Source organism: Shewanella inventionis (assembly GCF_014641855.1).
GTDB classification, from domain to species: domain Bacteria; phylum Pseudomonadota; class Gammaproteobacteria; order Enterobacterales; family Shewanellaceae; genus Shewanella; species Shewanella inventionis.
On the sequence record NZ_BMII01000018.1, the window covers coordinates 1 to 57,671 of the forward strand.

The following is a 57,671-nucleotide window of genomic DNA, read 5'->3' on the forward strand; positions in this document are numbered from 1 at the left end:
AGAGTATCATGCCATGAATATCACTTACCTTGTAGAGTTGACCCAAGAAGAACTGCACACCTTAAAGACTTTATTAAGCAAGGGCCTACACAATGCCCGCTTGTTAAAACGAGCCAACATTCTGTTGCTTGCAAACCACAATCAACACAGTGATAAAGATATCAGTCAGTTACTCAATACCAGTACCTCAACTATTTACCGAACCAAAAAACGCTTCGTAGAAGAAGGACTGAAGGTCGCACTCGCCGAAGGAAAACGAACAGGGCAACCCAAATTACTCTCAGCTAATGATGATGCAACATTAGTTAGCATTGCTTGTAGCGAGCCACCAGATGGTCGCGCTCGCTGGACATTATCACTCATCGCAGACAGATTAATTACGCTGACAGAGCTTGAAAGCGTATCGCTGGAAACCGTCCGTCAACGGCTGAAAAACAATGAATTAAAACCATGGCAAAAGAAGATGTGGTGTATTGGCGAGTTAGATAGCGACTTCATTGCGCAGATGGAAGAGGTACTTGATATTTATGCAATGCCTGCGGATGAAAAACATCCTGTGGTTAATTTTGATGAAGCAATGAAACAACTGGTGTCACATGTAAAACCGCCCAAATTAGCTTCGCCAGGACACTTAGCTAAAGAAGATTACGAATACCGGCGTGAAGATGTGGCCAATATCTATCTGATGTACGATAGGCATAGAGGCTGGCGACATGCTAAAGCAACAGCAACCAAGAAACGAGAAGACTTTGCAGCGTGTATGCGGGATTTGGTTGATGTTCATTATCCTGATGCCGATAAAATCCACTTGGTTTTAGACAACTACACAACGCACTCCCCAGGCTCTTTATACAAAGCTTATCCAGCAGCAGAAGCTCGGCGTATCTTGAAGAAAATTGAATTTCACTACACCCCAAAACATGCCAGTTGGTTAAATATGGTAGAAATTGAGATAGGCGTGATGAACAGACAATGTTTGGATAGACGAATTGGCACGTGGAATGATCTGCGGCTTTCTCTTAAGGCTTGGGAAACAACCAGGAATAACGAGAAGGCTAGTATTAATTGGATGTTTGATGTAGATAACGCCCGGTCGAAACTCAACCGAGCTTATAAGTTTTTAAACAGTCAGAATTAAATGGAATTAGTACTAGCTGAGTGAGTAACGACACGGCTTTATCGTAAGTAGGTTGTAATTGAACGGGAAAATCGTCGTCATGGGCAAATTGTTCAAAGCGGTTTATGCGACTGTTGGTTTGATTTCGCTGACTTGGCAGTGCATCGCTAAATGATTGCCCTTTAGAACCAATGAAACCTGCGCTCATGCCGCGCTCTTTTTGCAGTTCGTGGACGAGTGCACTATTAATAATGGCGACATTAGATAAGTCGATGACTAACGCGAGTTGTTGCTGTGTACGATACTCATTATGAACATACATGCCACCAAACAAGATACTGGTCAATAAAGGGGGTAAAACCAACAACGCAAGTTTACGCGATATTTTAAGATTGCTTATCCATTGCCAGTTCATATTGGAGCCTTATGTCAAATTATTTGATACTCAGTTATATCTGCAATAACCATAAACGAATTAAAAAAATTTACATTAATTGACAATCCAAACTCAGACATTGCTCACAGCTAAATTAGCCCTTGTTGATCTAATTTTCGTTATATACCCACAAAGAGATAATCGGTTCATTCAATGACTTAAGTTGACATGAATTTAGTCTGCTATGACTGCAAAGCAAGACAAAACTCACTGATAAGTTCAGGCCATTCATCGACATGGTCCATTTTGCTAGCGACATGCAAAGTCGAATGGGGCAATGCTTTATGTAATGTTTTTGCTGATGCTACTGGGTGTGCATCATCGCCCTCCCACGCTAAAATAAGTGTAGGTACATTAATTGTGGCGAGTTGTTGTTTACTGGGTAAATCGTTGTGGGCTGCTGCGGTAAACAGCTGATGTAATGTTTGGCGCTTCATTGACTTTAAGCCATCTAACATACCCAGCACACTGTGTTTATGAGCATTAACCAACCAACTTGGCAGCATTTTAGTTAAATGCTTGGCATTCATTTGCGCTAAGCCTTTACCACCCAGAATGCGCGCCGCTTTGGCGATTTTATGGTAGTAATCCACCTGTGCAGCTCTTGCTTGCCAACCAATGGGTGGTGTCATCAAAACTAAACCTTTTACTAGTTCAGGTTGAGCTAATGCAGCATATAAACTAGTTGCGCTCCCCATGGATTGGCCGCCAAGGATCAACGGTGTCGGTGCACGATAATGAGCAGCAACACGCAACATGTCTTTGGCTAGATTGGGCCAGAGGTAATCATCGACACTGTCGCCTTGGGCAGATAACCCATGGCCAATTGCATCATAACGGATCAGCTGTAATTTTTTAGGAAATCGATGCCATGCATATAAGCCTATGGCATCTTCACTCTGCATACAGCCACATAATCCGTGGGCCCACACCAGAGTGCTGCCTTTACCACTAATGGAACAATTAAACTGATTAATATTAAATTGCTCTGTCATGGTGAGGTGTTCTCCTTTTATCCTTTTACGATTTCGATTAAGCGGTTAATAAACAATTTAATGGCTTCAACATTGTCAAATCTAAATGCCAATCCATAATGGGTTTCATTTAAGCCCTTGTATTGTCGTGTCGGAAAACGCGTCATTTGGGCGTTGTGATAATAATCGTATTTGGCATGCACTCCGTCAATAGTGGCTAACTCAGTTGAAAAAACTTCAAATGCAGGACGAATTATCAGTAAAGGTGTTTTACCTTCAACGTGCAGATAGACGGGTTCTTTAAGCTCTGGGAGCATGTATTCGGTGACATTCTTAATATTAAAATTAGTACGACATTTAAGTTCATTCAAGGTTGATGAAGCTTGATCAAGGGTGATGCTCATAGTAGCTGCCTATAGTTATTTTATGTGAGTATATGGCTAAATCAATAATATAAAAACAAAAAGCCCCGAACATATGTTCAGGGCTTTAAGAGGCGATGGTTAATTTACTGAGGTTAAATTAACCTTCAATACCTTTGCTAGCAAGAAACTCATCGTACGTGCCTTTGAAGTCGTTAATGCCTTCTGGGGTAATTTCTAAAATACGCGTGGCCAATGACGATACAAATGCACGGTCGTGAGAGACGAACATTAGTGTGCCTTCGTATTTTTCTAGCGCGTTGTTTAACGACTCGATTGATTCCATGTCCATGTGGTTGGTTGGCTCGTCGAGTAATAATATATTTGGCTTTTGCATGATAAGTTTGCCAAAGTACATACGGCCTTTTTCACCACCAGATAGCACTTTAACTGACTTTTTAATGTCGTCTGCGCTGAATAACATACGACCTAAAATGCCACGAACCGACTGGTCATCATCGTTTTCTTTGCGCCATTGACTCATCCATTCGAACAGTGACATATCATTGGCGAAATCAGCTTCGTGATCTTGAGCATAATAACCAATGTTGCTGTTTTCTGACCAGTGAATGGTACCTTCATCTTGTGGAATATCATGCACTAAGGTACGTAGCAATGTGGTTTTACCCACACCGTTTTGACCCAAAATAGCAATACGTTCGCCCACTTCAACCATAAGATCAAACTTGCTAAATAAAGGCGTGTCGTAACCTTTTGCTAGGTTTTCAACCACGAGTGCATTACGGAACAATTTCTTTTCTTGTTCGAAACGAATAAACGGGTTAACGCGGCTAGACGCTTTAATGTCTTCTAGCTTAATTTTTTCAATTTGCTTGGCGCGCGATGTCGCTTGCTTAGCTTTAGATGCGTTAGCCGAGAAACGGGCTACGAAGGTTTGCAGCTCAGCAATTTGGGCTTTCTTCTTGGCGTTGTCGCTCATTAAGCGCTCGCGCGACTGTTGTGCCGCCATCATGTATTCATCGTAGTTACCTGGGTAAACACGTAACTCGCCGTAGTCTAAGTCAGCCATGTGAGTACACACTGAGTTTAAGAAGTAACGGTCATGCGAGATGATGATCATGGTGCTGTTACGTTGGTTCAACATGTCTTGTAACCAACGAATGGTGTCGATGTCTAAGTTGTTGGTTGGTTCGTCAAGTAACAGTAAATCTGGATCAGAAAACAGCGCCTGGGCTAACAATACTCGCAGTTTAAAACCTGGTGCGATTTCGCTCATTAAGCCAAAGTGTTGCTCGGTAGCAATACCTACGCCGAGTAGTAAGTCACCTGCGCGAGATTCGGCAGTGTAACCGTCCATTTCAGCAAATTCCATCTCAAGTTCAGCAACTTTAATGCCGTCTTCTTCGCTCATTTCTGGCAACGAATAAATGCGGTCGCGCTCTTGTTTTACTTTCCACAACTCGCGGTGGCCCATGATCACAGTGTCTACGACTGAAAAGGCTTCGTATGCAAACTGGTCCTGGTTTAGTTTACCCATGCGCTCATTAACGTCTAGTGACACGTTACCGCTTGAAGGCTCTAAATCACCGGCAAGGATTTTCATAAAGGTTGATTTACCACAACCATTCGCGCCAATTAAACCGTAGCGATTTCCGCCACCAAATTTGACAGAGATATTTTCAAACAGCGGCTTAGCGCCAAACTGCATTGTGATGTTAGCTGTTGTAATCAAAATGAAATTCCAAATCGTGTTGTGTGTTTAAACGAGTATTAACGTTTAGCGTAATGGTTCGAGTTGACATCTGTATGACGCAGGTCATTACCCAAACAAATGTAGCGCACTTGCTAAACAAATAATAATGAGATTTAAACTGATATACGGCATCGCCGATGGGGTATATATAAAGCGCGACATTGTAAGGATTTCTGGCTTATTTATCAACCTATCAACATGCTTTGCTGGTGCAATAAAAACCGCACCAGCAAAGTAACGGCTTTTAAGCCTTTAAATAATTAAGAATATAATCAAGTCCGCCAGTTATTGCGGCGACTTGTGCGTCGTTACATTGCTGCTCGGTAACGTGTGGGCTGTCTGGGTAGACCTCTGTGGTGGTATTAAAGTGATTGTTGGTAATGCCTGCACATAAACTGAGTTTTTTTACCGGATAATTTATCACCCCAAACTGCTCTATTGGCACTTCAATCAATTGGCCGTTATCGTCTGGTGCTATGTGGGTCACTTTTGCGACCGCATCAATGATCGCTTTTTGAAACTCTGGGGTGGGATTATCGCTGTCGCCCACTAAATAAAAACCATCTGGAATAATGCCTTTTTCGTATTCAACGCCATCACGGGCTGACAGTAGAGGTCTAAATTCTAACTCGTCAGTATCGGTGGTTTCGTGCAAATCAATATGAGCATAAACCTCGCCTAATGTGGCTACAAATGCCATAAGATTGGCCGACTCCTCGGCTGGACTATTGGCATAAAATGAGCGATTAGGATCTATCGCCTTTGGGTTCCAGCGGTTAATGGTTTCATATCCCCATGGGCTGACACACGGTGCCACGGCTATATTAAAATACTGACTGTAATGCTCAGCCTTGGTGGCTAAAAATTGTATTGCACCATGAACGCCACTGGTTTCGTACCCGTGTACGCCGCCGGTGACTAAAATGGTCTTTTTGTTGCGGTCCCAGTTAGGCGATTTAAACCCAAATAACGGATATTTGTCAGCATCGTAAGATAATGCGCCGTATTGCACTTGTTCAAACTGGTTTGCGAGCGGCGTTAATTTGCTAACCACTTCGTCTTGATATGAGCGCTTAATAGTCACTTGGGCTAGCCATTGGGCTTTGTCTGCATCGGTCCATTTTTGTCCTGGTGTGCCGATTGGGTATACGGTCGATTGTGTCATAAAACCTCTTTTTTAATTGTAGATTTAGGTTTGGTCAATATGACCAAAGAAATGCCAAATAAAATAATGCTGGCGCACATTATTAGATGAACGCTCAGTTGCTCGCCAACAAAGATGACGCCACCCAGTGCCGCAATAATCGGTACGCTCAGTTGCAATACCGCAGCCTGAGTGGAGTGTAGACCGCGTAATGCTTGATACCATAATGCGTACCCTATTGAGGAGGCTAGGCCACCAGAAAGTATGGCTAACAGCACCCCTTTGCCACTGAGTTGCACAGATATGTTATTTTCAACAGGGGTAAACACTTGTATAAGCCAGACGGTCAATATCATTAGCAGCACCAAGGGCAAGGTTAAAATAAAATTAACGCCTGTAGTAAACAGTGGCCGAGTAGCGCCTTTGCCTAACAGCGTATAACCGCCCCATGCACAACCACTAATGACCATAAGCACCATGCCAGTGATTGATAATTCGCCATTAGTTACCCCCACGCTCGGCCAGACTAAATAGCCAAAACCGCCAAACGCAACTAACGCGCCAAGGATTTCTAGCTGGTTTAAGCGGTGTCCTTGTATGTAACTTATCAACATCATGCTTATCTGGACTGCTGCAAACAAAATAAGCGCGCCTGTTGCAGTGTCGAGCAACACATAAGCGTACGAAAAAGTAATGGCATAAATAAACAACAGCAACGAAGCAAGATTGCTAGCATGAGCAACTGCTGGCTTTGATGATGTTGATGGCATTAGCAACATTATCGCTCCTAACACTATAGCCCCAGAGGCCAAACGAATAACGGTAAAACTGCTGGGATCAATTAACGTTGCGGTGTTATCGCTTGATAATGCCATTCGCGCTAATACGGAGTTAGCCGCAAAAGCGATTAATGCCATCATGGTATAACAAACCACTGCAACACGGGAAAGAGGCGTAAATGACGGCATGAATATGGATCCATTAGGCTAATTGTATAAAACCTATTATTTAACCTCAGCTCTGGATAACAAACGCCTTTCAAGCAGTCCTTTGCCTTCCTCACTGCGTTGAATTAACTTGCAATAGGCTAGCTATTGACGCGTTAATTCGCCTTGTTAGCAAAACAAATCACAAGCTTGACAGTGGATTTTAGTCAATCTATTGATTTATATCGTTATCAATACATCTCTTATCCAGAGTTGAGGTTATTTAGTCTTTTTTTTGAAGCTAAATTTATTGACGAACCAATAAATAACAGCGATTTGCTGTGCCTGCGTTAAACCAAAATAAATACAAATCCACGGTGATATCAGTAAAAACCAAGGTAACGTGGCGGTGGAGCGTCCAGAAAAAAACAGGTACAAAAAACCTGAGTAAATAATCAATACCCCTAAGATCCCCACGATAAGCATGATCTTTTTTAATATTTGTTCTAATTTTGCCACGTGATAAACCTCAACTCAGGATAAGAGATGTATAAAAATCCACGTTCATTCGTTGATTCATCTCTAAAATGAAAAAGTCACGCCGAGCATAAGCTCGGCGTGACTGCATCATAACAAATGGTATAAGCCAAATACCACCGTTCTATAAACGGATACCGCCATCAATTTCAAATACGCGGCCGTTAACATAATCATTTTCAATGATAAAACGAACCGTTGAGGCAATCTCTTCTGGCTGACCTAAACGCCCTACTGGTACCATTTTTTCTAAGCGCTCTAGCGCTTCAGGTTTCATGGCTGCGGTCATTTCTGTGGCAATCACACCGGGGGCGACTGCGGCGCTGCGAATATTATAACGCGCTAGCTCTTTTGCCCAACCCACCGACATGGCCGCCACGCCAGCTTTAGAGGCTGAGTAATTTGATTGACCCATATTGCCAGATTTAGCCAGACTAGAAATGTTAATGATAACGCCGGCTTGCTTGGTTTCAATCATCGCTGCTGCGGCTTCACGGCCACATAAAAAACTGCCCGTTAAGTTAACATTAATGACTGACTGAAATTGTTGGTATGACATGCGGTCGGTAACGACGCCATCTTTGGCTTTAACCATTAAGCCGTCACGTAAAATGCCGGCGTTATTGATAAGCACATTGACTTGCCCAAAGTCTTCAACAATATATTTAAACCCGGCAACCACATCTTCTTCGTCGGTAATATCTAAGGCATAGCCTTGTACTTCAGTCGTTGCGCCTAAATCAGCACAAGCTTGCTCAAGCTTGGTTTGGTCAACATCGATAAGCGCCAATTTAGCCCCTTGGGCAGCTAAATCATGGGCCATAGCCAGACCTAAACCACCCGCTCCGCCAGTAATGACGACAACCTTATCTTTTAATTCCATCAACTGAATCCTTTATTTTTTCTTTGAAAACTGTTCAAAAATGCTCGAAAAATCTCGACTACCATTGCCTTGGCGAGCATGGTTTACATATAAACTGCGGGCAAGAGAGCCCATTGGGGTACTTGAGTTCGATGCAAGTGCAGCCTGTTGCGATAGGCCTAAATCTTTTACCATAAGGTCGACCATAAAGCCGCCTTGATAGTCTTTAGATGACGGCACATTTTCCATCACGCCTGGACATGGGTTGTATTTTTCAAGTGTCCAGTTACCGCCGCTACTGACTTTCATGATATCAGACAATACTTTAGGATCTAAGCCATTATCTAAACCTAATTGGATTGACTCGCTAGTGCCCACCATTAATACCGATAACAGCATGTTATTACAAATTTTGGCAACTTGCCCAGCGCCAACGCTACCTGCATGAAAAATATTGCCGCCCATCACCCTCAGCACAGTTTGCGCTTTGGCATAAGCGTTATCAGAACCGCCACAAATAAAGGTTAGTGTACCTGCCGCCGCCCCTGCTGTACCACCCGAGACTGGCGCATCCATAAACTCTATGCCCTTCTCAGCAGCTTTAGCACCCACTAAACGCGCGCTGTCGGCATCAATGGTTGAACAATCAATTAATAAGGCTTGCTTGGGCACCACATCAAGTAAACCTTTGTTGTCATCATCGCCTATGTACAAACCTCGCACATGTTTACCTGCTGGCAACATGGTAATGACAAAATCAGCTGACGCCGCCGCGCCACAGGCGGTTTTGGCGCTTAATGCACCTTGAGAAGTGAGCGCGTCTACTGCTGCTGGGTTTAAGTCAAATACTGTGACTGTCATGCCCGCTTTAATTAAGTTGGCTGCCATTGGGCCGCCCATATTACCTAAACCAATAAATGCTACTGTTGCCATGATAATAATCCTTATTAAGTAAAGTCAGCTAATGGGTGGTTAGTGGCGGGCCAAGGGGAGCAAGTCAATTGCTCAACTTTAGTTTGCGGCACCGCATTAACGTCGCTAAATAGCCATTTAGGTTGGCGATCTTTATCAATGAGTAATGCTCGAACCCCTTCGCAAAAGTCTCCCATTGAGCAACAATTAACACTCACGCCAAGCTCCCACTGAAAGCATTGTGCCAAACTAAGCTCTGTACCAAGTTGAGCTTGAGCAAAAATTAAATGCCAACTCAATGGGCTGCCGGCTAAAGCGGTTTTTTGAGCCCGCTGTAGCCATTCAAGTTCTGTATTTAAGCTGGATAATTGGTGATGAACATCGTGTATATCACCCGACATTAACAAGTCGATTTCTGCTTGAAATTGCTGTAAATGGCTTTTGGGTAACGTTGCTAAATGCGGCGCAGTCATTTGGGTTAACAAATCGGTTAATATTTGGTGGTTGAGTTGACTGTTTTGGCTCCAGTTAAGTTCGGCCATGGCATCAAATAATGGCTCTTTTTCATCACTGTTTAAATAATGATTACCGAGCTCAACATACAGCGCATCGCTCGCGTTCATGTTGTAAGCGGTTAAGCCTAAAAACAACCCTGTTTTACCTGGCATGCGATTTAAAAAGTAACTGCCGCCTACATCTGGATATAAACCAATGGTGACTTCTGGCATGGCAATTCGGCTGCGTTCGGTCACGATGCGATGACTACCCCCTGCCATTAATCCAAGGCCGCCGCCCATCACAATGCCGTCGCCCCACACTAAAACAGGCTTACCAAATTGATGCAGTAAGTAGTCGAGTTGGTATTCTTGAGTGAAAAACCCACAGGCTTCATCAGTGATATTGTTAGGATTAGCAATCGATGCATGATAAATCGCGCGCACATCGCCGCCGGCGCAAAATGCCTTTTCGCCGGCACCTTGTAACACCACGCAGGCAATACTGTTGTCAGATTGCCAGCGGGTTAATTGGGTTTGCATTGCCGCAACCATATCAAGGGTTAGTGCATTGAGTGCTTTTTCAATATTAAGGGTCACGATGCCAATTGATTGGCCAGAAAGCGTGCCTAATGTTTGAAATATTACGTCTTGAGTCATTAGCGGTTCTTCCAAATTGGGGCGCGTTTTTGTAAAAAGGCGTTCACACCTTCAGCTTGATCTTCTGTGTCAAATAACCCCACAAATAGCTCTCGCTCAAGGGGTAATGCTTGAGTGCGCGGCATATGTCGCCCAGCTTGAATCAAGGTTTTGCACACACTCACACTGCTAGGTGATTGTTTAGCCACTTTAGCGGCAAGTGCCACTGCAGCATCAAGGGCCTGGCCTTTTTCAACCACTTCTTCTACTAAGCCAATTTTTTCAGCTTTGGCTGCATCAATGCGTTCACCACATAAAATCATACGTTTAGCCCAGCCCTCGCCCACTAAAGCAGTGAGGTTTTGGGTGCCACCAGCACAGGGCAACAACCCTACGGTGGCTTCAGGCAGTGCCATTTGCGCTTGTGCCTCTGCAATGCGTATATCGCACGCTAAGGCCACTTCTAGGCCGCCGCCCATGGTATAACCGTTAATGGCGGCAATAGATACACCACGAAACGCGCTAAGGGTTTCAAAGGCTTCACCAAAATGTTTTGCCATGGTGGCTGCATTGCCTTTATCGCCATCGGCAAATAAATTTAAATCTGCCCCAGCTGAAAAAAACTTTTCGCCCTGACCTGTAATAACAAGCGCATAGATGTCTTTGTTTTGGTTTAACTTAGTAATGGTTTGCTTTAGCAATTGCAAACTGTCTGCTGTCCAGGTATTGGCTGGCGGGTTGTTGAGCGTCAAGATGGCCGTATGACCAACAATATGTTCAATGATTGCGGTGTTTGCTGTCATCATATTATGTCCTTATATTCACCTAAGAAGGTGATGAAATCTTGGTATTATGAGTCGTTAATCGATTACAAAATCGGATGAGCGTTTTCATCGAGCAAACGACGGGCAATAATCAGGCGCATAATTTCGTTAGTGCCTTCTAAAATCTGATGAACTCGAACATCACGGAAGTGGCGCTCTAGTGGGTATTCACGAATGTAGCCATAACCACCATGGATTTGCAGGGCACTGTCACACACTTGAAAACCTACGTCGGTCGCAAAGCGTTTTGCCATGGCGCAATAGGCGCTGGCTTCAGGGTCTTGTGTGTCGAGTTTAAATGCCGCTAAACGTACCATTTGGCGAGCAGCAACCAGCTCAGTCGCCATGTCTGCCAGTTTAAATTGCAGGGCTTGAAACGCCGCAAGCGGTTTACCAAATTGCTTACGCTCGTTCATGTATTGTGTGGCGCGCGTTAATGCGGCCTGAGCGGTGCCAATAGAACAGGTGGCAATGTTAATGCGTCCACCATCGAGGCCTTTCATGGCAAAGGTAAAACCTTGGCCTTCATCACCCAGTAAGTTGGCTACAGGTACGCGGACGTTTTCAAAGCTAATTAGTCTGGTCGGCTGGGCGTTCCAGCCCATTTTATCTTCGGCTTTGCCATAGGTTATGCCAGCTGTATCTGCCGGTACCGCAATGGCAGAAATGCCTTTAGGCCCGGCTTCACCTGTACGGCACATCACAACAAGTAACTCGGTTTCGCCAGCACCAGAGATAAACATTTTTGAACCCGTGATCAGGTAGTCGTCGCCCTCTCGCACGGCTTTAGTTTGCAGTGAGGCTGCATCGCTGCCCGCACCTGGCTCAGTTAAGCAATATGAGGCTAACAGTTGACCTGTAGTTAAGCCTTCTGACCACTGTTTACGTAGCGTTTCGCTGCCCCAGGTGGTTACCATCCAGGTCGCCATATTATGAATAGTTAACATGGCAGTGGTGGCCGTACAGCCTTGGGATAGTTCTTCAAAAATAATGGAAGCATCTAAACGAGATAAGCCCATACCGCCCTGTGACTCAGGCGAGTACAAAGAACAAAAACCCAGCTCACCTGCTTTTTGAATCACATCTTTGGGGAAATGGTGTTCTTCATCCCATTTGGCGGCAAATGGAGCGAGTTCTTCTGCGGCAAACTGGCGGGCTAAGTCAGCAAACTGGCGCTGATCTTCGTTTAAATTAAAATCCATGTTGGACTCCTAATATTGTTTTGGATGACTCTTGGGTCACTTTATGGCTTGTTCACCTGCCGCTTAAGCGGCTTAGCATGTATTACTGAGCAGTAACACTATGGGCAAATCAAGCAGGTCTTGTTGTGTTTAGCCAATAATGTTTGCCGCGATAAATAAAATATATCGCGGCATATATGACGCTTATTTAAGGTTGATGCTCATGTTAGGGCCGCTAACGGCTTCTGAGTCGAACCAGCGGGTTGTGATGGTTTTTGTTTCTGTGCAAAAACGCACCGCTTGTTTGCCATAAGCGTGTTGGTCACCATAAAAGCTGCCTTTCCAGCCAGTGAAAGAGAAAAAGGGTAATGGCACAGGAATGGGCACGTTAATACCCACTTGGCCGACTTCAATTTCATGCTGGTATTTGCGCGCTGCGCCACCCGATGCGGTAAAGATTGAAGTACCATTGCCGTATGGGCTGTTGTTCACAAGCTCGATGGCATCGTCTAATGTTTCGGCTTCCATACAACACAACACAGGGCCAAAAATTTCTTCTTTGTAGATGCTCATGTCTGTGGTGACATTGGTAAACATGGTTGGTCCAACCCAGTTACCAGACTCGTAACCGGCAACCGTAAAGTCACTCCCATCAAGTAAACACTCAGCCCCTTCAGCTTTACCTTGAGCAATGAGTTTAAGTACACGCGCTTTGGCGGCAGGGCTGATTACTGGGCCATAAGCGGCATCTTTATCGTTCCATAATCCTGGGCGAACTTTAGCAAGCGCCTCTTTTAACTCAGGGATCCACTCTTTAGCTTTACCAACAAACACGGCAACAGATATCGCCATACAACGTTGACCAGCCGCCCCTACTGAGGCCCCTACCATATTGTTGATGACTTGCTGTTTGTTAGCATCTGGCATAATGACACAGTGGTTTTTGGCGCCAGCAAAGGCTTGCACGCGTTTTAGATTGTCTGTGCCCGTTTTATAAATATATTGCCCAACGCCTACTGAGCCGACAAACGATATGGCTTTAATGGCAGGATCAGTGAGTAACATGTCTACAGCTGTTTTGTCGCCATGAATGAGCTGCAATACGCCTTTAGGCGCGCCCGCCTCCACAAACAGCTCAACTAAGCGCTGTGGCGTCATAGGATCTTGTTCAGAAGGCTTTAAAATAAACGTGTTACCGCATGCGATGGATAATGGGAACATCCATAATGGGATCATCGCGGGGAAGTTAAACGGGGTAATACCTGCACACACACCTAATGGTTGAGTGTAGCTGTAGGTGTCAATATTACGTGCGACGTTTTCAACCGTTTCGCCCATCATTAATGACGCCACGTTACAGGCATGTTCAGCCACTTCAATACCGCGCCACACATCGCCTTTGGCATCTTCAAAGGTTTTACCGGTTTCTTGGGCTAAAATAGTTGCTAGTTCGTCATGATGCTCTTTGAGTAAATGCTGGTATCGCAACATCACGCGTGCACGCTCTGAGACAGGCACTTCTTTCCAGGTTTTAAAGGCTTCTTTGGCACTGTGAATGGCCAACTCAACTTCGGCGGTAGTGGCACAATTTATTTTAGCGATAACGCTGTTATTAGCAGGGTTTGTCACATCAATATTGCGCTCGCCGCTGCCATGAGTAAATTCGCCATCAATGTAGTGCTTAACTTGTGTGATCATTTTGCTTTCCTCGATCCTTGAACTGTTTGGTGAGCTAGGCTCACGCATATTGAGTAACTGCACAGGTGACGTGATTATTGTTTTACTCACATTAACGTGGTTGTATTACGTCTACCTGTACAGCGGTCTTGTTGAACGTGTTTATTTACACTTCAATGGCCATGGCTGTTGCTTCGCCGCCACCGATACACAGTGAAGCAACGCCGCGCTTAAGGCCTCGTGCTTTTAGTGCATAAATTAGGGTGACGAGTAATCGCGCTCCTGAGCAACCAATTGGGTGTCCTAACGCACATGCGCCACCATTAACGTTGACCTTACTGGCATCTAACCCCAGCTCAGATACCGCTAGCATGGTCACCATGGCAAAGGCTTCGTTGATTTCATATAAGTCAACATCGTCTTTATTCCACTGTACTTTATCGAACAGTTTTTGCATGGCGCCAACTGGAGCGGTAGTAAACAGAGACGGTTCTTGCGAATGCGTTGTATGGCCTTTAATGGTTGCCATAACCGTTAACCCTAACTCTGTTGCTTTGGCGCGAGTCATTAGCATTAAGGCTGCTGCGCCGTCGGAAATTGAGCTTGAATTAGCTGCGGTGATGGTGCCGTCTTTGGCAAATGCTGGGCGCAAGGTGGGGATTTTTTCAGGACGCGCATTGCCAGGTTGTTCATCTGTGTCGACGGTAATATCGCTACGTCGCGTACTCACAGTAACGGGAACCACTTCATCTTTAAACGCACCGGAGTTAATTGCTGCGTTGGCTTTTTCAAGCGAGCTTAATGCAAACGCGTCCATTTGCTCGCGAGTTAAGCCAAAATCATCGGCCGTTTTTTGAGCGAACGTGCCCATAGCACCACCGGTATAAGCGTCTTCTAGACCATCTAAAAACATATGGTCCATGACCTTGCCGTGACCCATACGCATACCGCTACGGGCTTTATCTAGCAAGTATGGCGCCTGGCTCATGCTTTCCATGCCGCCGGCGATAACAAGGTTACTGCTACCGGCTTTAATTAAATCATGGGCTAACATGACGGTTTTCATACCAGAACCACATACTTTATTGACAGTGGTTGCCCCAACACTTAAGGGTAAGCCTGCGCCTAGTGTTGCTTGGCGAGCAGGCGCCTGACCAAGGCCTGCTGGTAATACACAGCCCATAAGTACTTCATCAATACTGTCGGCTTTAATACCCGTTTGTGCCAAAAGGCCTTTGATAGCATTAGCGGCTAACACGGGTGATGCGACTTCAGACAGCGCACCTTGAAACCCACCCATTGGGGTACGTTTAGCTGCAACAATAACGATATCTTGACCTGTTTGTTCTGTACTCATAACCACTCCTAAATCTGTGCACATAAAAATCAACAACACTATTACACCACTTTGACGTTGACGCTAACGTAAAGCAAGTAAAAAGTGATCAAATTTGTAATGTTGATCTTATGAGGTTGTCATTGAAGATTTACACTTGTTGGTAAAATCAGAATTGTTGTAGATAAGCTTATGTTTTAATGAAGATAAAACCATCAAGGTTTTAATGGGGGAGTGAATTTAAGGGCCGTTTACACTTTAGTCTACAGGCATAAAAAAGCCGCGAGTATTGCGGCTTTGAATTTACACAAGGATTATGCTTTTTTGTTTTCCCAGGGGGTTTTTGCGCTCATGTCGGTTAAATCATAAGGGGTTAACTGATACACATAATAGTTCAGCCAATTACTCACTAACAAGCTGCCATGGCTATGCCAACGTGCAATAGGCTCTTGGGTTGGGTCATCGTTTCGGTAATAATTTTGCGGTATATCAGGGTTTAACCCTTGGCCTAAATCGCGGTTATATTCATCATTTAATGTGCCTTTTTGATATTCAGGATGGCCCATTACAAACAAATTGCGATTGTCACGGCTTAACACAATATAGGCGCCCGCTTGCTCTGACTCAGCTAACACTTCGATATCAGCATGTTGACGAAGCTCTTCTATGTTCATTTCGGCAAAGCGTGAATGAGGCGCATAAAACTCGTCATCAAAGCCTCTAAGCAAAGGGTGTGGATCGCTGGTGCGAGTGTGATTAAACACCCCTGAGCGTTTATTTTGTAGCAGTTGGCGCTTTAAACCATATAAGTGGTACAAACCGGCATGAGCAGCCCAACACAAAAATAAAACGGAAGTCACGTGATGTTGTGACCAATCAATAATTTCGCGGATATGATCCCAATACACCACATCTTTAAAATCAATTTGCCCTAAAGGGGCGCCGGTAATAATTAATCCATCGTAATTATTATGACGAACATCTTCAAAGTCACGATAAAAGGTGTTCATGTGATCAACCGAAGTATGCTTTGACTCTTTGTCGTGAATACGCAATAAGTCCACGCCGACTTGCAAAGGAGTATTGCCTAACAACCTAAGCAGTTGGGTCTCTGTCTCAATTTTATTGGGCATTAAATTCAAGATTAATACCCTCATTGGACGAATGTCCTGATTAGCCGCTCGGGTTTCAGACATCACGAAAATATTTTCAGACTCTAAAATACCTGCAGCAGGGAGATTATCTGGAATTCGAACCGGCATACGACTCACCTTTGGGTTAATGGAACACAAACAACGGGTGCATTGGTAATAACGTTTAACTAAACAAATGACTGTGTGGAACAGATCACAAATTTACATTCTGCACATCTGAGCATCAGTTAACTTTGCCAAGGTGTTTTAATGGCTTAATCAGTTAAGCACAACGGCTAAACATCAATAGTGACACACGTTGTCATTTATTTTGTTAATCATACACAAGGATGTCTAGAAGTCTACACGTCTTAAGTTGAATTTTTTTCGTTCTTGTTATCAAGCGGCAATATTTCTATTATGAGCCATTGATAATAATGAGGTTAACTATGTCTGCTGCGACAGCAATGATTATTGGTGCAAGCTCTGCACTTAGCCAAGCACTTGCGGCGCAATTATCGGCACAAAATGTGTCGTTGGTGCTATTTGTTAATGATCCAGAAGCGATTCAACCATTTAGCTTAAGTCTTCCTGGTGAAGTCAGCATATATCCATTAACTATCGACCAGCCACACACTTTAATTGCGCAGCTTAACCAGGCATGGGAGAAGCATAACGGTGCCCATTTAGTGATAGTCAATACGGGCGTTAACGAATATGACCCTGCTTTGCCCTGGTCTATTGACCAACATACGATTGACGTTAATGTGATGGGCTTTGCCGCTGCGAGCCAGTGTATTTTTAAATTGATGTGTCAGCAAGGTTATGGCCAATTAGCAGCAATAAACTCTATTGCAGGACAACGCGGAGGCCCTAATGTGGCTTATCACGCTTCTAAAGCATTTGCTGCAAACTATCTGCAAGGGTTAAGTATGCACGCGCAGCGCTTAAAATTGCCTGTGACTATCAGCGATATTCAGCTTGGGTTATTTGATAAAGCGGTGCACTTAAATACCAAGTTATTATTGTCGCCCATTGACAACGTAGCCGAGCAAATATTAACGGCACTGAAAAAGGGAAAACGCCGAGTGTATGTTACCAAGCGCTGGCGTATTGTGGCGTGGATAAACAGAATATTGCCTGAATATATCTACAATACCCGCCATTGGAAACCAAGAAAGAAACGCGGTTAATCTGGATGATATGATAAAGGTATATAACAAAACAGGAACCTGCGGGTTCCTGTTTTTGTTGCAATGAATAGCTGATGCTAATCAACTACAGTTAGAAGGTATATCCCACACTAACCATATACACCCATGGGTCGATATCGGTTTCAACAACCACATGATCGGCACCCAAATCGAAACTGACATCAGTAGAAATTTGCGCATACCATACAGATGCGTTAACCAACCAATTTTTATCAATTTGATAATCAAGCCCCACCTGTGCAGCCACGCCCCAAGAATTTGACATGGACAAATTATCTAACCCTAAATCTTTGGCACCTTGATTGAAATCATTGTCAAAAAAGTTAGTAAAATTAACCCCAACACCAACATATGGACGAAGCGCAGACTGAGCATTGCCAAAATAATATTGAGCAACTAACGTGGGTGGCAAATGCTTGGTGTTTGCAATCACACCTAACTCACCAAGGGACACATCATGACTAAATGGCGTCGCCGCTAATAGCTCAACCGCAACATTATCAGTGAGCATATAACCAAAGTTTAAGCCTAACTGTGTGTTGTTATTCACACTAAACTCAGCGATACCCGCAACGACTGGGCTTGACTCACTTGGGGCAACCGTTGCACTACCTGCACGTACAATAATATCTCCAGCTTGATGAGCTGCAACACCAAAAGATAAACCAGCACAAAGCAACGAAGCAGCAACTAAACCTAGGGTAATTTTATTATTCATTTTAACACTCCATAACAGCAATAATCAGATGTAACTCTGTAACATTCTTAACAATTGCCGCTAACCTACCTAAGTTGTTCATTAACAATATTGATTTAGATCAATAAAGCTGCAGTACCTCTATGTGGGTACCACCATGCTTGCACTAGACATGATGCAGATCACAAAAAAACAGCAAAAGAGATAAAAGATGCATTTAAAAGTTAGCTTATTGGATGGAGATCACGGGGGGACGATGGCATGAGGATACAATGAACTACCACTCATGCCATTGTTAGTTAATACAGTTACGGAAGAAGACTAATACTTGTAGCAAAACCTAACTGGCGTCATGTTGTTGTTCTGGCGCGGCATTGGCAAACGCGGCTAATTGGTCGCAAGTTTGTGCAATGCGGACAATGTTAGGAAAGTTATCAAGCGGTACATTAAAACGTTTTGCGTTGTATACCTGTGGTACCAAACAAATGTCGGCCAGTGTTGGCGTGTCGCCAAAACAAAAAATGCCCGAATGCTGTGATAACTGCTCCTCTAACGCAGTAAATCCCAAGACGATCCAGTGATGATACCAGCGCATTTTGTCTGTGTCAGACACGCCCATTTCGTTAACAAGGTATTGCAAGACGCGTAAGTTATCTAACGGATGAATTTCGCAAGCAATGGCTTGTGCCATGCCTCGCACGATGGCGCGATGCTCAATGTTACTGGGCAATAAAGGGGTTTGTGGGTATTTTTCTTCTAGGTATTCAATGATGGCTAATGATTGCGATAAATTAAGTTCGCCGTTAGCACCATTATCCACTAAGGTTGGCACTAAGTGTTGCGGATTTAACTGATGGTATGCTTGAGAGTGCTGCTCACCGCCGTTATTGACCAAATGTACTGAAATATGCTCTGCCGATAACTGTTTTAAATTTAACGCTATACGCACACGATACGCCGCACTTGAGCGCCAATATCCATAGAGTTTCATATCGATTTCCTATTTGATTTTTTCTACTAAAAATAAAAAGGCAATAACGAGGGTTCGCCACTGCCTTATTTCGTGATGAGCATTGAGTTGTTTTATGCTTTATATTCAACAACTTTTTGGTCAATAGAACCAAAAATGCTCACGCCATTTTCATCAAACATTTCAATTCGAACAGTATCACCAAAATGCATAAATGGGGTTGATGCTTTGCCGTCGGCGATGATTTCTAGCATACGCTTTTCAGCTAAACAACTTGAGCCAGCGCTGCGGTCATAGTTAGAAATCGTACCTGATCCAATAATAGCACCCGCGCCTAAAGGACGTGTTTTAGCCACATGAGACACCAACTGGCTAAAGTTAAATGTCATATCAACACCGGCATTTGGACGACCAAATAATTCGTTATTTAAATGCGTAACCAGCGGTAAATGCACCTTGCTGTCTTGCCACTTATCTCCAAGTTCATCAGGAGTGATAGCTACAGGAGAAAACGCACTTGATGGTTTAGATTGAAAAAAGCCAAAGCCTTTTGCAAGTTCGCCAGGGATCAAGTTACGCAGTGACACGTCGTTGACTAGCATCAGTAACTTGATGTGTTTAGCAGCATTGTCACTCGACACGCCCATGGCCACATCATCAGTAATAATGGCAATCTCTGATTCGAAATCGATGCCGTATTCTTCACTGGCCATTTCAATATTGGCTTTAGGTGCGATAAAGCTGTCTGAGCCACCTTGATACACTAATGGATCTGTCCAAAATGTTTCTGGCATTTCAGCACCACGTGCCTTTCTTACTAACTCAACATGATTAACGTAAGCACTGCCGTCAGCCCATTGATAAGCGCGAGGTAATGGCGACAAACAACGTGACTCATCAAAGGCAATAGCGTTGTCCATTTGACCGTCATTTAGCGCGTCATATAACTCGCTCAGTTGCGGATACAATAAATCCCAAGCATCTAGTAACTGCTGCATGGTATGTGCAATGGCTGGCACAGCTACCGCTTTGGTCAAATCTTTACTAACTAACATCAATTGGCCGTCGCGACGTCCGTTGTGATAACTTGCAAGTTTCATTATTGCTCCTAAATTCTGGGTGGCATTCGCGCTGAGTCTCATTAGCTTGAATGGCTTAACTTACTCATTTTGACCATAGAAAGGCGAAAAATCCTAGAGTGTGCGGCAAATCACGTTTTGCCGGGGTAAATCATGATTTGTACATTATTATTTACAACGATAAAAAAACCACAACAATGCTGGTTTACCGCACTGACAATGGCCAATTTGCCAGCAGTTAACTGGCAGTAAATCGTTACATTACTTTTTCTTACTTATGTCGTAATCGCGTAACTTATTGGCAATGGCGGTATGAGATACACCCAGTTTTTTGGCTAATTGCCGCGTACTTGGGTAAGCAGGATACAAGCGGCGTAATAAACCGGCCTCGTATTCTTTCATTGCTTCATCTAGGGTGCCTTCAAATTCTTCGTCAAAATAACCAAAGCCTTCAGCATAAGACGGCAGTTTAAGTTGCTCAACGGTCAACTCGGTAGAGCCATCCCACATCGACACGGCTCTAAAAATGGCATTTTTAAGCTGACGCACGTTACCTGGCCAGGCGTAAGTAAACAGATAGTCACGGCAGCTGGCAGAAATACGTCTAAGCGGACTGGATAATTGTTGACTGTAGTGCTCTAAAAACATTTCGGTCAATGGGATAATGTCGACTCTTCGCTCACGTAGCGATGGCATGTGATAGCTCAGCACGTGAATGCGATAATATAAATCTTCTCTAAACTCGCCCGTTTGACAAAGCTCTGCGAGGTTTTTCTGGGTCGAGCAAATAATGCGTACATCGGCTCGCACTTCAACATCGCCACCAATGCGCCTAAAAGTACCGTCTTGTAATAAACGCAGCAACTTAACCTGAGCAGCTTTAGACATTTCGGCAATTTCATCTAAAAACACCGTACCGCCTTTGGCCTCTTCAAATAAGCCTCGTTTAACCACTGTGCCGTTAGTGACAAAACCAAAGAGCTCTTCTTCTGCCACACTGTCTGGCAAAGCGGCGCAGTTAATGGCAATAAAAGGATGTTCACGGCGCATACTGGCGTCGTGGCTCGCGCGGGCCATCAGTTCTTTACCTGTGCCTGTTTCGCCGGTAATTAACAGCGGCGCATCGAGCTGAGCCATACGTTTAGCTTGCTTTAACACGTCTTTCATTTTGTCGCTGTTGGCTAACACATTATCAAAACCTGTTGATTGATTTTGCAAAGCATTAAATTGCTTGCCAACTCTGGCGGGGGATTTAAGCGATATTACCGCACCGGCTAAAATAGTCGTGTCATTATCGTCAGGAAGATAAATAGGAAGCATTTCTGCTAAGTATTCATTGGAATTGATTTGCACTCGAGTTGCTTGAGCTAACACTGGGGTTTCACTCATCCAACGGGCAAAATTAAAACCTTGTACCCAGTGGTTAAGTGACTCGTCTACTACTTCATGTTCTGCCATATCTAGAGTGAGTAAGGCAGACTCATTGGCAATACGAATACGCCCTTTTGTGTCGGTTGAGAAAACAGAATCAGGTAACGTTTTAAGCAAGGTTTTTAGTGCGTAGTGCTCTTGTTCTGATGGCATAAAAGATACGGTGCGAACATCGTGTACACTTTCAACTTTACGAATTTGTGGCATCAGTTCACGCAAGGTTTCAAAGCTGATTTCTGCAAACTGCAAAAATAGGAACCCTTTATTACTGGCATCAATGGCGATTAAATTAATGCCATGTTTTTCAAGCACGACGAGGATGTCTTTCGCTAAACCAACGCGATCAATACAACTGACTTCCAAACGCATATGTAACGATTCCCTATTATTAAAGTTATGTTGCGGAAATTAGTGACAACGTTAGATGGATATTGCCTCAGTGGCAAGTGAAGTTTACAGCAGAATTGTAACAGATAACGTATTTAGCATGTTACGTTAACGTAACATGCTGAAATCGATGTGATAATATTTAATCTAACAACTGGTCTGTCTTGGCTGCCATAATGAAATCATTTTTATGTAAGCCTTTAATTGAATGCGACCACCAAGTGACGGTCACTTTACCCCATTCGGTTAAAATTCCAGGGTGATGAAACTCTGCCTCGGCCAAATCGGCTAGCTTATTAGTAAATGCCATAGCCAATCTAAAATTTTTAAATTTATAGACTCGCTCAAGCTGCATGATACCATCTCGAACTTCGACACCCCAGTCTGGGATCATACCGATAAGCTCCGCTAACTCTTCATCAGTTACTTTAGGTGCATCTGCTTGACATGCTTCACATTTCATCTCGGTTAATGCGCTCATTTATACTCCTTGGCTTAATTTAATCTTGTGTGCTTGCAGCATGATAACTACACGCTGGGGTTAACAGATTTTGGCTCAAATTTAGGTTCAAACAGGCCTAACTGCTGCGCTTTACTGACCATAGCCATAATGTCCATACGGGCAATTTCATCTAGATAGTCTATATTTTCAATAACATAATATATAGGCTGCATAATATCGATGCGATATGGCGTACGCAGTACATCAAGTAAATCAAAGGTTTTACGCTCAGGTTTATCGCTCAATGCATACATGGTTTCACCGGGTGAACTTAAAATACCACCGCCGTATATCTGTAACGGCTCATCTTTTGCCTGCACCAGGCCAAACTCGATAGTAAACCAATACAAACGAGCTAAAAACACCCGTTGCTCTTTGGTTGCCGCCAAGCCTAATTGACCGTACATATGGGAAAAATGGGCAAAAGAAGGATTGGTTAACAAAGGGCAATGACCAAAGATTTCATGAAATATATCTGGCTCTTGCAAGTAGTCGAATTCTTCTTTAGTGCGAATAAAGGTTGCTACCGGAAACTCTTTATTCGCTAAAAGTTCAAAAAAACGCCCAAATGAGATAAGTGCAGGTACAGCAGCGGTTTTCCACCCCGTAGCTTGTAGCAGTACCCTGTCTATTTCAGGTAATTGTGGGACCCGATCAACCGACATCCCAAGCGCATCTAGACCTTTTAAATAAGCCGGACAAGCTCGCCCAGGCAAATTAGTCACCTGGCGCTGATATAGCTGTTGCCATAATTGATTCTCGTGTTCTGAGTAATCAATGTAGCCTTGGGCGTCAGGTTGATGGGCAATATACTTTGTTGCTGTAGTCATATGTTCCACTTTACGTAAACTTCACTTATTACATAGTGTGCTAAGGTGAACGTTTTGTTAACTACTTCACAGTTTATTGTCTCATGATAAAGCTGCACTATTTGTAAACAAATTAATACAATGGCAACAAATCTTAGCCATAATCGCTTGCTCATTTTGTGCGAAGTTGATTAAATTGATGCAAAGCTGACCAGTATAATTTTGCAATCAATATCAATAATTTCGCTGGAACTTGAGCTGTGATAATTTACAATGTAGACAGAACATGACTCATTTATTCACAGGACGATTAAACTATGGCAATTTTGGTAACCGGTGGCGCAGGCTATATAGGTACGCACACAGTAGTAGAGCTACTAAATGCTGGACAGGAAGTGGTCATCGTAGACAATTTATCGAACTCAAGTGTTGAAGCATTAGCTCGTGTAAAGACCATTACAGGTAAAGATGTCACGTTTTACCAGGGTGATATTCTTAATAAAGCGTTACTGCAAAAAGTGTTTGTCGATCATAGTATCGAATCTGTTATTCATTTTGCTGGCCTAAAAGCCGTTGGCGAGTCGGTTGCTAAGCCGCTGAAGTATTATGAAAACAACGTTACTGGCACCATTATTTTATGCCAGGTAATGGCTGAAAATAACGTTAAAAACTTGGTATTTAGCTCATCAGCTACTGTGTATGGCGACCCGGCAAGCTTACCGATTAAAGAAGATTTCCCTACCGGCGCAACCAATCCTTATGGTCAGTCAAAGTTAATGGTAGAACACATTCTAGCGGATTTACATCACTCGGATAATAGCTGGAATATCGCTCGTTTACGTTACTTTAACCCTGTAGGCGCCCACGAAAGTGGCTTAATTGGTGAAGACCCTAACGACATTCCTAATAATTTGATGCCATTTATTGCCCAGGTTGCTGTAGGTAAACGTGAGCAATTGAGTGTGTTTGGCAATGATTACAACACCCCAGATGGTACTGGCGTGCGTGATTATATTCACGTGGTCGATTTAGCTATTGGTCACTTGCAGGCACTCAAAAAATTGCAAACTAAGCCAGGGTTAGTCACTTATAACCTAGGTACTGGTATAGGTTACAGTGTGTTAGATATGGTAAAAGCATTTGAAAAAGCCTGTGGCAAAACCATTGCTTATCAAATCAGCCCTCGCCGCCCAGGTGATATTGCCGCCTGTTACGCAGATCCAAGCTTTGCAGCGACAGAATTAAACTGGCGCGCCACCCACAGCGTAGAAGATATGGCAAGCAGCAGCTGGAAATGGCAATCAAATAACCCTGATGGGTATAAAATGCCAAGCGCTTAACAATTTTTTGCTGCAGCTAATGCTAATATTGGCTGTTAGTTGCAGCAAATAATAAAGCCAAATGGACAAATAATGACCCAAGGTATTAATCAAAGCCGCCGTAATCTTTTTAGCCGCCGTAAAACCAATGTGATCCGCCCGCCCTGGAGTAAAGACGAGCAAACCTTTACGGATAATTGCACCCGTTGTGATAAATGCATTAATGCGTGTGACACACAAATCATTAAACGTGGTGAAGGTGGTTTTCCTGAAATTGACTTTAGCCAGGATGAATGCACATTTTGCAAACAATGTGTTGAGGTGTGTCCTGAACCTGTTTTTGATACCAGTGCAACGTTACCGTGGAACATAGTTGCCAGTATAAAAGACAACTGTTTAACCGAGAAAGGCGTATGGTGTCAAAGCTGTAAAGATGCCTGCGACCCCCGCGCTATTAGCTTTACCATGGCGGTAGGCCAAGTGCCCAAACCACGAATAGACACAGAAGCATGTACAGGATGTGGCGCTTGTGTTTCACCTTGTCCGTCAGATGCGATCACATTGATGCCATAGGGTTAATAAAACCCACAATTTATCGTTTTGTTATGTTGTCTTTAACGCTATATTAGCACCCCTATTTAACCATATACCCAAGGCACTGAGATGTTTGGCCAAAAAAAGCCTGTTAACCCATTAAGTTTTATTGCACAAGAATGTCATTTAACAGGAAAATTGATGTTTAGTGGTGATGTCCTGATTGCAGGTCATGTTAATGGCGATATTCAGGCACAGGGTAATGTAACGATAGAACCCTCAGGAACAGTTGAGGGAGATATTTTATGTCGCGAATTAAAAATAGCAGGCCAAATGTCTGGAGAAGCTCGCTGTAAAAAAATCACCCTTCATGAACAAGGCGTTTTTGAGGGTGATGCTTATTGCGAAAACATTGAAATTTTAGATGGCGGCCAATTTTTAGGCTATCGTCACCGCGACCCACTCTCGACCTCATCAGCCAATACAGACGCAAAAACCGCTGATAAAGCTTAAGTTATATTTGAGTTAACACTTTGGTTATGTGCTGGTTTTGTTGGTGTTAAAACGCTGGCAAGTGTCCTCTATGGTTAACCAACTAACCTGCTCATTGGTATAAATATGATATGTAGGTTGCACTTTGTTAGGGTCATCAAGTGATGCTATCGACAAAGTGCAGTACTGCGGGTAATCCACATGTCTATAGGTCATACTGGTGCCACATTGCTGACAAAAACCACGACGAATATCAGCAGAAGAAGCAAACTCTGTGATCTGCCCTTGCAGCCATGTTACCTGTTCGGTATTAAAATCCATCCAACTCATCACCACTGCACCTGCACTTTTACGGCATTGGCTACAATGGCAATGATCGGCATCAAATGGCATGTCAGTTGTCTGGTAACGAATAGCGCCACATAAACACCCGCCTGTTAATAGCATGGTTAATTATTCCCCTTGTAAATGCACCTCAGCCAACGTGGCTGCTTGGTTTGACTGCTGCCATTGGCGTAACAAGCTAACAAACTCTTTTGGGTCGCGATCAATACTGTCTGTCGATAAATAAAGATGATAACCCAGTTGCTCATTTAAGGTTTGGCAGCGGTGTCCAAACATGGCTAATACGCCACGATAACGGTCGCCATTTACAATTAACGGCGTGTATTCTGTGCCTAAATAGCCTTCTAAACTTTGTAAGTCTTCATCTTGTGTAGCTGCCGTCATTAATAGCGGTCGTTGCTCGGTTAGCAAGCCTGTGGCTAAACGCGGCGAAATACAATCTAAAATAGGGTTAATTTGTTTCAGCTTAACGCCAATGTAGGGCAATTCAATCAACTCCATATTTTGATTAACTCTTACATTGTCAAGACGTTGTATATTAGACCATTCAATAAAGACCTGCCCCCGACGATGAAAAAAGCACATTCCTTGGGCGGTTAATTTAAAGCTAACTGCGGGTTGATACACTTTGGCTATGCCTAAAATTAACCCAACAGATCCCAGCGCAAACAACATCATGCCAAGCGCAAACAAGCTGCCAAAGCCAATAAAAATCACTAAGCTTGATAACAGGCTAATCGAACCAAATAAGGTTAGCGTAATACCATTGCGTTTTGAAAAGGGGGTGATCAATAGCTCATCGATCATTTAGCGTGTCTCCTTGGCGATGGGCGCGTGTAATATAAATTTAATGTTGAGCCACAACATACCCACATATTCGTGAATGGCGCGTTGAGAAGCCAATAATTGGTCTGCATCAAGTCTCCACCAAAAACTCTGACGAGCAATAAAATCGGTTGGCGCTGCTTGCGGCTGCATGCCTATTTGAGTAAAAATCATCATTGCACGCGGCATATGTGTTGCTGATGTCACCAGTTTAAAAGGTTGTGAACCAATCAACTGCTGCAGAGCGTAAGCCTCTTCTATGGTATCTTTAGGCTGGTCAAACTTAATTATATTGGCCGGGTTTACCCCAAGTTCAATCGCTGCGTTGGCCATGATACTGGCGTGTGGTGTCGGTTGTATGCCGCCACTGTAACCGCTCACCACTAATGTGCATTGTTGCCCTAACCTCAGTTGCCTTATTCCTTCGCTTAAGCGTGCTAATGCGGTGGCAGATAACTGCTGCACAGCAGTTAAGCCTGGCTTTTCGGTATTACTTGAGCCTAATACCATCACCACGCACCCTTGTGCCATATTTTGGTTATTAGGGAGAAAACGAGACTCTAATGAGTCGGATAACCAATAGCTTACCTGCGATTGGCTGCACAAAAACAACACAGCTATAGCAAGTGATAAGCTGACTTTACCAAGCTTAAGCAACCATTGGCCTTGACTGCGCCACAATAACGCGGCTAACAACAACAGCAACACAGTTAACGGAATGGGCATCACTAATTGTGACAAGAGCTTTTTAAACCAAAACATCAATCATTCACTCAATCTTTATTCAGTCTTAGATTCTAGTGTAACTTAGTCTACGCAAAACAAAAACGGCACTATTAAGTGCCGTTTAGATACCACGCAAATTGGGGTAAACCTACTTTTCGTCTTTGCCCCAAAGCCATGCAGCGCCACGTACGCCAGATGATGCACCAAATTTGTTTTTAACAACTTGCGTGCCACACTCGCGGCCCACAACATATTTAGGTAGCACTTTAGGTAGTTCGGTATAAATGGCTTCGATGTTGGATACGCCGCCACCTAAGACAATCATGTCTGGGTCCATCATGTTTATCACATGAGCAAGTGAACGTGCTAAGCGATCGATAAAACGCTCAAACGCTGCTGTTGCTAATGGGTCGCCCTGCTGCATCATTTCAGCAATTTGAATACCACTGGTGGCATCGCCACCGGCAGCACGAAAGTCACGCACAAAACCAGTGCCAGAAATAAAGGTTTCAATACAGTCGCGGTTACCACAAAAGCACGTAGTGGTATTAAACTCATCGGGTGTCATCCAAGGTAGCGGGTTATGCCCCCACTCACCACCAATGCCATTACCACCACCGTGTACTGTTCCGTTAATTGATACACCTGCACCGCAACCTGTACCAATAATGCCACCAAATACGACACGCTTTCCGGCTGCTGCGCCGTCAACGGCTTCTGAAACCGCAAAACAGTTTGCATCGTTAGCTACACGCACTTCACGGTGTAAAACATCACTTAAATCTTTGTCTAATGGATGGCCGTTAATCCAGGTTGAATTTGAATTTTTAACTAGCCCAGTAAACGGTGATACCACACCAGGAATACCTATCCCTACAGAACCCGTTTGCTCTGTTGCTGCTTCAGCATCCGCTACTAAACTGACAATAGCTTGCACTGTATCAGGGTAGTTTCTTGGCGTAGGAATGCGCTTTCTGAATATTTCAGCACCGTCATCTGCTAACGCTACTATTTCAATTTTGGTCCCACCGAGATCGACGCCCATGCGCATCATAACTAGCCTCTCCATTATTCGTGTTAAGTTTTGTCCATACTTGCAAACTCAGGATAAACCTAATTTTTTGCTAACCACGCCTTAGACGCAGCAATAAAATATGGATTTAAAATCGTTTCTTTTTGATTATATTCAAGTGGCGTCATGGCTGGATAAGCCAACACAACCCCACCTGCACTTTCTAGTACTGCTTGCGCTGCTGCGGTGTCCCATTCGCTGGTTAATCCAAGCCTTGGATACACATCAGCTTGCCCTTCTGCCACCATGCAAAACTTTAGCGAGCTACCGACACTGAGCATAGTGTGCTCACCCAGCTGCTCCAGATATAACGCCACATCGGGGCTCACATGAGAACGGCTACCAACCACGACCGGAGGGGTATTTATTGCACGTGAACTAATATCAAGTTCGGTGACAACACCCTCATGCTCAAGCCAGGCTCCATGGCCTAATATGCCGCTGTAACATTTATTTAAAACGGGTGCATAAACCACCCCCGCAATTGCCTTTCCTTGATGAATTAACGCAATATTAACGGTAAACTCACCATTACGTTTAATGAACTCTTTGGTGCCGTCAAGTGGATCAATTAACCAATAGGTTTGCCATGTTTGTCTTTCGGTCCAGCTGATGTCGGCGGCTTCTTCACTCATGACGGCAATATCAGCAAAATGCGTTTTGAGCCCAGCCACAATCACATTATGACTAGCAATATCGGCAGCAGTAACTGGGCTGTCATCTTGTTTAACTTCAACACCTAAATCAGCTTTAGCATAAACCTGCATTATGGCTTTACCGGCGTCTTTGGCCAGTGCGACTATGTGCTCTAAATCAGTGAGCGAAAATGTAAAATTCGACAAATCTATTCCTTAAATTTATAGCGGTTCGATGTAACATTTTTGCATTATGCCATCGTTCACGTCATAAACTGATATATTGATTTCATCGAAGTTAAGCCAATTAGGATTAACATTGCTTTATTAACGCTCACTATCAAACAACATACCTGCAACAACCTCTGCCTGTTGATACTAAGCTAAGCACTACAAGGCGCAAAGCAAACTGTGCATTTCTGCATTCGTATTCAATCATTGGCATAAGCAATATTTCACTAAAACGCTGAGAATACATTGAAAAGGCAATGAATCTTGTCGAACAAGCAGCCTTTTCCATCTTCTCTTTTCTCTTTTCTCTTTTCTCTTTTAATAATACTAAAAGACCAAATATCATAGCGCTTTGGTTATTTTTATATTGTCTACTTGTAACACCACACCTTGTTGATCTCCCCAATTAGGGAATATCACTAAGGGCGTATCCACTTTGGTTAAATCCAGAGTTGAGCCGGTATTATTTTGTAGGTCTGCCAAACTGATATCATAATGTGTCCATACACCTATCTCGGGGGCGTTAATGGCAAAATCACCAGAGCTACATGGGTGCTGACAATCCATTTTAATGTTTAACGAACGTGACGTTCTTGGATCTGATACCACATATAAGTCAAAAGATAAGGTGGCAAAATCACTTAAATCAAACACGGTAGGGCTTTGAAAATACCCAACAGCCTCATTAGTGTTAAAGGTTAATTGAGTCACCATGTTGTGTTCGCCGCCAACATCTACCTGTGCTTCTGCAAGTTCTCCAGAAGCAACATATTGACCGTAGGCAAAAGGCGCATTTGTAGCGTCGTCATACACACTCAGTTGAGTTTGGTTATCTAGTTGGTATTGATAACGAACATTATCTATTTGAAACTCAATCGGACCTGTAGGTTCAATCACAAACGGGTTGACGATATCAGCAAAGTTGACCGTACTACCTGGTGAAAAACGGTTACCATTAGCCACAAGTGTTGCCAGTGGCACACTCACTTGTTGCCACTGTTCAAGCGTTGTTGGTAATTGTATGGTTGCATCACCGACATTTGGCCAACCACTGTCAGCTTTAACCAATACTTCGGTACCGTCTGCAATTGTTAATACTTTAATATCAAAAACTAACGCACCTAATGCCTGCCAGTGGCTTAAATCGGCTCTTGGGCTGTACTCAAAATACAGATTACCAGTATCGCCCGTTTTAGTAATCTGTAGTACGTTTCCCTGGGTGTCGTCCGTTATCACTTGATAACTTATGGCATTATCAGGGTTGTAACTGTTAAAAATTAATCCTGCTGCTAAAGCATCTTGATCGCCAAAACTAAACAGGTTTAATGGTGATTGTTGGCCAAAGGTGGTGTCGGGAATAACAATCTCTGGTGCGGTTTGCCCTGGCGTTACTGTGACGGTTTCGTCAATGGTTTCGCACCCCGCGCCAGTACCTGGCGACTGCGCACATTCATAAACGCGAACATAATCCACTACCATAGATTGCGGAAATACTGACGGATCAATACCTGTGTTATGCACGTTTGCCGACCAGGCACCGCCCACAGCAAGATTTAATAACATGTGAAAACGTTGATTAAAGGGTGCATCATCTGGTGCGTTAACTAATTGGCCTTCGTCGTCTACGTATTGGCTATACCAGCCAGAAGATTGTTGGGTGGCAAAGTGTACATCGTCAACATACCAGCGTATTTCATCTTCTTGCCATTCAACGGCATACACATGAAAGTCATCTGCTGGATTGGCCCCGTCAGGTAAGGTGTACTCCTGCCCTGTGTAAACATTGTTTGGCCATTGCTTACCGTAATGTAAAGTGCCGTGGATCGCCGCAACTGGCGCTTCGCCGTCGACTTCTACCTTAAGATTCACCGCTTCCATGATGTCAATTTCACCTGAACCAGCCCATGGGCCATATACCCAATCGGTTGGAAGCATCCAAATTGCTGGCCATGTACCTTGGCCTTGAGGTAACTTGGCACGGATCTCAAAACGGCCGTATTTCCAATCACCTTTATTTTTAGACACTAACCGTGCAGAGGTATAGTCAAGGGTTTTGGAGGTATCGTTAATATCATAGCTTGGGTCTGAGTCGTTAACCGCGGGGCCCGAATACGTTTCTTTGATGGCGGTTATGGTTAACATGCCATCGGCAACTGAGGCGTTTTCTGTTCTGGCTGTGTAACATTGAGCTTCGTTATTACCGCCGCCATAACAGTCAACAGCAAAACTCCATTTGTTGCTATCGACTGCATTGCCATCAAATTCGTCTTGCCAAACCATATTCCAACCGCTATCAGAACTATCAGCAATACTGGTGTCTTCTTGAGTGATAATGGCGTCATCGTCAGAACACCCTGGCATTAATACCAGTGTGGTTAAACAAAGCCAAAATGAATATTTATTGTAGCTCATTGTTTTCCTCATTTATGGTTCTTCGCGCTTTGCAAATAACAGTGTCTAAAACACCATTAACCACATCACTTGGCACAAATTTGGGTTGAGTTAAGCTAGACTCATCTAAAATAGATGAGCCTAACTTAGGTAACGCTTTGGTTATTGTTTACAAGTGACTGTGTTTTCGCTCGGCTGAGACTTGATCACCACATCGCTAAAGCTGATGTCTACTTTAGCGTCGGTCGCTAGGTAAAACGGCATGGTGATTTTGCCAAAGTCCATAGGCTCATCTGCAAAACATGCCAGTGAAAAGCTTAAGGTTTGCCACTCACCCAACTGACTATTAACCTGCTGAGCAATATCAAGCTGTTTACGACAGTCTCCTTCACAAGCCATACCTAGCCACAACGGTTTTTCAAGCACGGCTGAACTCTTGATGCTTATCGACAATGCTGAATCACTGTTACTGTAGGCTCTAAAGTCACGCGGGAAATTACTCACTAAACCAACAATACCTTGTTCGCTGCCATTAAATGACACTAAACGAGCATCTTCTTGCACGACGCGATCCATGGTGCGAATAGTTAACGCGCTATTTTTGGCCACACTGCTCGACATACCTTGACGCTCTACGCTATTGGCAATGTACATAGACCAAGGAGATTTCACTGCGCGCTCAAACAAAGCCAAGTCAGAAATGGTTTGCTCAGCCGCTAGGTTGTCTTCAGACAAGCTATCTAACACGACAGCGCTCGATACATCTGACTGATAATTTAGCCCATAACCAAATGGAATAAGCGGCTTGTATTGTGCTTTTTGCTCAGCTGATGCGCTTTGTAGCGGCACATTAACTGTGGTTTGTTGTGGTGTTGCAGGCCATGAGAATGACAATTTACCCACAAAGTCATGCTGCACTTTTCCGTTGGCATCGGTAAACAACACATCGGCAATCCCTTGACCTTCAGAGCCTGGTAACCATGCTGCAACAAAAGCATCAGATGCATTAAATTCAGGATTTACCCACATTGGGCGGCCACTGATAAATACCGACACAACAGGAATACCTTGTGCTTTAAGTTGTTTTAACAAGGCTAAATCGCGTTTGTCACCCCGTTGATATTCTAAATTATCAATATCACCGTTACCTTCTGCGTATGGCTCTTCACCATAAACCACAATGGCGACATCAGGTTTTTGTTGCGTAGTTAACTCACCAGTAGGACTTAATATTGCCTGGCCACCCGCTTGCTTAACGGCTTGCTCAATACCAGAGTAAATTGAGGTTGCCCCAGGGAAATCAGCATTTTGATTGTCAGTACCCTGCCAGGTAATGGTCCAACCGCCAGACTGCTTACCAATATTATCTGCAGCATCACCCGCCACCAAAACAGTTAATTTGGGTGACAGTGGCAATAACTTTTGATTATTTTTCAATAATACCAATGACTCACGCACAGCTTGACGTGCAACTTCACGATGACTTTCTTGGCCTATTAATTCTGTTTTACCTGATAATGGACGCTTAGCAGGGCTTGGCTTATCAAATAAACCAGCCCTAAATTTAACCCGCAAAATACGTGATACGGCATCATCTAATCGAGCTTGGCTAATTTCACCACTGTTAACCTGCGCCACAGTGTTTTCAAATAAGGGTTTCCATGCCGCAGTTGGCACCATAAAAATATCTAAGCCAGCGTTGGCAGCCTGAGCACAAGACTCATTGGTACAGCCCGGAATTTGTCCATGGCCGTTCCAGTCACCAACCACAAAGCCGTCAAAGCCCATGCGGTCTTTTAACACATCTGTCAGCAGGTATTTATTGCCATGGTTTTTAACCCCATGCCAGCTGTTAAATGAAGCCATCACACTTTGTGCACCTGCATTTAAACCGCCAACATAACCTTGAGCATGCACATCAACCAATGTTTGCTCACTGGCAATATTGTCGCCCTGATCGATGCCTTTTTCTGTGCCACCATCGCCTAAAAAGTGCTTAACCGTTGATAACACGCGTTGATCCGATAAAAAGTCGCCATTTACAGCACCTTGCAATCCTTCAACAATGGCAAATGAGTAATCTCTTACAATGGTAGGATCTTCTGAATAGCCTTCGTAAGTGCGGCCCCAACGGTCGTCTTGAACCACAGCAACTGTAGGTGCAAATACCCAATCGATACCCGTTACCATCACCTCTTTTGCTGTAATCGCTGCAATTTGTTCAATCAACTTAGGGTTATTAGCAGCACCTAAACCGATGTTGTGCGGAAATAATGTCGCGCCAATCACATTGTTGTGACCATGTACCGCATCGGTACCCCACATTGTCGGAATATTAATGCCATCGACAGAATCATCGACAGACGCTTGATATAAGGCTTCAGCTAAGGCAATCCAGTCCGCTGGTGTGGCGTGTTTATCATTATTTGGGTAAGCACCACCGCCATTAAGGTATGAACCAAATCCATACTTACGCATATCTTCAATGGTAATGTCGCGGATTTCGGGTTGGATCATCTGAGCCACTTTTTGCTCTACGGTCATTTTTGCAACCAATGCCGCAATTTTAGCTTCAAGCGCTGCATCTTTCGCAATAGCAGGAGTCAGCGCTGGCCATAAATCAATGCCAGATTTTACCGCTGTGTCATCAACAACTCCCGCAGAAGTGTCAGGAACTTGCTCAACAGGAGTCGAATCGCTGCACCCAGTTAAGCTTAAAATCACAGCTAAACTTACTGTACTCAGTGGCAAAGCTAATTTACCTGACGTAAATCCGTTAATAAATTGATTGGTGTTCATTGTGTTTCCTTATCCCTGCTGCTGTGCATTAAACTGAGGACGCTTTGCATTGCAGCCCACTAAACCGTAGTAGCCAATAAAACCATAGCAAACTAATGGCACAATAAAGGCTAATTGAATACCAAAACTGTCAGCCATAACACCTTGCAATAAAGGTAAAACGGCGCCGCCGACAATGGCTAAACATAAAATACCTGAGCCCTGGCTTGTATGTTGTTTTAAATCTTGTAACGCTAAGCTAAAAATGGTCGGGAACATGATCGAGTTACACAGCCCTACAAACAATAAAGCCCACATTGCCACACTGCCTGCACTAAACATGGCTGCAACCACCAATACACAAGCACAAAGCGCATTAAAGGCTAATACTTTACCCGCTCTCACTTTTTGCATCACAGCCGCCCCAATAAAGCGGCCCACCATGGCACCACCAAAATAGTAGGCGATATAGTTAGCTGCTTGTGACTCAGATAACCCACCTATGTCGTCTTGAGTTAAAAAGCTGATTAAAAAGCTGCCAATGCCGACTTCAGCACCCACGTAAACAAAAATACCTACGGCGCCTAACACTAGATGCGGATACTGCCATGCACTGCCAGCAGGCTCGCTGTTTGTGCTCAGCACTTTTTTGCCTAATAGCGGCAGTTTTAACAGCATAAAAATAAGCGCTAGGGCAAATAAGGCGCCCGCTAAAATTAAATAGGGCGTTTGTACTGCTGTTGCTTGCTGCTGTACAGATAGCTGCCCAATCACCTCACCCACTTCAGTTAATTTTTCATCGTGTTCTACCGTTGATAAAATTAACCAACTGCCAAAGAAAGGCGCAACGGTTGTACCAAGAGAGTTAAAGGCTTGGGTTAAGGTTAATCGTGAAGATGCCGTCTCAGCAGGGCCAAGTACACTGACATAAGGGTTAGCAGATACTTGTAAAATAGTGATGCCTGAAGCGAGAATAAAAAAAGCAAAAAGGAACATGTTGTAAGAGCCGTAACTCGCTGAAGGATAAAATAATAAACATCCGACACACGCAATCACTAAACCAGTGATAATCCCCTTTTGATAACCAATTTTACCCACTAGTGCGCCAGCGGGAATCGACACAATAAAGTAAGCGCCAAAGAAACAAAACTGCACTAACATGGCTTGAGTGTAATTAAGCTCAAACATGTTTTTTAAGTATGGAATTAAAATATCATTGAGGCAGGTTAAAAACCCCCACATGAAAAATAAAGAGGTTAACGCGACTAACGCAAAGCGAAAGTCCCCGATTTGATGGGTCGAATCAACATGCGTTAATTCTGGTTGATGTGAAGTCGCCATGACATTCCCTATGTTATAAATCGTTATATTGGGTTGTTATCAATAAATGATAATTAATCGCTACCGTTCAATCGCTAAATCAATAGCAACATACAATGCCCATAAATCATTAACCCAGCTCAGCTAAGTTAATCATCTCCCCTACGGGCTGGTAACCACTAATTTGCAAAATCAATTATTGACCTTTGAGTAATTAATCACTAATCTCAATGTAAGCGCTTTCATTTTTAACATATCGATAACTGATGTCAACGATTTTTAAGTACTCTAATAGATATTTTCATCATTGAGCAAATCGGGACAAGCGCGTTATAACGGGTGTTTCAGCGCAAAAAACTCTCAATAACAAAGACTCAAATTTAATCAATACTAAGTGAAAACTAATATGAAAATAATGTTACCAGCTAACTCGAAAATGCAATCAAAAGCATTCACCTATGGTGTGGCAACAGCTTCGTTTCAAATTGAAGGGGCAGCAGATTCTCGTTTAGCCTGTATTTGGGATACCTTTTGCGCCACGCCTGGCAAAATCCGTGATGGCTCAAACGGTGAGCAAGCTTGTGAGCACGTTAAACTATGGCGTGAAGACATTGACTTAATTGAGTCACTCGGCGTTGATGCGTATCGTTTATCAATTTCTTGGCCACGTGTATTGCACAAAGACGGCAGTGTAAATGCGCAAGGTGTCCAGTTTTACATCGACTTATTAGATGAGTTGAATCGTCGCGGTATTAAACCTTTTGTGACCTTATACCACTGGGATTTACCACAACACATTGAAGACAATGGTGGCTGGTTAAATCGCGAAACTGCCTACTTGTTTGCCGATTACACCGACAAAATTACTCAAGCTTTAGGTGATAGGGTGTATTCGTATGCCACATTTAACGAGCCTTTTTGTAGCTCATATTTAGGCTACGAAATTGGCGTTCACGCACCCGGTTTAGCCAAAAAGTCTTATGGTCGCCAATCTGCTCACCATTTATTGCTAGCACACGGATTAGCAATGAAAGTACTGCAAAAAAACAGCCCTAACACCCTAAATGGCATCGTACTTAACTTTACCCCGTGTTACAGCGCAACAGACTCAATAGCAGATGTGCAAGCAGCCAGCAAAGCCGATCAATATTTTAATCAATGGTACATCAAGCCACTATTTGACCGCTGCTACCCAGAGATCATTAATGATTTTGACCCGCAAGATGTACCAGTAATGGAAGAAGGCGACTTTGACATTATTGCGCAACCCATCGATTTTTTAGGCATTAACTTTTACACCCGTGCAGTATATAAAGCTGATGCGACTCTTGGTTTTAGCCAAATTGATATGGTCGATAAGCCTAAAACCGATATTGGTTGGGAAATTTACCCACAAGCCTTTACTGACTTATTAACCTCACTACACAAATTGTACCCATTACCGCCGATGTACATCACCGAAAATGGTGCAGCGATGGCAGACAAATTAATCGACGGAAAAGTGGATGATCAAGACAGACTCGCCTATTATGACGCCCACTTAAATGCTGTAAATAATGCAATAGAACAAGGCGTTAATATTGTAGGTTATTTTGCTTGGAGTTTAATGGATAACTTTGAATGGGCAGAAGGTTATTTAAAACGCTTTGGTATTGTGTATGTCGATTACGCAACACAAAAACGAACACTTAAATCAAGTGCATACGCTTACAAAGACTTAATTGCTAATAGAAAATAAAAAAAAGCTGTTACAGCCGTTCCTAATCTATGAACGGCTTTATTTTAGTCATCTAGTCGCATCATATTAAAACAAAAAACACAATTATTGAGGCAAGTATGATCAGTATTAAAGAAAAAATTGCTTACGGGCTTGGGGATACCGCCAGTAATATCGTTTTTCAAACGGTGATGCTGTTTTTAACCTTTTTTTATACCGATATTTTCGGTATTTCACCGGCGTTTGTCGGCACCATGTTTTTAGCCGTACGCTTAATTGATGCGGTAACCGATCCTTTAATGGGTGCACTTGCAGACAGAACCAATACCCGTTGGGGTAAATTTAGGCCTTACTTATTATGGTTTGCCCTGCCCTTTGGCTTTATCAGTGTGTTGGCATTTACCACGCCAGATTTAACTGAAGATGGCAAAATGATTTATGCTTTTGTCACTTACACAGCATTGATGATGGTGTATACCGCAATTAACATTCCTTACTGTGCGCTAGGCGGCGTATTAACCGCCGATCCAAGAGAGCGAGTATCAGTACAATCATACCGTTTTGTGTTTGCCATGATTGGTGGCCTACTTGTATCAGGCCTCACATTGCCTTTAGTTGAATTCTTAGGTCAGGGCGATCAAGCCAAAGGCTATCAACTGACGATTACCGCCATGAGTATTTTAGGTGTAGCGATGTTTTTAGTGTGTTTTTGGGGCACAAAAGAACGTTTACACCCACCAGTGGATCAACAATCTAGCTTTAAAAAAGATTTTGGCGACATGCTAAAAAATGATCAATGGCGGGTACTTGCTGTTGCCGCCGTGTGTTTATTATCTGGCATGGTGCTGCGTACTAGCTTAGCCATTTATTATGTTAAGTATTACCTTAATATGCCTGACTCAATCACCTTATTTATCACTCTTGGTATGGTGGGTAATATCTTTGGGTGTATTTTGGCAGAGCCTCTTGCTAAACGTATCTGTAAAGTAAAAGCCTATATAGGGTTACAAATTATTGCCGCTGCGTTGTGTGTGTTAAGTTATTTTGTACCAAGCGAACAAGTCGTTTTAGCCTTCTTTATGTTTATCGCCTGGGGCTTTACCTTTAATATGGCCACACCGCTATTGTGGGCAAAAATGGCCGACGTGGTCGACTATGGTCAATACAAAAATGGCGTTCGCATCACAGGGATGATTTATTCATCTGTTATTTTCTTCATCAAGTTAGGTGTTGCCATTGGTGGTGCTGCAGCCGGTTGGTTGTTAGCTGGTTACGGATATCAAGCTGATACAGCTCAAACAGCAGAAACCCAACAAGGCATTTTATTATCCTTTACTATTTACCCCGCCATTGGATCTATTTTGGTGGCGTTTGTGATGCGTTGGTACATCCTCGATAATCAACAAGTTGATCGCATTCACTTAGAATTAAATAGAGAAGTAAAATAAAATCATGTTAGTCTTGGCGCCTTATGCTCCAAGGCTAATTTGAATTTAATAACGTGAAATGAATATATGGCAACAATTTACGATGTATCGGTAATGGCGGGAGTGTCTCTGGCAACAGTTTCTAGAGTCATGAACAACAACACCAAAGTCAGTGACAAAACCAAACAAAAAGTATTGGATGCGATGCAAGTTTTAGGCTATCGCCCCAATACCATTGCACAGTCTTTAGCATCTAATTGTTCCAATAGCATTGGCGTGTTGGTGTCGCAACTTGATGGTCCGTTTTACGGCCCTATGATGACCGAAATAGAAACCGTACTGCGTGGCGCCAACAAGCACGTTATTATTGCAGCAGGCCACAGTAATGAAATTCAAGAAAAAGACAGTGTCGATTTTTTGATGAGCCGTGGCTGTGATGCACTTATTTTAGATATTGAAGCCGTCTCTGATGAGTACTTAATTGAGCTCAGCAAAGGTCCTACTCCGATTGTGTTTATTAACCGCTACATCGACGCTATTAAAGAGCGTTGTGTTTACCTTGAAAATGAACAAGGTGGCTTTATGGCCACCGACCACATTTTATCCCTTGGCCATAAAGACATTGCCTACATATCAGGGCCGTTATTTAAGCTCGACGTAAGGGATCGCTTAAAAGGCCATAAACGCGCACTTAAGCAATACAATATAGACTTTGATGACACCCTCTACTACGAAAGCGATTTTAAAGAAGCGGGCGGAAGCGAGGCTATGGAGCATTTTTTATCGCTAAACAAGCCAATTACCGCGGTGGTGTGTGCCAACGACCAAATGGCATCTGGGGCAATATCAGTTTGCTTAGAACACGGTTTACGAGTGCCTGAAGACATCTCATTTATTGGTTACGACAATATCCCGTTTCCGCAGTATATTTCACCTAAGTTAACTACGGTAAGTAACCCTATTCATGAAATGGGTAAAATGGCAGCAAGATGGGTACTACAGCACGTATATAACGACACTGAAATCCTGGTAGAAAGCTCGTTTTCGCCAGAGTTGTTTATCCGTACCTCAACCAAAGCCATAGACTAAACCAGTATCGCGTTTTTTACTCGTGATGGCATTGTTTTTGACTCAATTTTGAAAACAATGCCCAACCACCACCTACCGGCTTATCAATATCACCCTGCTATACTGACGTATTTATCGGATAAATACGCCCAAAACTAGCAACATTTCTCGCAACAAAAGAAAGCGCTTACATTTTATACCAATTTATCGCGATAAAAAATAAATATATAAAAATCAATCGCTAATAGTTACCACCATTTACCCCCTATCACGACGGTTAACAAAATGTAATAATTATTAATCATTTTTATTGACTAAGATCAATATTTACACTAGTTTTATGTAAGCGCTTACATTAGCTGTTTTATATGACAACAATTTATAAATAATGATCACAGCGCCGATGGAGAATTACAAAAACGATTTGCGCCCAACTCGCAATATTGAAAGACATAAAATCTAGTCAATGGGGATTTCCTAGATGAAAACAAGAACATTTAACAAAACCAAGCTTGCGACCAGTTTATCGCTTGTGCTTGGTATGAGCACTTTTCTACCTGCTCATGCTGCAGAAGAAACCAATGACGAGAATATCGAAGTCATTTCGGTGACGGGTATTCGCGGTAGTTTAATTAAATCAATGGATGTAAAGCGTTCTTCTAACGGCGTTGTAGACTCTATTTCAGCAGAAGATATCGGTAAGTTTCCAGACACTAACTTAGCCGAATCGCTACAACGTATCAGTGGTGTTTCGATTGACCGTGTCAACGGCGAAGGCAGTAAAGTTACAGTACGTGGTTTTGGTCCAGATTTTAACCTAGTAACACTGAACGGCCGCCAAATGCCGGTAACAACAGGTTCACGCTCATTTGATTTTGCTAACATCGCCTCAGAAAGTATTAGCGGCGTTGAAGTTTTTAAAACCGCGTTAGCAGAAAACCCAACGGGTGGTATTGGTTCTACCATCAATATTTTAACCCATAAGCCACTGAGCTCTCCTGGATTAAAAGCCACCTTTGGCGCAAAAGCCATGGATGACAAATCAACGCGTGAAGGCGGTATGACTCCTGAGTTATCAGGCTTGTACTCTAATACCTTTGCCGATGATAAATTTGGTATTTCGATTTCTGCCAGTTTCCAAGAACGTGAATCAGGCAACGCTCAAGCTCAAGTCGGTACCGGCTGGCGCAGCTTTCCTGGCACAGTTGATAACGACTGGGGTGCAGGTACCGCTGAATGGGGTGGTGTACCACAAGACGGTCAAGTCAATCGCCCAGGTGAAGGTGATATCTACTCTGTACCGCAAACCACCATTTACCGTTTTGAAGAACAACAACGTCAACGTACTAACGGTCAGCTAGTTTTACAATATCGTCCGGTAGATTCTATTACCACTACGTTAGACTACACCTACATGCGTAATGACGTTGATACTCAATACAATGACGTATCAGCCTGGTTTACGTTTGCTCCTTCAGAAAACGTTTGGACTGATGGCCCAATTTCTTCTCCATTAATCTATTCAGAAACCTATGCAAGCGCTCAAGATTTATCAATGGCGACTGGTGATTATGGCGTAAGAAACGAAAGTGGCTCACTTGGTTTTAACATCGAGTGGCAAGCCAATGAAGACCTAACACTGACATTCGATGCGCACAGCTCTGTGGCAGAAAACAAACCAAATAGCATTTACGGCTCAAGCAATACCTTAAGTACCGCAGGTTTTGTTCGTACTAGTGCCGCGACTGATTTCAGTGGCGATTTACCAGTATTAGCCGTGGGTGGTGGTAACGCCATTACACCTGCTGACATGGTGGTAACAGGTTCTGTATTTGGTAATGCACGTAATAAATCAGAAATTGATCAATATCAACTTGACGGTGAATACGTATTTGAAGACGCTGGCAGTATCGATTTTGGTTTAGCTTTAACCACAGTAAATAACCATTCGCAATCAGTTAACGTCCAGCGTAACGATTGGGGTGGTGTGGGTAGCCCTGGTGATTTAGATGATGCTTGGTTCCCTGCAGACACCATTCACGATAAATTCAGTGCTAACGGTGGCGATTTCTCTGATGGCACTGGCACTTACGACATTTTGAACACCATGTTTGTGTGGGATTTTGATGCTGTACGTGATTACGCGGCTGCAAATTACGCCTCATCTGTTATGGGTGATTGCGGTAACGGTTTCTGCCCATCTACAGATTACGCGTCTGACGTTGACCGTTTTACCGAAGAAGAATCTCAAGCGGTATACGTACAATACAACTATGACAGCGAAATTGGCGACATGCCATATGATGTCCACGTAGGGTTACGTTACGAGAAAACTGACGTCACATCAACTTCAGCGGTTGCGGGATATAACGGCACAAGTTGGGTGGGTGATACTGAAATCGCACTCGTGGCATCTGGCGATCGCGTATTTGAAACCCAAAAAGGTGATTATGATTACTTACTACCAAATATTAACTTTAATATTGAAGTAGTTGAAGATGTTATGCTGCGTGCCGCTTTCAGCGAAACCATAGGTCGTCCTGACTACACCTCTATTCAAGGTGGTACAGTTCGTAGCACGCTTGCAAACCAAAGTAATGGTGGTGGTTCAGCGGGTAACCCAAGTTTGTTACCTTTAGAGTCAAAAAACTACGACTTTTCAGCAGAGTGGTATTACGCACCGTCAAGTTATGTTTCTGTGGGTTACTTCTATAAAGATACTGAGAACTTTATCAGTAACACCAACGTTGTTACGACTTATGATGGCATGTACAACCCAGCAACAGGTGATTTATATCAAGCTGCGGTTCAAGCAACTGGTTCGTCTGATGCAGGTATTGTTCGTCAATACATATTCGACAACTTTGCCGATAATGCAGCTGTAGATGTCGCTAATGGGACCATTGCAGGTAGTGCGGCTAATAACGATGAACTGTTAGAGTTTTTCATCGACACACCATCTAACAGCTCTCGTAGCTCAGTAATTGATGGTTGGGAGTTTGCGGTACAGCATTTCTTCGGTGAAACCGGATTTGGTGTTATTGCCAACTACACCATCGTTAATAGCGATGACCAATATGACAACTTCTTACTCGAAGACCAACCTGCGCTTATCGGTCTAAGTGATACGGCAAACGCGGTATTAGTTTACGAAAACTACGGCTTCCAAGCTCGTGTGGCTTACAACTGGCGTGACGAGTTCTTAAACTCTCGCGGTCAAGATACTGGTGCTAACCCTCAGTACACTGAAGCTTACTCGCAAATTGACTTATCTGTCAGTTATGACATCGAGCAAGTTGAAGGCCTAACGGTATTTTTCGAAGGGCTTAACATTACCGAAGAATATACCCGAGTTCACGGTCGTGCTGACGAGCAAGTGTTAAACCTAACCGAAACAGGTGCTCGCTACAGCGTTGGTGCTCGTTACACCTTCTAAGTTGTATCTCACTTGATGTTATCCCGCTTTCCCCCAGTGTTAGCGGGATACATCAAGCCCTATTTAGGTCGTTGAGGTGCTCAAACTTTGGCACCTCTTTTTTTATCTGTATATATTAAGTGACAAGGACGTTACTGCTTTTTTAATACTGACCACAATGCGATAGCACAACACCGAGCTTTAAAATCAAAGTATTAAAAAACACAATGTGATAATCAAAACATGAAAGTGCTTACATTTTATAAATTTCTACTTATGATGTAGTGATGCTCATTTTACGTCATAACGTTGCAACATTATCAAAATAACAATAACGCCCAAAGCGTAGGTAGATATTATGCAAAAACCAATCACCCAAATAGTCATTGTTGGTGGCGGCACAGCCGGTTGGATAACGGCAGGACTACTCGCCGCCGAGCATAATGTCGACAAGGGCGTATTGGCTCACTCGCCTAAACTCAACATCACCTTAATTGAATCGCCCGATGTAGCCACCATAGGTGTAGGTGAAGGTACCTGGCCTTCAATGCGATCAACCTTGAGCAAAATCGGCATTGATGAAAATGACTTTATTCGCCGTTGTGATGCAAGCTTTAAGCAAGGCTCTCGCTTTATTCATTGGCGAAATGATACCCCAGACAGTTCAAACAGCTACTTGCATCCATTTAGCCTACCTCATGGTCATCAAGAACTCGATTTATGCCCATTTTGGTTGCCTCATGCACAACACGTAAGCTTTGCTAAGGCCGTGAGTAACCAGGACGTCGTATCTCAGCTTGGTTTAGCTCCTAAAACCATATCAACGGCGCAATATCACTTTCAAAATAACTATGGTTACCACCTTAATGCGGGCAAATTTAGCCAGTTACTGACAGAACATTGCACTCAAAAACTCGGTGTTAATCATATTTACGATCATGTCGAACAGATTGTGAATAATGAACAAGGCGACATTGAAAAGCTGATAACCAAGCAACATGGTGAGATTTCAGGGCAATTATTTATCGACTGCACTGGGGTAAAATCATTGCTATTAGGTGAGCACTTGCACGTGCCGTTTTTATGCCAAAAATCGGTTTTGTTTAACGACAGCGCCTTGGCCGTACAAGTACCTTATGAAGATCCGGCAACCGCCATCGCCTCTTGCACTCACTCAACCGCGCAGCCAAATGGTTGGATTTGGGATATCGGCTTACCGACCCGAAAAGGCGTTGGATATGTTTATTCATCAAGCCACAGTAACGACACCCAGGCAGAGCAAGTATTGCGGCGCTATATTACTGCAAATGGCACAAGCGACAAGCTTGCTTCGCAACTTGAGCTACGCAAGCTTACTATTAACCCTGGCTATCATGCTAAATGTTGGCAAAATAATTGTATTGCCATTGGCATGGCCGCAGGATTTATCGAGCCATTAGAAGCATCAGCCCTTGCGTTAATCGAGTGGACAGCATCTACACTCGCCCAACAATTACCGCCCAATCGTCAGGTAATGGACACCATTGCAGATAGAGTAAACCTACGTTATCAGCAGCATTGGCAGCAAATTATTGACTTTTTAAAGCTGCATTATGTTATTAGCCAACGAGACGCCGACGACTATTGGTGCGACCATCGCCAAAACAGCTCAATACCTGAACGCTTACAGGCACAGCTTGAATTATGGCGTTACCAGGCTCCAAGCCAACACGATATTAGCTATAAAGAAGCGCTCTTCCCTGCGGCCAGTTTTCAATATGTGCTTTATGGCATGGGGTTTCAAACCCAGTTACCTAGCCAGGTTAAACCGTCTTTACAGCAACTGGCTCAGCGACTGTTTACCGATAACCAGCAGCGCACACAAGCATTGAGTAAAAGCTTACCGACTAACCGGGCTTTACTCGATAAGGTGGCACAATATGGATTTCCAAAGCTTTGATAATACGGCAGAGGGTTTCCGTTAGACACTTGTTAAATTGAAGATGACGTCACGTATAAAAATCATAACAACATAACGTATTTGAACGAACAATATAGGACACAATATGACTCAGCATGTATTACTTAATAGCATCGATCATAAAGACTTAAAGATAAACACAAGCCGCTCAGCCGCTTTAGGCGACAACTTATGGTACAGCGTGACCTTTCCGCAAGAGTTTCGCAGTATTCAAGCTCACTACCCTATTTTCTTCCACAAAGATGCAACAACAGGCCAGTTTTATTCGGTGGCACTGTTTGGGTTTACCCAAAATGAAAACCTGTTTTTATCAAATGAGGGTTGGAACGCATCTTATATTCCGCTCACAGTTCGTCGCCAACCTTTTTTAATTGGTCAACAAACCGTGCGCGAAGATGGTGTTGAACGTCAGCAGCGCGTTATTCATATTGATTTAGATCATCCTAGAGTGAGCCAAACCGAAGGCGAAGCGCTATTTTTACCCTATGGCGGTAATACACCGTTATTAGATGAAGTCGGCGAAATGCTAGAGCTCATTCACCATGGCCTTATCGACAACCAACAGTTTATTGAAGCGCTAATTAAGCATGAGTTGCTTGAGTCGTTCACCCTTGACATCGAACTCGACAACGGTAAAAAACACCAAATGATCGGCTTTTATACCATTAACGAAAACACCCTAGCGACGCTATCAGCAGACACCTTAGCGACATTGCATCAACAAGGTTACTTGCAAGCCATTTTCATGGCCCTTGCCTCACAAAGCAAAGTACGCGATTTACTTAACCTTAAAAACGCACAAGGATAAAAGGAAGCCAGCTGATGTCTCACAGCAACCAGGCTCAAGCCTCAGTACACACAGGCACAATGCAAACCGTCGACAGTGTGAGCGGTTGGTCGTTAGCGCAGGTGATGGACTATGTTAAAAACGCCAACAAACCCATGGTGTTTAAAGGCTTATGTCATCATTGGCCTGTTGTACAAGCAGGGCTAGAGTCTGCTGACAAAGCGTTAGATTATTTACGCCAGTTTTATCAAGGCAATGCCGTAACGGCTTATTACTTGCCACCAGAGCAGCAAGGGCGCGTTTTTTACAATGAACAACTCAATGGCTTTAATTATCAAGCAGGACGCTTAGATTTCAATCAGTTAGTTAGCCGCTTACAACAAGAAAATGCCAGCCCAACGCCGGCAGGCATTTACATGGGCTCGACAGATATCCATCACTTTTTGCCCGGTCTTGGAGAGCAAAATAGCCTTGATATTAGCCCAATCAACCCGCTTACCAGTATTTGGTTAGGCAATAAAACCAAGGTTGCCGCTCATTTTGACTTTCCGCTTAACCTCGCCTGTAACGTAGTGGGTAAACGCACTTTTACTCTTTTTCCGCCAGAGCAAATAAGTAACCTCTATGTCGGTCCGATGGAGTTTGCTCCTGGCGGGCAAGACATCAGCATGGTGGATTTTGATAAGCCAGACTTTGAACGATTTCCTAAATTTAAACACGCACTGGCGGCCTCATTAACAGCTGAGCTGACACCAGGTGATGTGTTATTTATTCCCAGTATGTGGTGGCATCATGTGCGCGGTATTGACGATATTAACGTACTGATTACTCATTGGTGGCGCGACACGCCGGGGCATTTAGGTCGCCCTAATAACGCACTCCTGCACAGTGTGTTAAGCCTACGCTCACTGCCAAAAGCGCAGCGCCAGGCCTGGAAAGCAATATTTGACCATTACATTTTTGAGCATGACGAAGTAGACGATAGTCACATACCAGATGATGCTAAAGGCATGCTAAGCAAACCCTTAGATGAATTAAACGCCCGAAAGTTACGCGCAGAGTTAATTAATAAATTAAAACGATAATGCTGAACACAGCAAACATAAAACAGGATGCCCAAGATGAATAAATCAATCAAAAAAGTTGTCATAGCAGGCGGTGGCACGGCAGGCTGGATGGCCGCCGCCGCATTTAGCAAACTCATGGGCAAAAACCTTGACGTAGTATTAGTGGAGTCTGACGACATCGGCACCGTCGGCGTTGGTGAAGCGACCATCCCTACCCTGCATCTTTTTCATCGCCTACTGGGTTTAAAAGAGCAAGATGTGATGGCTGCCACCAATGCCACGTTTAAGTTGGGCATTCAGTTTGAAAACTGGCACGACGTGAATAAAGACTATTTGCACTCGTTTGGATTTCTAGGTAAAGACTGCTGGGCCTGCGGCTTTCAGCACTTTTGGGTCAAAGGAATGCAACAAAATATAGTCAGTGAGATCGGTGATTATTGCACTGAGCATTTGGCCGCTCGCCAGGGGCGGTTTGCGGTATTACCCAACCAAGACTACAACCATGCTTACCACATGGACGCCAGCTTATACGCTAAATTTTTACGTAAATTTGCCGAGCAGCATGGTATGACACGCATTGAAGGAAAAATTGCCGATGTGTTGCAACATGATGACTCTGGCGAAATTAAAGCATTACAGCTTGAGAATGGCGAGGTTATTGAAGGCGATTTATTTATCGACTGTACCGGATTTAGAGCCTTATTAATCGAGCAAACATTAAATACTGGCTTTGATGATTGGAGCCATTGGTTACCGTGTGACAGTGCTATTGCCGTACAAACTGAAGCCGTACAGCAACCCATTCCTTACACTCGCTCAATTGCCCACGAGTCTGGCTGGCAATGGCGAATCCCACTGCAAACTCGAACCGGTAATGGTATGGTTTTTTGCAGTAAGTATATTTCGGATGCAGACGCAACTGAATTACTGCTTAATAACATTGAAGGTAAACCGATTAATCAACCGCGAGTGATTAAGTTTAAAACCGGCACCCGTCGTCAACACTGGAACAAAAACTGTGTGGCAGTAGGATTATCATCTGGCTTTTTAGAGCCGTTAGAGTCCACCAGCATTCATTTGATCCAGCGCAGCATCGTGCGCCTACTGCAACTATTTCCATCAAACGGCATCATACAAGCCGATGTGGATGAATTTAACCAGCAAACCAAAATAGAAATGGACAATATCCGCGACTTTATTATTTTGCATTATAAAGTCACCGACCGCGAAGACAGCCGTTTTTGGCGCTACTGTAAAAACATGCCAATCCCCGCCTCATTGCAGCACCGTATCGACATGTTTAGTCAATCTGGCAAAGTGTACAAATATGGTAATGAACTGTTTGGCGAAAGTTCGTGGATCCAGGTCATGATGGGACAGGGATTAATACCTAAAGAATATCACCCTATTGTTGATTTAATGGAGCCTGCCGAACTACAAAGCTTTTTAAACAACATTAAAGCAACGGTTAAACGTAAAGTTGACAGTTTGCCCGCGCATAATGATTTTGTGCAGCATTATTGTAAATCAACGGCAATGTAAGGCTAACCATGCCAACGCCGCAAACAACAAAATCCATCATCAAGGTCAATCATATTGTGCCTGAGGTACAATTGATTGGCCAACAACGAACCCCAGTTATTGTGATTGATAACTTTGCAGACGATATCAATCAACTGATTGATATCGCGATTAATAGCAGTGAATTTAATCAAGACAAAAACTCGTTTTACCCAGGGCAACGTACCGCACTACCAAGGCAGTATATTATCGATGTGATCAATGCTGTGTTCCAAATGATTTACGATGTGTACCGCATCCCAACAACTCGGCGCTTAAAACCGCAACAATGCGTATTTTCACTTATCGATACCCAACCACAAGCACTTGTTCCATTACAATGCATGCCACATTTTGACACCCCTAATCCGTATTATTTTGCCATTTTGCATTATCTTAATGACGCCCCCCATGGCAACACAGGATTCTTTAGGCACAAAAGCAGCGGCTTTGAGCGAATAAACAACCACAATATCGAGCAATATTTTGCCAAGGCGCAACCTTTTGTCGATTACATCACTCAGTCAAACCCAGGCTATTGCGTTGCCAGCAACGATCACTACGACTTGTATCATCAAGTAGAATATAAACCCAACCGTCTGGTGATTTATCCCGGCAATTTATTGCATTCAACCCTAGTCGACCCAAAAACCGACATCGATGCAAACCCGCAAACTGGCCGCCTAACGGCAAATATATTTATCGACTTTCAGTAAGCTAGGGTTATAACTTCGTGCCGAGGCGGTGGTTCATAAAAGGGGAAACTAACGCTCAATAAACCCCATTAAGCGTTCAGTCAGTTGTTGTGCCAACTCAGGCTCTCCGGCTTGTTCAAGCAATAAAGCCACGCATTCTGCGGTGCATAATCCACCTTCGAGTTGATTACGTCTTAGGGGATAAATTGAGGCGTGTGTTGGCTGCAAACCCACTTTAATTAAGCTTTTAAGATATGGGCTTTGATTATACATTTTACGTGCTTCTTGCCAGGTGGCGTCAATCAACAGCAAATATTCAAAAGGTGGCGTACACTCCTTTGCAGATGCCTTAACATTATCAGCAGAGTTTGAGCTCACAAGTGGCGTGTCATCATCTGTTGGAAACACTAAACCTACAAGTCCTGCATCAATGGCGGCAATTAATGCAGGATCTGGCTGCTTACGGTGCCACTCAATTACACGGGCGCGTTCACCTAACACTTGCAACACCAATTGGCCGGTGTTAGTGATGCGAAGTCGCTCTCTTGGATGGGTTAATAAAATAAACTGCACAACACTCCCGACAAAGATTGCTATAGGCTTGAATAATCACACAATGTAACACATTTATAAGGCTGTCAGCAGACATAATGGATTACATAATAGATATGCTATCTGGCCATACTTTATACCAATTCCACTAATTATCTGGTCATTCAGCGGGAATTCTGTGCCTTCTAGGCAAGTAATAGGATTGTAGGCATAGTTGCTCTCGGCAACTGCTCCTGCGTTGCTCTACCTCCTGCATCCATGCAGTCGTACGTCAAAATACTATTAAGCAGCATAGAAGGCACAGAAACCCGCCTTGCAGGAGACGCTCAGACAGTCCATTTCTTTGTTGCATTGCCTTAGAAGGGAATAACCATTATTTCAACAATGCGCCTCAAACTGAACAGTCTGAGCGACTCTGATTGGTCACATAATTAATGGAAATGGTATTATATGAATTTACGATATAATCGCCCTTATAAAACTCACATCCCAATACCGTAATTAACGATCACTCATGGCCTACCAACACATTGTCGCGTTATTTTTTACTATGGTTATTTTGGCCATTGTACCCGGACCTGCCGTATTTGCGGTGGTGTCACGCTCATTCTCTAATGGTTTTGAGCATGGCGCAGCGTTAACACTTGGCGTACTGCTTGGCGACTTTCTGTATATCTTATTGGCTTTGTTTGGGTTGGCTGCCATCGCCAATACGATGGGACCCACATTTGAACTGATTAAATATGCCAGTGCCTTGTATTTATGCTGGCTCGGCTTAACTATGCTGCGTGCAACCGCCCATGGCGTTCAACTCGTTGAGCCGCCCAATGTCAGTATCAGCCAAAACATATTCACAGGCATTGTGATCACTTTAGGCAATCCCAAAGCGCTGATTTTTTATGTGAGCTTTTTCCCTGCATTTGTGCCCATGACAAAAGTAAGCTTAATCGATGTTGCCATTATTTTAACCATTGCCACCGCCGCTTTTGGCTCAATAAACCTTGCTTATGCATACTTAGCATCAAGTGCTAAACGGGTATTTAGCTCAACCAAAGCGGCCAATATAATTAATCGCACCGCTGGCAGCATTATGTTGCTTGCAGGCATATGGGTTGCCATTACGATATAGGATTTTCAATGACTGCACTGCGTTTTACTCCGTTAACCTTAACCAGCGGATTAACCCTTAAAAACCGTATAGTGGTGCCGCCCATGGCATCACAAACCGCTGATGAAAATGGCTTAGCAACTCCCGCCACCATTGCGCATTATCAACACCTTGCCCAATCGGGCGCAGGCCTTGTGATGGTGGAGTACAGTCATGTGAATTTGGCTGGTCGTAGTGAACCTAATCAACTTGGAGCACATGACAATGCTTGTTTAGTTGGCTTAAGCCAAATCGCTACAACGCTGCATAAGGCTGACGTGAAAACCGGTTTACAAATTACCCATTGCGGCGGCAAAGACAGTGCCGGCATAAGCGCTGATGTTATGGGGCCATCTGGCATTACTGTGCCCGCATACGACCGTGTATTACCTACACCAAGGGCTATGACAATGGATGATATCAAGCAATGGCAACAGGATTTTGTAGCATCGGCAATACGTGCCGACAAAGCCGGTTTTGATTTAGTTGAAATCCATTGTGCCCACGGTTACGGCATTAATCAGTGGTTATCACCCTTAACCAATCAGCGCAAAGACATCTACGGCGGTAAGCTTGAAAACCGCGCCAGAATATTAATTGAGATTGTGACTCAAATTAAACAAGCGGCGTCGAGGTTAGTGGTGATGACTCGCATTCCTGGCCAAGATGGCTACCCTGGCGGTTTATCTCATGCAGACATGGCGCAAGTGAGCCAATGGTTAGTGGCAGCTGGCGTTGAAATACTCAATGTATCGTCAGGTATTGGCGGCTGGAATCGGCCTAAAGATAAACGCGGCGAAGGCTTTTTGGTTGAAGATGCCGCGCCGTTAACCGGCAAAACCACTGCGGCGGTTATTGGTGTCGGCGGTATTGAAAGCGTGGATTACATCGAAACCATTTTAGCCACCAAGCAAGTGGATTTAGTCGCGGTTGGTCGGGCTATTTTAGCAGGCCCAAGTGAATTTGCTCACAGGGTGATGCAAGGCTAGTTACAGCTCATCTACTGCATTGGCTGTAGGCGATATTATGCCTTTAAAAATCAGCGGGTAGCGTCTTACTCGCTGACCAATATCGTCGCTCATCACCTGCCTGTAAAGCAATTCAATATCATCATTGTCTTCAAACACCAGTAGCAACCTGTCAATGGCAGTATGTAAGCCTTTTTTCAAAAAAGGCTGCGCCTGAAACTGCGCAATGTTGTGTCTCACAATGGCGATTTTTTCAGGATGACGGCGAAGCTCGGCAAACACTTGCTCAAAATAGTCCATGTGCAGCGCAGGCGTAGCACGATTGCCACGTCTTGTCCTGGGTGCACCAGTGCCTCGTTTAAAATACATTGCAGGCAATGTTGTAACCTCAAATTAACTCGCGTTTACTCAATTAACCTCAGCTCTGGATAACAAACGCCTTTCAAGCAGTCCTTTGCCTTCCTCACTGCGTTGAATTAACTTGCAATAGGCTAGCTATTGACGCGTTAATTCGCCTTGTTAGCAAAACAAATCACAAGCTTGACAGTGGATTTTAGTCAATCTATTGATTTATATCGTTATCAATACATCTCTTATCCAGCGTTGAGGTCAATCAGGTGATTAACTCAACAGCGCCAATAAATCTTCGGCGTTGCCTTGCCATGGGCCTTGAGTGCCATCGGATAAAATACTGTCAGCTAAACCTTGTTTATGCTGCTGCATTTCTTGAATTTTTTCTTCGACCGTCCCCTGGGCAATTAGCTTATACACAAATACCGGATTAAGCTGACCAATGCGGTGGGCTCGATCAGTTGCCTGGCGCTCTGCTGCGGGGTTCCACCATGGGTCGAAATGAATAACCGTATCTGCCGCCGTTAAATTAAGCCCAGTACCACCGGCTTTTAAGCTGATTAAAAACACCGAGTTGTCGCCCTCTTGAAATGCATCTATCTGAGGTTGACGGTCGAGTGTCTGGCCGGTTAATTTACTGTAACTAATTTCTAGCGTTTTAAGTTCATCTTCAATCAACGCCAGCATGCCGGTGAACTGACTAAAAATAAGGATTTTACGGCCCTCTTCAATCATTTCAGGCAGGTTTTGAATTAACCAAGTGAGCTTGGCGTTGTCTTTCACGTGTTGAGCTTGCTCAAGCTTAACAAGGCGAGGATCGCAACAGGCCTGGCGTAACTTTAATAATGCATCTAAAAACTCAATATGACTGCTCGACACCCCTTTTTTAGCAAACAACTCGCGCAGTTTTTTCTCCATGACTAAGCGGATAGACTCATACAAATTACGCTGATCTTTCTCAAGCTCCAGTGTTTGGATAATCTCGGTTTTCTCTGGCAGTTCTGACACCACCTCTTTTTTGGTGCGCCTTAGCATAAACGGTGAAATACGCTTACTCAGCAAGACTGACTTTTCAACATCGGCTTGCTTTTCAATCGGCCCACGAAACTCTTTATTAAAGTAAGTGTGCTGCCCTAATAAGCCCGGTAAGCAAAAATCCATCAATGACTTAAGCTCGCCTAAATGGTTTTCAAGCGGCGTACCAGACAGACATAAGCGAAATTGACCCTTTAAGGTTTTAATCACCTGGGTCACTTTAGCCTGGGCGTTTTTGATCTGCTGGGCTTCATCTAAAATGATATGGTCAAATACATAATCGCTATATATGGCTTCATCGCGCAGCATTAACGGGTACGTTGTTACCACCACATCAAAGTCATCGATTTGCTCTAACAATGGCTGGCGTTTATTACCATGAATAACCACCACATTGAGTGACGGGGCAAATTTGTTGGCTTCTTTAAGCCAGTTACCCACCAAACTGGTTGGACATACAATTAAGCTGGTGCGATGCGTCTTGGCGTCTTGCTTAGCTTTAAGTAAAAAGGCCAAGGTTTGAATGGTTTTACCCAGGCCCATGTCATCGGCTAAAATCCCGCCAAGTTGGTATTCTTTTAAAAAACACAGCCAGTCAAAACCCTGTTTTTGGTAATCGCGCAATGTGGCATTTAAACCTGCTGGTAACTCAACCGACGTAACGCCTTTAAACTCGGCTAATTTAGCGGCTAAATTACGTACCCGCTCGCCATTAAGCAAGCGTACATCGCTGGCAGATAAATCATTAAGAATGTGGGCTCGGTTACGCGGTATGGCAATTTGGTCGCCTGAGTTGCGGTTAAACAACTCTTGAATGATAGAAATCAAAGGTTTAATGGTTTTGGCTTTAATTTTAATAAAACCGCCATTAGGCCCAGGGAGAATTAATTCATCGTCATCTGCCGGCTCACCATTTTGTTGTAACCAGCGCGCGACCAAGGCTAATAAAGGCACATTTTGGCCGTCTATATCGGCGCTCAACGACAGGGAAAACCAGCCAGATTCGTCATCATCAACCAAATCTACATCTAGCTGTGCATCGACAATGTTTAAGTCAAAGTCATCTTCAAACTGAATCTCAACGCCCAGTGCGGTTAGTGCATCGAGGCCATTTTCAGTTAAATTAGACCATTCAAAAATCGACTCTGGTAACAAACCCACACTTAAATAATACTCAGGTTGATTGGCATATTCACTCGGAATAAAACTCACTAAGCCAGCTTCTGTCAACGCGTGTAATGTGGCTAATTCTTGTTCAACATTGCGATGCACTTGATATTGCACACTGCCTTTTTTAACCAGGCTAATACGTTCAGGTTTAAGGGATGCGTTAAAACTCACCTCTCCATAGTGCTGCTCTACCCTAATAACCGGCTGTAATACAGGATTATTGGCATAAATTTCGCGAGTAAAAATCAATTTGGTTTTTAAAGGATCGTTGATTTCGCAAAAATCAATTTCACTTGGCACAGGCACCGTTTTTGGCGAAAAGTGTTGCAGCATTTTGTGGCTAATTTGGTCAACTTGCGCCAACGGGACCGGCGGCATATGTTGTAATAAACTGAGCTTTTTGGCCGATAAATCGGTGTCGATTTTACCTAAACGTAAATAATCTAATTCAACATACAGTGGTGGTTCGGTGGCGACAAACTCCCAGTTTTCAAGGCCGGGCATACGCATTTGCATTTGCGTGTGTTTTTTATCAAGCTCGCACCAAATAAATTCTGGCGCAATGGATTTAGCCCAGGTTAACGGGGTGCGATTTTCTTCCCAAAAGCACACTTGATCTGCGAGCATTTTGGTTAAAGCTAAATAGGATATTTCACCGTCGATATAAATTTTTGATCCCTGGTTATTTGACGACAATAACAAGCTAATGATTTGTTTATCTTCAGGGTCAATCCACCAAGGCATACTATAACGAATATCGGTTAACGCCAGCTTGCTGCCTTTATTATACTGGCCTTTTTTGTTGAGTTTACTGCGTTTGAATTCGACAAAAATCCCATTGGGATCATTGGATAATACATAAATAATTCGGTCTTTCTCTTCTTGATCATCGTCATATTCACTGGCCGATTTTTGATCGTCAAGCTGGCGTAACCACTGGTGAATGCGTTGTTCTTCTACCGGCTTTTTATCCACTAGCGCCAGCATGGCTGCTGCAACGTGTTTGCAATTGGTGCGCACTGGGCAAGTACAATGCGAGCGCATCACAATTTTGTGGTTAACATTAACAAGGGTGATTTCTTGACGGTAAGGCTCATCAGCTGAGCCTTCGACATAAGCTTCGATATCATGGTTGTTGCTGCTGGCGGTCACTTCAAGTACTCGACCCTGGATCAAGTAGTTTTGTGCTTTTTGAATTTGCGTGGCCGAAAACAGTTTCGCAATCATCTCTAATGAAAGCTTAATGGGAAGATTAAACAGTTTCGCCGACATCAATATACCTAATAAAAACCGAGCAGAAAAAACATCACTGCTGATAAAAAGTTAACTTACCATTCTATGGAAGAAAGCATGCAATATCTAGCATTTGCCTAACATTTGCAGGTAAATCTTGCTTAAAATGATGCCAATAGTCAGTGCAAAGTCATAGCGTAAGGTGCAATACCTTGATACGAAACAAGTTGATGAAAGGTTTACTTGGAACGTAAAACGAGAAATGGTTCTTTTTGTTGGTAAAAATAGACGTTCGATTATGTCATTAATCGACCAAGTTTGGTCAATTACCCACCTGCCGGTTACCAGTATCCACTTAGCACATCCATTAAAACCATTAGTAACCAGGGCGAGATAGCAAGACTGACTTTTAATCGGGTAAGTTGTTGCCGAAATTGCTGTAAATTAGCATCGTTTAGGTGAGAGATATCACCGGTATTAAACGACTCCATCAACATGACCTCGGTGCCTTTTTTAGCATCACCCATTTTACTGCCAATGCGCTCGCATTCTTCATAAACCTTAGGGTAACTGCGTTTAATGTAATGACAAATATGATGGGTCACGCCATTTAATCGATAAATAAAAAAAACGAATGATATCGCGGTTAACGCTATCCAACTCATTATCAGCATTCTCTCTCCTTATTACAGAAATCACATCCCCACACAGCTAAAAAACAATCAATAACATTACCTGAGTCACACATTTTATTGAATGGTTATCATCAATAAGGCAAGCAATACAAACACTAAGACAAATAGAGTCACACCAAGTTCATTTCACAGTCATAAAAACCATATCAAGTGGTTATCACTTAAGCGAAATTGTGTTTATGGGCCGTATTTCAATTTTTAGCCCAATGACAATGGCCCCCAATCGAGTTAATTAGCTTGCACATAAAAAATATACGCATCAAGTGAACATTAAGCCCATTTAATAACAGTGATTGAATATCAGGCTCATCACAGTCATGTTCAATGTTCAGTTATACCAATCAGGGAAATAAGTGAGCATTCTTGTGCTGATGGAATAATCAGTTAGCGTTAATCCATCGATTTAGCCTTGCAGTAAATATTCTTCTGCTTTTTCAATGCTGCGCGGTTTGCCCACCAACATTAAAATATCATTGCGTCTTAATATCCACTCTGGTGGCGGAGGGTCAATTTCTTCGCCGCGACGACGCACGGCGCGAAGCTCTACATCAAGAGTTTGCCAGGGAATATCGGCAACGGTTTTCCCAACAGCACTCGCACTAGCGGCCAATGATACAGCATGCAATAAATCGAGCGTAAAGTCGGTTTCGGTGCCTGAAAAAAAGCCGTGTAAATATTGGTAATGATTACGACGCTCTGACTCTAAGCGCTTAATAATCCGCGCTAACGGTACTCCGCA

The 57,671-nt window shown here is 43.5% G+C and carries 50 protein-coding genes (1 of these 50 running past the window's edge); 16 read left to right on the forward strand and 34 right to left on the reverse strand.

Features of this window, described 5'->3' with window-relative positions; genetic code table 11:
• The first annotated feature begins 13 nt into the window (after positions 1–13).
• Entirely contained in the window at positions 14–1,138 is a 1,125-nt protein-coding gene (locus tag IEW93_RS11625; RefSeq protein ID WP_188739496.1) for an IS630 family transposase, read from the forward strand.
• Here the strand turns inward: IEW93_RS11625 and IEW93_RS11630 are convergent.
• The 15 genes from IEW93_RS11630 to metA form a co-directional block, all read right to left on the reverse strand.
• Positions 1,101–1,532, reverse strand: coding sequence for a nitrate- and nitrite sensing domain-containing protein (locus IEW93_RS11630; protein ID WP_188739497.1), 432 nt, complete (start codon positions 1,530–1,532; stop codon positions 1,101–1,103). The two genes, IEW93_RS11625 and IEW93_RS11630, sit on opposite strands and share 38 nt — an antisense overlap.
• A 203-nt stretch (positions 1,533–1,735) precedes the next feature.
• Complete coding sequence (locus IEW93_RS11635; RefSeq protein WP_188739498.1) at positions 1,736–2,548, reverse strand: alpha/beta fold hydrolase; 813 nt, start codon at positions 2,546–2,548, stop codon at positions 1,736–1,738.
• A 17-nt stretch (positions 2,549–2,565) separates the two neighbouring features.
• A complete protein-coding gene (locus tag IEW93_RS11640) occupies positions 2,566–2,931 on the reverse strand; it encodes a hypothetical protein (RefSeq protein ID WP_188739499.1) in 366 nt (121 codons plus the stop codon).
• 118 nt (positions 2,932–3,049) lie between these two features.
• Positions 3,050–4,642 (reverse strand): ABC-F family ATPase, encoded by a 1,593-nt coding sequence (locus tag IEW93_RS11645; RefSeq protein WP_188739500.1) that lies wholly within the window; start codon positions 4,640–4,642, stop codon positions 3,050–3,052.
• Between the two features lie 265 nt (positions 4,643–4,907).
• A complete protein-coding gene (locus IEW93_RS11650; protein ID WP_188739501.1) occupies positions 4,908–5,828 on the reverse strand; it encodes a M14 family metallopeptidase in 921 nt (306 codons plus the stop codon).
• Complete coding sequence (locus tag IEW93_RS11655; protein WP_188739502.1) at positions 5,825–6,775, reverse strand: DMT family transporter; 951 nt, start codon at positions 6,773–6,775, stop codon at positions 5,825–5,827. The genes IEW93_RS11650 and IEW93_RS11655 overlap by 4 nt, the downstream gene beginning before the upstream one ends.
• Before the next feature lie 237 nt (positions 6,776–7,012).
• The gene (locus tag IEW93_RS11660) at positions 7,013–7,219 is read right to left on the reverse strand and encodes a hypothetical protein (protein WP_188739591.1); all 207 of its coding nucleotides are present in this window, start codon (positions 7,217–7,219) and stop codon (positions 7,013–7,015) included.
• Between the two features lie 175 nt (positions 7,220–7,394).
• On the reverse strand, positions 7,395–8,153 hold the full coding sequence (locus tag IEW93_RS11665; RefSeq protein ID WP_188739503.1) for an SDR family oxidoreductase: 759 nt from the start codon (positions 8,151–8,153) through the stop codon (positions 7,395–7,397).
• A gap of 12 nt (positions 8,154–8,165) precedes the next feature.
• Positions 8,166–9,065: a 3-hydroxyisobutyrate dehydrogenase gene (mmsB, locus tag IEW93_RS11670; RefSeq protein ID WP_188739504.1), complete on the reverse strand. Its 900-nt coding sequence runs from the start codon at positions 9,063–9,065 to the stop codon at positions 8,166–8,168.
• 14 nt (positions 9,066–9,079) lie between these two features.
• Positions 9,080–10,198, reverse strand: a complete 1,119-nt coding sequence (locus IEW93_RS11675; protein WP_188739505.1) for an enoyl-CoA hydratase/isomerase family protein — start codon at positions 10,196–10,198, stop codon at positions 9,080–9,082.
• Entirely contained in the window at positions 10,198–10,980 is a 783-nt protein-coding gene (locus IEW93_RS11680; RefSeq protein ID WP_188739592.1) for an enoyl-CoA hydratase, read from the reverse strand. Before IEW93_RS11680 ends, IEW93_RS11675 begins: the two co-directional genes overlap by 1 nt.
• 65 nt (positions 10,981–11,045) lie before the next feature.
• A complete protein-coding gene (locus tag IEW93_RS11685; protein WP_188739506.1) occupies positions 11,046–12,203 on the reverse strand; it encodes an acyl-CoA dehydrogenase family protein in 1,158 nt (385 codons plus the stop codon).
• 183 nt (positions 12,204–12,386) lie between these two features.
• Complete coding sequence (locus IEW93_RS11690; protein ID WP_188739507.1) at positions 12,387–13,880, reverse strand: CoA-acylating methylmalonate-semialdehyde dehydrogenase; 1,494 nt, start codon at positions 13,878–13,880, stop codon at positions 12,387–12,389.
• Between the two features lie 145 nt (positions 13,881–14,025).
• The gene (locus IEW93_RS11695; RefSeq protein WP_188739508.1) at positions 14,026–15,216 is read right to left on the reverse strand and encodes a thiolase family protein; all 1,191 of its coding nucleotides are present in this window, start codon (positions 15,214–15,216) and stop codon (positions 14,026–14,028) included.
• A 293-nt stretch (positions 15,217–15,509) separates the two neighbouring features.
• Positions 15,510–16,457, reverse strand: coding sequence for a homoserine O-acetyltransferase MetA (gene metA, locus IEW93_RS11700; protein WP_188739509.1), 948 nt, complete (start codon positions 16,455–16,457; stop codon positions 15,510–15,512).
• Between the two features lie 320 nt (positions 16,458–16,777).
• Between metA and IEW93_RS11705 the strand changes: the two genes are divergently transcribed.
• Complete coding sequence (locus IEW93_RS11705) at positions 16,778–17,521, forward strand: SDR family NAD(P)-dependent oxidoreductase (protein WP_188739510.1); 744 nt, start codon at positions 16,778–16,780, stop codon at positions 17,519–17,521.
• Positions 17,522–17,612: 91 nt separating this feature from the next.
• Here the strand turns inward: IEW93_RS11705 and ompW are convergent, their stop codons facing one another.
• The 6 genes from ompW to phhA form a co-directional block, all read right to left on the reverse strand.
• Positions 17,613–18,260 carry an outer membrane protein OmpW gene (gene ompW, locus IEW93_RS11710; RefSeq protein ID WP_188739511.1) on the reverse strand — a complete coding sequence of 216 codons (648 nt, stop codon included), beginning with the start codon at positions 18,258–18,260 and terminating at the stop codon, positions 17,613–17,615.
• 319 nt (positions 18,261–18,579) lie between these two features.
• Positions 18,580–19,230 carry a maleylacetoacetate isomerase gene (maiA, locus tag IEW93_RS11715; protein ID WP_188739512.1) on the reverse strand — a complete coding sequence of 217 codons (651 nt, stop codon included), beginning with the start codon at positions 19,228–19,230 and terminating at the stop codon, positions 18,580–18,582.
• Positions 19,231–19,322: 92 nt separating this feature from the next.
• A complete protein-coding gene (locus tag IEW93_RS11720; RefSeq protein ID WP_188739513.1) occupies positions 19,323–20,309 on the reverse strand; it encodes a fumarylacetoacetate hydrolase family protein in 987 nt (328 codons plus the stop codon).
• 240 nt (positions 20,310–20,549) lie between these two features.
• Positions 20,550–22,088 carry a transcriptional regulator TyrR gene (gene tyrR, locus IEW93_RS11725; RefSeq protein ID WP_188739514.1) on the reverse strand — a complete coding sequence of 513 codons (1,539 nt, stop codon included), beginning with the start codon at positions 22,086–22,088 and terminating at the stop codon, positions 20,550–20,552.
• 160 nt (positions 22,089–22,248) lie between these two features.
• The gene (locus tag IEW93_RS11730; RefSeq protein WP_188739515.1) at positions 22,249–22,587 is read right to left on the reverse strand and encodes a 4a-hydroxytetrahydrobiopterin dehydratase; all 339 of its coding nucleotides are present in this window, start codon (positions 22,585–22,587) and stop codon (positions 22,249–22,251) included.
• A gap of 47 nt (positions 22,588–22,634) precedes the next feature.
• A complete protein-coding gene (gene phhA, locus IEW93_RS11735) occupies positions 22,635–23,438 on the reverse strand; it encodes a phenylalanine 4-monooxygenase (protein WP_188739516.1) in 804 nt (267 codons plus the stop codon).
• 296 nt (positions 23,439–23,734) lie between these two features.
• Between phhA and galE the strand changes: the two genes are divergently transcribed.
• The 3 genes from galE (at position 23,735) to IEW93_RS11750 (ending at position 25,783) form a co-directional block, all read left to right on the forward strand.
• Entirely contained in the window at positions 23,735–24,757 is a 1,023-nt protein-coding gene (gene galE, locus IEW93_RS11740) for a UDP-glucose 4-epimerase GalE (protein ID WP_188739517.1), read from the forward strand.
• A 72-nt stretch (positions 24,758–24,829) separates the two neighbouring features.
• Positions 24,830–25,309 (forward strand): ferredoxin-type protein NapF, encoded by a 480-nt coding sequence (napF, locus tag IEW93_RS11745; protein WP_188739518.1) that lies wholly within the window; start codon positions 24,830–24,832, stop codon positions 25,307–25,309.
• Positions 25,310–25,399: 90 nt separating this feature from the next.
• Positions 25,400–25,783, forward strand: coding sequence for a bactofilin family protein (locus IEW93_RS11750; RefSeq protein WP_188739519.1), 384 nt, complete (start codon positions 25,400–25,402; stop codon positions 25,781–25,783).
• Between the two features lie 24 nt (positions 25,784–25,807).
• Here the strand turns inward: IEW93_RS11750 and IEW93_RS11755 are convergent, their stop codons facing one another.
• The 8 genes from IEW93_RS11755 to IEW93_RS11790 all read right to left on the reverse strand — a co-directional run bounded on the left by IEW93_RS11755 (position 25,808) and on the right by IEW93_RS11790 (position 36,106).
• On the reverse strand, positions 25,808–26,209 hold the full coding sequence (locus IEW93_RS11755; protein WP_188739520.1) for a GFA family protein: 402 nt from the start codon (positions 26,207–26,209) through the stop codon (positions 25,808–25,810).
• Positions 26,210–26,215: 6 nt separating this feature from the next.
• Entirely contained in the window at positions 26,216–26,914 is a 699-nt protein-coding gene (locus IEW93_RS11760) for a DUF2982 domain-containing protein (protein ID WP_188739521.1), read from the reverse strand.
• Entirely contained in the window at positions 26,915–27,694 is a 780-nt protein-coding gene (locus tag IEW93_RS11765) for a YdcF family protein (protein WP_188739522.1), read from the reverse strand.
• 112 nt (positions 27,695–27,806) lie between these two features.
• Positions 27,807–28,712, reverse strand: a complete 906-nt coding sequence (gene mak / locus IEW93_RS11770) for a fructokinase (RefSeq protein ID WP_188739523.1) — start codon at positions 28,710–28,712, stop codon at positions 27,807–27,809.
• 59 nt (positions 28,713–28,771) lie between these two features.
• Positions 28,772–29,572 (reverse strand): 3'(2'),5'-bisphosphate nucleotidase CysQ, encoded by an 801-nt coding sequence (gene cysQ, locus IEW93_RS11775; RefSeq protein ID WP_188739524.1) that lies wholly within the window; start codon positions 29,570–29,572, stop codon positions 28,772–28,774.
• A gap of 366 nt (positions 29,573–29,938) precedes the next feature.
• Complete coding sequence (locus IEW93_RS11780) at positions 29,939–32,008, reverse strand: glycoside hydrolase family 16 protein (RefSeq protein ID WP_229706675.1); 2,070 nt, start codon at positions 32,006–32,008, stop codon at positions 29,939–29,941.
• Between the two features lie 141 nt (positions 32,009–32,149).
• Positions 32,150–34,786 (reverse strand): glycoside hydrolase family 3 protein, encoded by a 2,637-nt coding sequence (locus IEW93_RS11785; RefSeq protein WP_188739526.1) that lies wholly within the window; start codon positions 34,784–34,786, stop codon positions 32,150–32,152.
• Between the two features lie 9 nt (positions 34,787–34,795).
• Positions 34,796–36,106 carry a sugar MFS transporter gene (locus IEW93_RS11790; RefSeq protein ID WP_188739527.1) on the reverse strand — a complete coding sequence of 437 codons (1,311 nt, stop codon included), beginning with the start codon at positions 36,104–36,106 and terminating at the stop codon, positions 34,796–34,798.
• 385 nt (positions 36,107–36,491) lie between these two features.
• Here IEW93_RS11790 and IEW93_RS11795 point away from each other — a divergent pair, with 385 nt between their 5' ends.
• The 9 genes from IEW93_RS11795 (at position 36,492) to IEW93_RS11835 (ending at position 49,802) form a co-directional block, all read left to right on the forward strand.
• The gene (locus tag IEW93_RS11795; protein ID WP_188739528.1) at positions 36,492–37,823 is read left to right on the forward strand and encodes a GH1 family beta-glucosidase; all 1,332 of its coding nucleotides are present in this window, start codon (positions 36,492–36,494) and stop codon (positions 37,821–37,823) included.
• A gap of 98 nt (positions 37,824–37,921) precedes the next feature.
• Complete coding sequence (locus tag IEW93_RS11800) at positions 37,922–39,250, forward strand: glycoside-pentoside-hexuronide (GPH):cation symporter (RefSeq protein WP_188739529.1); 1,329 nt, start codon at positions 37,922–37,924, stop codon at positions 39,248–39,250.
• A gap of 66 nt (positions 39,251–39,316) precedes the next feature.
• Positions 39,317–40,318, forward strand: coding sequence for a LacI family DNA-binding transcriptional regulator (locus IEW93_RS11805; RefSeq protein ID WP_188739530.1), 1,002 nt, complete (start codon positions 39,317–39,319; stop codon positions 40,316–40,318).
• Between the two features lie 460 nt (positions 40,319–40,778).
• Positions 40,779–43,733, forward strand: a complete 2,955-nt coding sequence (locus tag IEW93_RS11810) for a TonB-dependent receptor (protein ID WP_188739531.1) — start codon at positions 40,779–40,781, stop codon at positions 43,731–43,733.
• A gap of 337 nt (positions 43,734–44,070) precedes the next feature.
• Positions 44,071–45,651, forward strand: a complete 1,581-nt coding sequence (locus tag IEW93_RS11815; RefSeq protein ID WP_188739532.1) for a tryptophan halogenase family protein — start codon at positions 44,071–44,073, stop codon at positions 45,649–45,651.
• A 106-nt stretch (positions 45,652–45,757) separates the two neighbouring features.
• Positions 45,758–46,480: a SapC family protein gene (locus IEW93_RS11820; protein ID WP_188739533.1), complete on the forward strand. Its 723-nt coding sequence runs from the start codon at positions 45,758–45,760 to the stop codon at positions 46,478–46,480.
• A gap of 104 nt (positions 46,481–46,584) precedes the next feature.
• Complete coding sequence (locus IEW93_RS11825) at positions 46,585–47,544, forward strand: cupin-like domain-containing protein (protein WP_373284920.1); 960 nt, start codon at positions 46,585–46,587, stop codon at positions 47,542–47,544.
• A gap of 36 nt (positions 47,545–47,580) precedes the next feature.
• A complete protein-coding gene (locus tag IEW93_RS11830; protein WP_188739534.1) occupies positions 47,581–49,068 on the forward strand; it encodes a tryptophan halogenase family protein in 1,488 nt (495 codons plus the stop codon).
• Positions 49,069–49,076: 8 nt separating this feature from the next.
• Positions 49,077–49,802, forward strand: a complete 726-nt coding sequence (locus IEW93_RS11835) for a DUF6445 family protein (RefSeq protein ID WP_188739535.1) — start codon at positions 49,077–49,079, stop codon at positions 49,800–49,802.
• A gap of 48 nt (positions 49,803–49,850) precedes the next feature.
• Here the strand turns inward: IEW93_RS11835 and IEW93_RS11840 are convergent, their stop codons facing one another.
• Positions 49,851–50,354 (reverse strand): tRNA-uridine aminocarboxypropyltransferase, encoded by a 504-nt coding sequence (locus tag IEW93_RS11840; protein WP_188739536.1) that lies wholly within the window; start codon positions 50,352–50,354, stop codon positions 49,851–49,853.
• Between the two features lie 493 nt (positions 50,355–50,847).
• Here IEW93_RS11840 and IEW93_RS11845 point away from each other — a divergent pair, with 493 nt between their 5' ends.
• Together IEW93_RS11845 and IEW93_RS11850 are read left to right on the forward strand one after the other, a co-directional pair.
• A complete protein-coding gene (locus IEW93_RS11845) occupies positions 50,848–51,462 on the forward strand; it encodes a LysE family translocator (RefSeq protein WP_188739537.1) in 615 nt (204 codons plus the stop codon).
• Between the two features lie 8 nt (positions 51,463–51,470).
• Positions 51,471–52,469: an NADH:flavin oxidoreductase gene (locus tag IEW93_RS11850; protein ID WP_188739538.1), complete on the forward strand. Its 999-nt coding sequence runs from the start codon at positions 51,471–51,473 to the stop codon at positions 52,467–52,469.
• Here the strand turns inward: IEW93_RS11850 and IEW93_RS11855 are convergent, their stop codons facing one another.
• The 4 genes from IEW93_RS11855 to IEW93_RS11870 form a co-directional block, all read right to left on the reverse strand.
• On the reverse strand, positions 52,470–52,826 hold the full coding sequence (locus tag IEW93_RS11855; RefSeq protein ID WP_188739539.1) for a hypothetical protein: 357 nt from the start codon (positions 52,824–52,826) through the stop codon (positions 52,470–52,472).
• A 243-nt stretch (positions 52,827–53,069) separates the two neighbouring features.
• Positions 53,070–56,276, reverse strand: coding sequence for a DEAD/DEAH box helicase (locus IEW93_RS11860; protein ID WP_188739540.1), 3,207 nt, complete (start codon positions 56,274–56,276; stop codon positions 53,070–53,072).
• Between the two features lie 302 nt (positions 56,277–56,578).
• Positions 56,579–56,911, reverse strand: coding sequence for a hypothetical protein (locus IEW93_RS11865; RefSeq protein ID WP_188739541.1), 333 nt, complete (start codon positions 56,909–56,911; stop codon positions 56,579–56,581).
• A 424-nt stretch (positions 56,912–57,335) separates the two neighbouring features.
• Positions 57,336–57,671: the 3' end of a monovalent cation:proton antiporter family protein gene (locus IEW93_RS11870; protein ID WP_188739542.1), read on the reverse strand. Its footprint extends 1,617 nt past the window's final position; the window shows 336 of its 1,953 coding nt (coding positions 1,618–1,953); the start codon falls outside the window, past its right edge; the stop codon is at positions 57,336–57,338.

Coding starts and splice junctions, on each gene's coding strand:
- IEW93_RS11625 (WP_188739496.1), top strand. CDS start 14: ATGAATATCACTTACCTTGTAGAGTTGACCCAAGAAGAACTGCACACC.
- IEW93_RS11630 (WP_188739497.1), bottom strand. CDS start 1,532: ATGAACTGGCAATGGATAAGCAATCTTAAAATATCGCGTAAACTTGCG.
- IEW93_RS11635 (WP_188739498.1), bottom strand. CDS start 2,548: ATGACAGAGCAATTTAATATTAATCAGTTTAATTGTTCCATTAGTGGT.
- IEW93_RS11640 (WP_188739499.1), bottom strand. CDS start 2,931: ATGAGCATCACCCTTGATCAAGCTTCATCAACCTTGAATGAACTTAAA.
- IEW93_RS11650 (WP_188739501.1), bottom strand. CDS start 5,828: ATGACACAATCGACCGTATACCCAATCGGCACACCAGGACAAAAATGG.
- IEW93_RS11655 (WP_188739502.1), bottom strand. CDS start 6,775: ATGCCGTCATTTACGCCTCTTTCCCGTGTTGCAGTGGTTTGTTATACC.
- IEW93_RS11660 (WP_188739591.1), bottom strand. CDS start 7,219: ATGCTTATCGTGGGGATCTTAGGGGTATTGATTATTTACTCAGGTTTT.
- IEW93_RS11665 (WP_188739503.1), bottom strand. CDS start 8,153: ATGGAATTAAAAGATAAGGTTGTCGTCATTACTGGCGGAGCGGGTGGT.
- mmsB (WP_188739504.1), bottom strand. CDS start 9,065: ATGGCAACAGTAGCATTTATTGGTTTAGGTAATATGGGCGGCCCAATG.
- IEW93_RS11675 (WP_188739505.1), bottom strand. CDS start 10,198: ATGACTCAAGACGTAATATTTCAAACATTAGGCACGCTTTCTGGCCAA.
- IEW93_RS11680 (WP_188739592.1), bottom strand. CDS start 10,980: ATGACAGCAAACACCGCAATCATTGAACATATTGTTGGTCATACGGCC.
- IEW93_RS11685 (WP_188739506.1), bottom strand. CDS start 12,203: ATGGATTTTAATTTAAACGAAGATCAGCGCCAGTTTGCTGACTTAGCC.
- IEW93_RS11690 (WP_188739507.1), bottom strand. CDS start 13,880: ATGATCACACAAGTTAAGCACTACATTGATGGCGAATTTACTCATGGC.
- IEW93_RS11695 (WP_188739508.1), bottom strand. CDS start 15,216: ATGAGTACAGAACAAACAGGTCAAGATATCGTTATTGTTGCAGCTAAA.
- metA (WP_188739509.1), bottom strand. CDS start 16,457: ATGCCGGTTCGAATTCCAGATAATCTCCCTGCTGCAGGTATTTTAGAG.
- IEW93_RS11705 (WP_188739510.1), top strand. CDS start 16,778: ATGTCTGCTGCGACAGCAATGATTATTGGTGCAAGCTCTGCACTTAGC.
- ompW (WP_188739511.1), bottom strand. CDS start 18,260: ATGAATAATAAAATTACCCTAGGTTTAGTTGCTGCTTCGTTGCTTTGT.
- maiA (WP_188739512.1), bottom strand. CDS start 19,230: ATGAAACTCTATGGATATTGGCGCTCAAGTGCGGCGTATCGTGTGCGT.
- IEW93_RS11720 (WP_188739513.1), bottom strand. CDS start 20,309: ATGAAACTTGCAAGTTATCACAACGGACGTCGCGACGGCCAATTGATG.
- tyrR (WP_188739514.1), bottom strand. CDS start 22,088: ATGCGTTTGGAAGTCAGTTGTATTGATCGCGTTGGTTTAGCGAAAGAC.
- IEW93_RS11730 (WP_188739515.1), bottom strand. CDS start 22,587: ATGAGCGCATTAACCGAGATGAAATGTGAAGCATGTCAAGCAGATGCA.
- phhA (WP_188739516.1), bottom strand. CDS start 23,438: ATGACTACAGCAACAAAGTATATTGCCCATCAACCTGACGCCCAAGGC.
- galE (WP_188739517.1), top strand. CDS start 23,735: ATGGCAATTTTGGTAACCGGTGGCGCAGGCTATATAGGTACGCACACA.
- napF (WP_188739518.1), top strand. CDS start 24,830: ATGACCCAAGGTATTAATCAAAGCCGCCGTAATCTTTTTAGCCGCCGT.
- IEW93_RS11750 (WP_188739519.1), top strand. CDS start 25,400: ATGTTTGGCCAAAAAAAGCCTGTTAACCCATTAAGTTTTATTGCACAA.
- IEW93_RS11755 (WP_188739520.1), bottom strand. CDS start 26,209: ATGCTATTAACAGGCGGGTGTTTATGTGGCGCTATTCGTTACCAGACA.
- IEW93_RS11760 (WP_188739521.1), bottom strand. CDS start 26,914: ATGATCGATGAGCTATTGATCACCCCCTTTTCAAAACGCAATGGTATT.
- IEW93_RS11765 (WP_188739522.1), bottom strand. CDS start 27,694: ATGTTTTGGTTTAAAAAGCTCTTGTCACAATTAGTGATGCCCATTCCG.
- mak (WP_188739523.1), bottom strand. CDS start 28,712: ATGATGCGCATGGGCGTCGATCTCGGTGGGACCAAAATTGAAATAGTA.
- IEW93_RS11780 (WP_229706675.1), bottom strand. CDS start 32,008: ATGAGCTACAATAAATATTCATTTTGGCTTTGTTTAACCACACTGGTA.
- IEW93_RS11785 (WP_188739526.1), bottom strand. CDS start 34,786: ATGAACACCAATCAATTTATTAACGGATTTACGTCAGGTAAATTAGCT.
- IEW93_RS11790 (WP_188739527.1), bottom strand. CDS start 36,106: ATGGCGACTTCACATCAACCAGAATTAACGCATGTTGATTCGACCCAT.
- IEW93_RS11795 (WP_188739528.1), top strand. CDS start 36,492: ATGAAAATAATGTTACCAGCTAACTCGAAAATGCAATCAAAAGCATTC.
- IEW93_RS11800 (WP_188739529.1), top strand. CDS start 37,922: ATGATCAGTATTAAAGAAAAAATTGCTTACGGGCTTGGGGATACCGCC.
- IEW93_RS11805 (WP_188739530.1), top strand. CDS start 39,317: ATGGCAACAATTTACGATGTATCGGTAATGGCGGGAGTGTCTCTGGCA.
- IEW93_RS11810 (WP_188739531.1), top strand. CDS start 40,779: ATGAAAACAAGAACATTTAACAAAACCAAGCTTGCGACCAGTTTATCG.
- IEW93_RS11815 (WP_188739532.1), top strand. CDS start 44,071: ATGCAAAAACCAATCACCCAAATAGTCATTGTTGGTGGCGGCACAGCC.
- IEW93_RS11820 (WP_188739533.1), top strand. CDS start 45,758: ATGACTCAGCATGTATTACTTAATAGCATCGATCATAAAGACTTAAAG.
- IEW93_RS11825 (WP_373284920.1), top strand. CDS start 46,585: ATGGACTATGTTAAAAACGCCAACAAACCCATGGTGTTTAAAGGCTTA.
- IEW93_RS11830 (WP_188739534.1), top strand. CDS start 47,581: ATGAATAAATCAATCAAAAAAGTTGTCATAGCAGGCGGTGGCACGGCA.
- IEW93_RS11835 (WP_188739535.1), top strand. CDS start 49,077: ATGCCAACGCCGCAAACAACAAAATCCATCATCAAGGTCAATCATATT.
- IEW93_RS11845 (WP_188739537.1), top strand. CDS start 50,848: ATGGCCTACCAACACATTGTCGCGTTATTTTTTACTATGGTTATTTTG.
- IEW93_RS11850 (WP_188739538.1), top strand. CDS start 51,471: ATGACTGCACTGCGTTTTACTCCGTTAACCTTAACCAGCGGATTAACC.
- IEW93_RS11860 (WP_188739540.1), bottom strand. CDS start 56,276: ATGTCGGCGAAACTGTTTAATCTTCCCATTAAGCTTTCATTAGAGATG.
- IEW93_RS11865 (WP_188739541.1), bottom strand. CDS start 56,911: ATGCTGATAATGAGTTGGATAGCGTTAACCGCGATATCATTCGTTTTT.